Annotated in this window: 53 protein-coding genes, 4 tRNA genes and 2 pseudogenes (1 of these 59 cut by a window edge); 17 read left to right on the top strand and 42 right to left on the bottom strand. The window is 59.8% G+C overall.

Features of this window, described 5'->3' with window-relative positions:
* The 9 genes from rpsC to ACTHV6_RS01525 form a co-directional block, all read right to left on the bottom strand.
* Nucleotides 1–80: the 5' portion of a 30S ribosomal protein S3 gene (rpsC, locus tag ACTHV6_RS01565; RefSeq protein ID WP_441385504.1), read on the bottom strand. 742 nt of this gene lie to the left of the window's left edge; only the first 80 of its 822 coding nucleotides appear in the window; it begins with the start codon at nt 78–80; its stop codon lies off the left edge, out of view.
* Nucleotides 80–460 carry a 50S ribosomal protein L22 gene (rplV, locus tag ACTHV6_RS01560; protein WP_441385503.1) on the bottom strand — a complete coding sequence of 127 codons (381 nt, stop codon included), beginning with the start codon at nt 458–460 and terminating at the stop codon, nt 80–82. The genes rpsC and rplV overlap by 1 nt, the downstream gene beginning before the upstream one ends.
* Before the next feature lie 33 nt (nt 461–493).
* Entirely contained in the window at nt 494–775 is a 282-nt protein-coding gene (rpsS, locus tag ACTHV6_RS01555; protein ID WP_441385502.1) for a 30S ribosomal protein S19, read from the bottom strand.
* 13 nt (nt 776–788) lie between these two features.
* Nucleotides 789–1625, bottom strand: a complete 837-nt coding sequence (gene rplB, locus ACTHV6_RS01550; RefSeq protein ID WP_441385501.1) for a 50S ribosomal protein L2 — start codon at nt 1623–1625, stop codon at nt 789–791.
* A 14-nt stretch (nt 1626–1639) separates the two neighbouring features.
* Entirely contained in the window at nt 1640–1954 is a 315-nt protein-coding gene (gene rplW, locus ACTHV6_RS01545) for a 50S ribosomal protein L23 (RefSeq protein ID WP_441385500.1), read from the bottom strand.
* Nucleotides 1951–2598 carry a 50S ribosomal protein L4 gene (rplD, locus tag ACTHV6_RS01540; RefSeq protein WP_441385499.1) on the bottom strand — a complete coding sequence of 216 codons (648 nt, stop codon included), beginning with the start codon at nt 2596–2598 and terminating at the stop codon, nt 1951–1953. Before rplD ends, rplW begins: the two co-directional genes overlap by 4 nt.
* Before the next feature lie 2 nt (nt 2599–2600).
* A complete protein-coding gene (rplC, locus tag ACTHV6_RS01535; protein ID WP_441385498.1) occupies nt 2601–3266 on the bottom strand; it encodes a 50S ribosomal protein L3 in 666 nt (221 codons plus the stop codon).
* Nucleotides 3267–3277: 11 nt separating this feature from the next.
* Nucleotides 3278–3586: a 30S ribosomal protein S10 gene (gene rpsJ, locus ACTHV6_RS01530; protein ID WP_441385497.1), complete on the bottom strand. Its 309-nt coding sequence runs from the start codon at nt 3584–3586 to the stop codon at nt 3278–3280.
* A 397-nt stretch (nt 3587–3983) separates the two neighbouring features.
* The gene (locus ACTHV6_RS01525; RefSeq protein WP_441385496.1) at nt 3984–4598 is read right to left on the bottom strand and encodes a GntR family transcriptional regulator; all 615 of its coding nucleotides are present in this window, start codon (nt 4596–4598) and stop codon (nt 3984–3986) included.
* Between the two features lie 66 nt (nt 4599–4664).
* Here ACTHV6_RS01525 and deoC point away from each other — a divergent pair, with 66 nt between their 5' ends.
* Entirely contained in the window at nt 4665–5348 is a 684-nt protein-coding gene (gene deoC, locus ACTHV6_RS01520; RefSeq protein ID WP_441385495.1) for a deoxyribose-phosphate aldolase, read from the top strand.
* A gap of 55 nt (nt 5349–5403) precedes the next feature.
* Entirely contained in the window at nt 5404–6903 is a 1500-nt protein-coding gene (gene xylB, locus ACTHV6_RS01515) for a xylulokinase (RefSeq protein WP_441385494.1), read from the top strand.
* A gap of 71 nt (nt 6904–6974) precedes the next feature.
* Here the strand turns inward: xylB and tuf are convergent, their stop codons facing one another.
* The 15 genes from tuf to ACTHV6_RS01440 all read right to left on the bottom strand — a co-directional run bounded on the left by tuf (nt 6975) and on the right by ACTHV6_RS01440 (nt 24774).
* Nucleotides 6975–8165 carry an elongation factor Tu gene (gene tuf, locus ACTHV6_RS01510; protein ID WP_441385493.1) on the bottom strand — a complete coding sequence of 397 codons (1191 nt, stop codon included), beginning with the start codon at nt 8163–8165 and terminating at the stop codon, nt 6975–6977.
* A 95-nt stretch (nt 8166–8260) separates the two neighbouring features.
* Nucleotides 8261–10381 (bottom strand): elongation factor G, encoded by a 2121-nt coding sequence (gene fusA, locus ACTHV6_RS01505; protein ID WP_441385492.1) that lies wholly within the window; start codon nt 10379–10381, stop codon nt 8261–8263.
* A gap of 50 nt (nt 10382–10431) precedes the next feature.
* Nucleotides 10432–10902, bottom strand: a complete 471-nt coding sequence (rpsG, locus tag ACTHV6_RS01500; RefSeq protein ID WP_441385491.1) for a 30S ribosomal protein S7 — start codon at nt 10900–10902, stop codon at nt 10432–10434.
* A complete protein-coding gene (gene rpsL, locus ACTHV6_RS01495) occupies nt 10902–11276 on the bottom strand; it encodes a 30S ribosomal protein S12 (protein ID WP_441385490.1) in 375 nt (124 codons plus the stop codon). Before rpsL ends, rpsG begins: the two co-directional genes overlap by 1 nt.
* A gap of 267 nt (nt 11277–11543) precedes the next feature.
* The gene (locus ACTHV6_RS01490; protein WP_441385489.1) at nt 11544–15428 is read right to left on the bottom strand and encodes a DNA-directed RNA polymerase subunit beta'; all 3885 of its coding nucleotides are present in this window, start codon (nt 15426–15428) and stop codon (nt 11544–11546) included.
* 103 nt (nt 15429–15531) lie between these two features.
* Nucleotides 15532–18993, bottom strand: coding sequence for a DNA-directed RNA polymerase subunit beta (rpoB, locus tag ACTHV6_RS01485; RefSeq protein WP_441385488.1), 3462 nt, complete (start codon nt 18991–18993; stop codon nt 15532–15534).
* Nucleotides 18994–19308: 315 nt separating this feature from the next.
* The gene (rplL, locus tag ACTHV6_RS01480) at nt 19309–19695 is read right to left on the bottom strand and encodes a 50S ribosomal protein L7/L12 (protein ID WP_441385487.1); all 387 of its coding nucleotides are present in this window, start codon (nt 19693–19695) and stop codon (nt 19309–19311) included.
* Between the two features lie 60 nt (nt 19696–19755).
* A complete protein-coding gene (gene rplJ, locus ACTHV6_RS01475) occupies nt 19756–20280 on the bottom strand; it encodes a 50S ribosomal protein L10 (protein ID WP_441385486.1) in 525 nt (174 codons plus the stop codon).
* A 216-nt stretch (nt 20281–20496) separates the two neighbouring features.
* Nucleotides 20497–21153, bottom strand: coding sequence for a uridine kinase (gene udk, locus ACTHV6_RS01470; protein ID WP_441385485.1), 657 nt, complete (start codon nt 21151–21153; stop codon nt 20497–20499).
* Nucleotides 21154–21335: 182 nt separating this feature from the next.
* Nucleotides 21336–22091, bottom strand: a complete 756-nt coding sequence (locus tag ACTHV6_RS01465; RefSeq protein ID WP_441385484.1) for an acyltransferase — start codon at nt 22089–22091, stop codon at nt 21336–21338.
* Nucleotides 22092–22282: 191 nt separating this feature from the next.
* Nucleotides 22283–22999 (bottom strand): 50S ribosomal protein L1, encoded by a 717-nt coding sequence (rplA, locus tag ACTHV6_RS01460; RefSeq protein WP_441385483.1) that lies wholly within the window; start codon nt 22997–22999, stop codon nt 22283–22285.
* A 90-nt stretch (nt 23000–23089) separates the two neighbouring features.
* Nucleotides 23090–23524, bottom strand: coding sequence for a 50S ribosomal protein L11 (gene rplK, locus ACTHV6_RS01455; RefSeq protein ID WP_441385482.1), 435 nt, complete (start codon nt 23522–23524; stop codon nt 23090–23092).
* Between the two features lie 122 nt (nt 23525–23646).
* Entirely contained in the window at nt 23647–24363 is a 717-nt protein-coding gene (nusG, locus tag ACTHV6_RS01450; protein ID WP_441385481.1) for a transcription termination/antitermination protein NusG, read from the bottom strand.
* Between the two features lie 40 nt (nt 24364–24403).
* Nucleotides 24404–24634 carry a preprotein translocase subunit SecE gene (gene secE / locus ACTHV6_RS01445; protein ID WP_441385480.1) on the bottom strand — a complete coding sequence of 77 codons (231 nt, stop codon included), beginning with the start codon at nt 24632–24634 and terminating at the stop codon, nt 24404–24406.
* Nucleotides 24635–24701: 67 nt separating this feature from the next.
* Nucleotides 24702–24774: transfer RNA gene (locus ACTHV6_RS01440), tRNA-Trp, on the bottom strand.
* Nucleotides 24775–25095: 321 nt separating this feature from the next.
* Between ACTHV6_RS01440 and ACTHV6_RS01435 the strand changes: the two genes are divergently transcribed.
* Nucleotides 25096–26304, top strand: coding sequence for a pyridoxal phosphate-dependent aminotransferase (locus ACTHV6_RS01435; RefSeq protein ID WP_441385479.1), 1209 nt, complete (start codon nt 25096–25098; stop codon nt 26302–26304).
* Between the two features lie 179 nt (nt 26305–26483).
* Here ACTHV6_RS01435 and ACTHV6_RS01430 read toward each other — a convergent pair whose 3' ends face one another.
* Nucleotides 26484–27740 carry a phosphotransferase family protein gene (locus ACTHV6_RS01430; RefSeq protein ID WP_441385478.1) on the bottom strand — a complete coding sequence of 419 codons (1257 nt, stop codon included), beginning with the start codon at nt 27738–27740 and terminating at the stop codon, nt 26484–26486.
* 102 nt (nt 27741–27842) lie between these two features.
* Between ACTHV6_RS01430 and ACTHV6_RS01425 the strand changes: the two genes are divergently transcribed.
* Nucleotides 27843–28868: an adenosine deaminase gene (locus ACTHV6_RS01425; protein WP_441385477.1), complete on the top strand. Its 1026-nt coding sequence runs from the start codon at nt 27843–27845 to the stop codon at nt 28866–28868.
* A gap of 39 nt (nt 28869–28907) precedes the next feature.
* Here the strand turns inward: ACTHV6_RS01425 and ACTHV6_RS01420 are convergent, their stop codons facing one another.
* From ACTHV6_RS01420 to ACTHV6_RS01400, 5 genes are all read right to left on the bottom strand, one after another.
* Entirely contained in the window at nt 28908–30077 is a 1170-nt protein-coding gene (locus ACTHV6_RS01420; RefSeq protein ID WP_441385476.1) for a UDP-N-acetylmuramate dehydrogenase, read from the bottom strand.
* A gap of 117 nt (nt 30078–30194) precedes the next feature.
* Nucleotides 30195–30362: a 50S ribosomal protein L33 gene (gene rpmG / locus ACTHV6_RS01415; RefSeq protein ID WP_441385475.1), complete on the bottom strand. Its 168-nt coding sequence runs from the start codon at nt 30360–30362 to the stop codon at nt 30195–30197.
* 53 nt (nt 30363–30415) lie between these two features.
* Nucleotides 30416–30489 (bottom strand) — tRNA-Met (locus tag ACTHV6_RS01410).
* 26 nt (nt 30490–30515) lie between these two features.
* Nucleotides 30516–30591 (bottom strand) — tRNA-Thr (locus ACTHV6_RS01405).
* A gap of 112 nt (nt 30592–30703) precedes the next feature.
* A tRNA-Tyr gene (locus ACTHV6_RS01400) sits at nt 30704–30785 on the bottom strand.
* Between the two features lie 189 nt (nt 30786–30974).
* On the opposite strand from ACTHV6_RS01400, the gene ACTHV6_RS01395 reads away from it, so the two are divergent.
* Nucleotides 30975–31469, top strand: a complete 495-nt coding sequence (locus ACTHV6_RS01395; protein WP_441385474.1) for a YajQ family cyclic di-GMP-binding protein — start codon at nt 30975–30977, stop codon at nt 31467–31469.
* 92 nt (nt 31470–31561) lie between these two features.
* On the opposite strand, the gene ACTHV6_RS01390 is transcribed toward ACTHV6_RS01395, so the two are convergent.
* The 7 genes from ACTHV6_RS01390 to ACTHV6_RS01360 form a co-directional block, all read right to left on the bottom strand.
* The gene (locus tag ACTHV6_RS01390) at nt 31562–32977 is read right to left on the bottom strand and encodes an FAD-dependent oxidoreductase (protein WP_441385473.1); all 1416 of its coding nucleotides are present in this window, start codon (nt 32975–32977) and stop codon (nt 31562–31564) included.
* Nucleotides 32978–33183: 206 nt separating this feature from the next.
* Nucleotides 33184–33819 carry a ribosome hibernation-promoting factor, HPF/YfiA family gene (gene hpf / locus ACTHV6_RS01385; protein ID WP_441385472.1) on the bottom strand — a complete coding sequence of 212 codons (636 nt, stop codon included), beginning with the start codon at nt 33817–33819 and terminating at the stop codon, nt 33184–33186.
* A gap of 179 nt (nt 33820–33998) precedes the next feature.
* Nucleotides 33999–34736, bottom strand: a complete 738-nt coding sequence (locus ACTHV6_RS01380) for a ComF family protein (RefSeq protein WP_441385471.1) — start codon at nt 34734–34736, stop codon at nt 33999–34001.
* Between the two features lie 219 nt (nt 34737–34955).
* Complete coding sequence (locus ACTHV6_RS01375; RefSeq protein ID WP_441385470.1) at nt 34956–36662, bottom strand: LpqB family beta-propeller domain-containing protein; 1707 nt, start codon at nt 36660–36662, stop codon at nt 34956–34958.
* Nucleotides 36655–38391 carry an MtrAB system histidine kinase MtrB gene (gene mtrB, locus ACTHV6_RS01370; protein ID WP_441385469.1) on the bottom strand — a complete coding sequence of 579 codons (1737 nt, stop codon included), beginning with the start codon at nt 38389–38391 and terminating at the stop codon, nt 36655–36657. Before mtrB ends, ACTHV6_RS01375 begins: the two co-directional genes overlap by 8 nt.
* A gap of 35 nt (nt 38392–38426) precedes the next feature.
* Nucleotides 38427–39110 (bottom strand): MtrAB system response regulator MtrA, encoded by a 684-nt coding sequence (gene mtrA, locus ACTHV6_RS01365; RefSeq protein WP_441385468.1) that lies wholly within the window; start codon nt 39108–39110, stop codon nt 38427–38429.
* Nucleotides 39111–39191: 81 nt separating this feature from the next.
* Nucleotides 39192–39629 (bottom strand): DUF3499 domain-containing protein, encoded by a 438-nt coding sequence (locus ACTHV6_RS01360; protein ID WP_441385467.1) that lies wholly within the window; start codon nt 39627–39629, stop codon nt 39192–39194.
* A 45-nt stretch (nt 39630–39674) separates the two neighbouring features.
* Here ACTHV6_RS01360 and ACTHV6_RS01355 point away from each other — a divergent pair, with 45 nt between their 5' ends.
* Nucleotides 39675–40106, top strand: a complete 432-nt coding sequence (locus ACTHV6_RS01355) for a metallopeptidase family protein (RefSeq protein WP_441385466.1) — start codon at nt 39675–39677, stop codon at nt 40104–40106.
* Here the strand turns inward: ACTHV6_RS01355 and ACTHV6_RS01350 are convergent.
* From ACTHV6_RS01350 to ACTHV6_RS01335, 4 genes are all read right to left on the bottom strand, one after another.
* Nucleotides 40094–41014: a CatB-related O-acetyltransferase gene (locus tag ACTHV6_RS01350; protein ID WP_441385465.1), complete on the bottom strand. Its 921-nt coding sequence runs from the start codon at nt 41012–41014 to the stop codon at nt 40094–40096. The genes ACTHV6_RS01355 and ACTHV6_RS01350 overlap by 13 nt on opposite strands.
* A gap of 116 nt (nt 41015–41130) precedes the next feature.
* Nucleotides 41131–42606, bottom strand: a complete 1476-nt coding sequence (locus tag ACTHV6_RS01345; RefSeq protein ID WP_441385464.1) for a DUF5719 family protein — start codon at nt 42604–42606, stop codon at nt 41131–41133.
* Entirely contained in the window at nt 42603–46064 is a 3462-nt protein-coding gene (locus tag ACTHV6_RS01340) for a glycosyltransferase (RefSeq protein WP_441385463.1), read from the bottom strand. Before ACTHV6_RS01340 ends, ACTHV6_RS01345 begins: the two co-directional genes overlap by 4 nt.
* 4 nt (nt 46065–46068) lie before the next feature.
* Nucleotides 46069–46353 (bottom strand): WhiB family transcriptional regulator, encoded by a 285-nt coding sequence (locus tag ACTHV6_RS01335; RefSeq protein WP_441385542.1) that lies wholly within the window; start codon nt 46351–46353, stop codon nt 46069–46071.
* Nucleotides 46354–46714: 361 nt separating this feature from the next.
* Between ACTHV6_RS01335 and ACTHV6_RS01330 the strand changes: the two genes are divergently transcribed.
* The 4 genes from ACTHV6_RS01330 (at nt 46715) to ACTHV6_RS01315 (ending at nt 49469) form a co-directional block, all read left to right on the top strand.
* Nucleotides 46715–47596, top strand: a complete 882-nt coding sequence (locus tag ACTHV6_RS01330) for an inositol monophosphatase family protein (RefSeq protein ID WP_441385462.1) — start codon at nt 46715–46717, stop codon at nt 47594–47596.
* A 29-nt stretch (nt 47597–47625) separates the two neighbouring features.
* A complete protein-coding gene (locus ACTHV6_RS01325; protein WP_441385461.1) occupies nt 47626–48429 on the top strand; it encodes a TIGR03089 family protein in 804 nt (267 codons plus the stop codon).
* A 189-nt stretch (nt 48430–48618) separates the two neighbouring features.
* A complete protein-coding gene (locus ACTHV6_RS01320) occupies nt 48619–49149 on the top strand; it encodes a GNAT family N-acetyltransferase (RefSeq protein ID WP_441385460.1) in 531 nt (176 codons plus the stop codon).
* Between the two features lie 50 nt (nt 49150–49199).
* On the top strand, nt 49200–49469 hold the full coding sequence (locus ACTHV6_RS01315) for a type II toxin-antitoxin system TacA family antitoxin (RefSeq protein ID WP_441385459.1): 270 nt from the start codon (nt 49200–49202) through the stop codon (nt 49467–49469).
* 193 nt (nt 49470–49662) lie between these two features.
* On the opposite strand, the gene ACTHV6_RS01310 is transcribed toward ACTHV6_RS01315, so the two are convergent.
* Nucleotides 49663–50688, bottom strand: coding sequence for a hypothetical protein (locus tag ACTHV6_RS01310; RefSeq protein ID WP_441385458.1), 1026 nt, complete (start codon nt 50686–50688; stop codon nt 49663–49665).
* A 512-nt stretch (nt 50689–51200) separates the two neighbouring features.
* Here ACTHV6_RS01310 and ACTHV6_RS01305 point away from each other — a divergent pair.
* The 7 genes and pseudogenes from ACTHV6_RS01305 to ACTHV6_RS01275 all read left to right on the top strand — a co-directional run.
* On the top strand, nt 51201–52154 hold the full coding sequence (locus tag ACTHV6_RS01305) for a sugar phosphate nucleotidyltransferase (RefSeq protein WP_441385457.1): 954 nt from the start codon (nt 51201–51203) through the stop codon (nt 52152–52154).
* A gap of 139 nt (nt 52155–52293) precedes the next feature.
* On the top strand, nt 52294–53412 hold the full coding sequence (locus ACTHV6_RS01300; protein ID WP_441385456.1) for a hypothetical protein: 1119 nt from the start codon (nt 52294–52296) through the stop codon (nt 53410–53412).
* A gap of 25 nt (nt 53413–53437) precedes the next feature.
* The gene (locus ACTHV6_RS01295; RefSeq protein ID WP_441385455.1) at nt 53438–54013 is read left to right on the top strand and encodes an NUDIX hydrolase; all 576 of its coding nucleotides are present in this window, start codon (nt 53438–53440) and stop codon (nt 54011–54013) included.
* Between the two features lie 132 nt (nt 54014–54145).
* Nucleotides 54146–55684, top strand: a complete 1539-nt coding sequence (locus ACTHV6_RS01290) for an Ltp family lipoprotein (protein WP_441385454.1) — start codon at nt 54146–54148, stop codon at nt 55682–55684.
* Nucleotides 55629–55880, top strand: a pseudogene (locus tag ACTHV6_RS01285) (NAD-dependent epimerase/dehydratase family protein); the annotation flags it as partial. The gene ACTHV6_RS01290 and the pseudogene ACTHV6_RS01285, both read left to right, overlap by 56 nt.
* Before the next feature lie 85 nt (nt 55881–55965).
* A complete protein-coding gene (locus tag ACTHV6_RS01280) occupies nt 55966–57237 on the top strand; it encodes an LCP family protein (RefSeq protein WP_441385453.1) in 1272 nt (423 codons plus the stop codon).
* Nucleotides 57238–57240: 3 nt separating this feature from the next.
* Nucleotides 57241–57671: pseudogene (locus ACTHV6_RS01275) on the top strand (hypothetical protein); the annotation flags it as partial.

Genomic DNA, 57671 nt, shown 5'->3' with positions numbered 1-57671 from the left:
GTGGAATCTGCAAACCACTTTGAACGGTGGTCCGTGGTGATTCCGAGGCGGAACCCGGTTGGGTTAACCTTCTGCCCCACTAGCGGTTCCTTCCCTTCGCTCCGGCGGCAACCTTAGAGTCACCGACAACAACTGTGATGTGGCTCGTACGCTTCATGACGCGATCTGCGCGGCCCTGGGCACGCGGACGGATACGCTTCATGGTCGGGCCTTCGTCAGCGAAGATCGCCTGAATGAACAGGTTCTCTTCGTCGAACCGCTCGCCGGCCTGTTCAGAGGCGTAACGAGCATTGGCAATTGCGGACTCAACAACTTTACGGACGGGTTCTGCCGCCCCTTGCGGTGCGTATTGCAGCACCTCTAGCGCCTCGACAGCACGCTTACCGCGGACTACGTCCACGATGCGGCGAGCTTTCAGGGGCGTGACGCGCACGAATCGCGCCTGCGCCTTGGCTTCCATGTTTCTGCCTTACTCTCTCTGCTAGCTCGCGCCTTAGCGGCGGCGGCCCTTGCGGTCGTCCTTGTCGTGCCCGCGGAAAGTGCGGGTCGGGGCGAACTCCCCGAGCTTGTGGCCAACCATGGACTCGGTAACGAATACCGGGACATGCTTGCGGCCATCGTGCACTGCGAAAGTGTGACCGAGGAAATCGGGCGTAATCATCGACCGACGAGACCAGGTCTTGATGACATTCTTGGTGCCCTTTTCGTTTTGTAGATCAACCTTCTTCTGAAGGTGATCATCTACGAACGGGCCCTTCTTCAAACTACGTGGCATCAGCTAACCTCTCTTACCGCTTGCTGCCGGTCTTGCGACGGCGCACAATGAGCTTGTCGCTGGCCTTCTTTGCATGACGTGTACGGCCTTCGGGCTTACCCCATGGGCTGACCGGATGCCGGCCACCAGAGGTCCTGCCCTCGCCACCACCATGCGGATGGTCGATCGGGTTCATGACAACACCACGCACTGTTGGGCGAACGCCCTTCCAGCGGTTGCGGCCTGCCTTGCCCCAGTTGATGTTGATCTGCTCGGCATTGCCAACCTCACCTACACAGGCGCGGCAGCCGGCCTCAACGTTCCGGATTTCACCGGACGGCATACGCAGTTGAGCGTACTTGCCCTCACGGGCAACCAGCTGAACCGATGTGCCGGCAGAACGTGCGATCTTCGCGCCACCGAGGGGGCGAAGCTCAACGCTGTGCAGCGTGGTGCCAACCGGGATGTTCTTCAGCGGCAGGTTGTTGCCTGGCTTGATATCGGCATCCGGGCCGTTCTCAACTACGTCGCCCTGACGAAGGTTCTTCGGGGCGAGGATGTAACGCTTGGCGCCATCGGCGTAGTGGAGCAGGGCAATGCGGGCGGTGCGGTTCGGGTCATACTCGATGTGAGCGACCTTCGCGGGCACGCCGTCCTTGTCCCAGCGGCGGAAGTCGATAACGCGGTACTGGCGCTTGTGGCCACCACCCTTGTGACGGGTGGAGATACGGCCTGAATTATCGCGGCCACCGGTCTTTTTCAGCGGACGAACCAGCGACTTCTCCGGCGTAGATCGGGTGATCTCGGCGAAGTCGGCAACGCTCGCACCGCGACGACCGGGGGTCGTCGGCTTGTACTTACGGATTCCCATGAGTTCAGATCCTCTTAGCTAATGACGTCGCCGTAGATGTCGATCGTGCCTTCACGCAGGGTGACGATGGCGCGCTTGACATCCTTGCGCTTGCCTAGACCGGTACGCGTGCGCTGGACCTTGCCCATGCGATTCTGCGTATTCACGGATTCAACCTTGACCTTGAAGATGGCCTCAACGGCCAGCTTGATCTCGGTCTTGTTTGCACGCTTGTCAACGATGAAGGTGTACTTACCTTCATCCTCCATACGAGCAGCCTTTTCAGTGGCTACCGGCTGAAGAATAACGTCATGCGGGTGCTTGTTCCAGAAGCCTGCTACTTCGCTCACTTCTCCTCCTTACCCTTCTTCTCAACGAAGCTGGCGAAGGCCGTCTCGGTGAAGACAACATCATCAGCAACCAGAACGTCGTAAGAATTGAGCTGGTCAACGTAGAGCACGTGAGCCTCTGGAGCGTTGTTCAGCGAGAGGACCGAAAGATCATCATCGCGGGAAACAACTACCAGCGCCTTGCGCTCGGCAATTACCTTGCGCAGTAGCGCGAGGGCGGCCTTCGTGGAGGGCGTCTCGCCTTCAACGAATTCAGTCACAACGTGAATGCGGCCGTTACGTGCGCGATCCGAAAGGGATTGGAGCAGTGCAGCAGCAATCATCTTCTTGGGGGTGCGCTGGGCGTAGCTGCGCGGCTTGGGGCCGTGCACAACGCCGCCACCGGCGAAGTGAGGAGCGCGGATAGAACCCTGACGTGCGCGGCCAGTGCCCTTCTGCTTGTATGGCTTGCGGCCACCGCCACGGACTTCTCCGCGGGTCTTGGTGGAGTGTGTTCCCTGACGGCCAGCGGCGAGCTGAGCGACAACAACCTGATGAATCATCGGTACGTTGACATCCAGATCGAACAGATGCGCTGGCAGCTCTACCTGACCCTGCGCTTCGCCCTTGACATCAAGAACATCTACCTTGAAGGATTCCGCCATGTTCAGGCTCCCTTCACAGCGGTACGGACCACAACTGCGGAACCCTTGGCGCCAGGCACGGGGCCAGCAACTAGGATGATGCCCTTCTCAGCATCAACAGCGTGGATGGAAAGATTCTGTACCGTCACGCGATCCTGACCCATACGGCCAGCCATGCGAGTTCCACGGAACACGCGCGAAGGTGTTGCACAAGCGCCGATCGAACCGGGCTTGCGGTGGTTACGGTGGGAACCGTGGGAAGCGGAGACGCCCTTGAAGCCATGACGCTTCATGACGCCGGCGAAACCCTTGCCCTTGGAGGTGCCAATAACATCAACGGTCTGACCGGATTCGAAAACTTCGGCAGTCAGTTCCTGACCGAGTTCGTATTCGGACGCGTTGGATGTACGAACCTCAGCGAGGGCCTTGCGAGGCTGAACGCCAGCCTTGTCAAAGTGCCCCTGCAACGGCTTGGTGACATTCTTGGACTTCAGTTCGCCGTTACCGAGCTGAACGGCGGAGTAGCCGTCAGTCTCATCAGTGCGAATCTGAGTCACAACGTTGGTGCCCACGTGGACAACCGTGATCGGGACTAGGCGTCCTGCCTCGTCCCACAGCTGGGTCATTCCCAGCTTTGTGCCCAGCAACGCCGTGACGGGCGCGCTAGCAACCTGCTGTTTGGTGTTCATGATGCGTTACCTCAGAGCTTGATTTCCACGTTGACATCGGCCGGAAGATCGAGGCGCCGAAGCGTATCGATGGTCTTCAGGGTCGGATCGACGATGTCGATGAGCCGCTTGTGAGTGCGCATCTCGAAGTGATCGCGGCTGTCCTTGTACTTATGTGGGGAACGAATGACACAAAAGACATTCTTTTCCGTTGGCAACGGCACCGGGCCCACTACAGACGCGCCTGTGCGCGTCACTTCGTCGACGAGCTTCTTCGCCGCATTATCAATGACCTCATGGTCATATGACTTGAGCCGGATGCGGATTTTCTGTCCCGCCATGGCGTCGTCTACCTCTCTTTACCGCGGTGATCGCCGGTACCCGCACTCGGGCGTGTTGCGCGATAGCCACCACGTATCAAGCCCTATTGCAGGTTACGACGAACCCTTATTTACCGCTGAGGCTTGAGCCCCAACGAAGTCCTACGCCCGGAAAACCGAGCAACTTGTCTAGTTTGTCAGGCTTTGCCCAACTACTGCAAGTCTGAACGGTGCTTAGTGGCGCGCTTCTCAGCACAATCCGCCACTCGCTACCGTAGCCAGCACATAAGCTTAGCAACTGGCCGCCACAACTTCGATCCCTAGCCGGCGAACGTGACGGAAATTAAACCGGTGGTTTCGTGCGTACGCGTGGCTCCGTCGTCGTTATTTTTACGACGACGACGAACGCTCCGCGAACTCACAGGCCATCGCGTGGATCTACGTGGACCTCGGCCACATGCGCTTCGTCCCCCAGCACCACGTCGAAACGGCTCGAATCCCCGCGGTGGTGCGCGATGAAGCGTTCTACCGGGACCCCGCTGGCGTCAAACAACGTGCTCTTGATCTGAAGGATCGGGGCTCCCGGCTCCACCTTGAGATAGGCGGCAATATCGGCCGATGCCGCCATCGCCTGAAGCGAGCGCTCGGCGCGGCCGAACGTCATGCCGTAGGTTGTCCGCAACATGTCATAAAGCGACCCATGCGAAAAGTCAGACTCCACGATGCCGGGAACCCGGTTAGCGGGCATCCACGTAGTGGTGTGGGACCACACCGTCTGGCCAACGGAACGCACGCGCTCCAGCAGGAAAACGTGCGCGCCACTATCAAGGCGGAGTGCTTTCATGACGGAATCGGATGCCTCGGCAACTTCCTGCGTGAGGACGTCGCTCGTCAGATCCTTTCCCAGCCGCTGCGCCTGTGCGTAGAGACCCTCAATCGACAGGGTGAGGCCATGGTCCACCTTCTCGGCCGCGAGGAAGGTTCCCCTGCTCTTGATGCGTTCGATGATCCCCTCGTTTTCCAGCTCCGCCAATTGTCCGCCCGTACGTACAGCTTTATGCTGATGGGTGTGTATCAACCGCGCGACGGAAGGAACAACATGACCATCACTCCACAAGAACTCGCAGGAATGATCGACCACACCCTGCTCAAGGCAGACGCAACCAAGGAACAGTTCAGCCAGCTGTGCGCCGAGGCCCGCGATTACGGCTTCGCTATGGTGGCCATCAACCCCTACCCCGTGCGCCAATGCGCGCAGGAACTTGCGGGCACGGGAGTCCACGTGGGTGCCGCGATTGGCTTTCCGCTCGGGCAGGTCACCATAGAGGACAAGGTCAGCGAGACTAAGCGCGCTATCGAAAACGGCGCGGACGAAATCGATTATGTCATCAACATTACCGAGCTTAAGGCCGGCAACGATGCCTACATCGAAGAGGAAATGAGCCAGATCGTTGACGCGTGCCGGGCCAACGGCGTCCTCTCGAAGGTCATCTTCGAAAACTGCTACCTGACAGATGAAGAAAAGCGGCGGGTGGCCACGATCGCCGCCACGGTTCGTCCCGATTTCATCAAGACCTCAACGGGATTCGGCACGGGCGGTGCCACGCTTGAAGATGTTCAGCTCATGAAGGGCATCGTTGGCGACAAGGTGCAGGTCAAGGCGGCCGGCGGCGTTCGTGACTTGGACAGCGCCCTCGCCTTCATCGCCGCCGGCGTGACGCGGCTCGGTTCGTCCTCTGGCGTGAAGCTCGTTGACGAACTTCGTGCGCGCACTGCCAAGTAACCGCAACCTCGATGTAAAAAACACTCCTCAAAGAAGAGAAGAAAGCGACTAACTCATGCTGATAGCACACGATTTAGGAACTACAGGAAACAAGGCAACACTCGTATCCAATGACGGCCGGATGGTCGCCTCCCAGACCGTCGCATATGGCGCCGATTGGGGAACCGATGGCAAGGCAGAGCAGAATCCGCACGACTGGTGGAATGCAGTATGTCAGGCGACTCGCGAGCTGCTGGGCACCACGCACACGTCAGGCTCGGACATTGACGGGGTCTCGTTCTCCGGCCAGATGATGGGAGTTGTGCCGCTGGACAAGGCAGGCGAACCAGTTCGCCCCGCCATCATCTGGGCGGACACTCGATCCACAAAGGAGACTGACGCTCTGTTGGAGCGCATCTCCATGGACGACTGTTACAGAATTACTGGCCATAGGCTCAATCCCACCTATTCGTTGACGAAACTCATGTGGCTGCGTGCTCACGAGCCGGAGAACTTCGCTCGCACCGCCGTGTTTTGCCTGGCTAAGGATTACACTGCCTTCAAGCTCACCGGAGAACTGGCCACAGACCCCTCCGATGCCTCGTCCACCAACGCCTACGATCAGGCAGCAGGCGACTGGGCATGGGACATCATCGATGCGGCGGGATTGGACCACAGTCTCTTCCCACCGATCGTTCCCTCCACCCACATCATCGGCCGAGTCACTGCCGAGGCCGCGCGGGCCACTGGACTCACCGAAGGCACGCCAGTGGTTATGGGTGGTGGCGACGGGCCCGTGGCGGCGCTTGGAGCCGGGATCATTGACGAGACGTCAGGGGCGTACACATACCTTGGCTCGTCCTCGTGGGTTTCACTCTCTGCATCGCGCCCGTTGCTCGATCCCAAGATGCGTTCGATGACGTTCAACCACGTGGTGCCGGGGCAGTTCGTGCCAACCGCCACGATGCAGGCCGGTGGAGCGTCGGTCAGCTGGGGTCAAGAGGTCCTATCCGGCGGCCAATCCTACGAACAGTTCCTCGGCTCGGCCGGGCGGGTGGAAGCTGCCACGAAGGGGCTATTCTTCCTTCCGTATCTCATCGGCGAGCGTTCTCCCTACTGGAATCCGCTGGCTCGTGGCGTGTTTGCCGGACTGCACATGGATCACAAGCAGCCGCATATGATGCGCGCCGTCATGGAGGGCGTTGCCTTCAATCTCCGCACCGGGCTCGAGGCGTTTTCCGATGCCGGCTTCGCCGTTGACCACATCGATGCTATCGGCGGACTTGCTCAGTCCCCCGTCATGCTAGAAATCTTGGCCAACACGTGGAATCTGCCCGTCGCCCCGCGTGACATTGTCGAGGAAGCTAACGCCATCGGTGCCGCCGTGCTAGCGGGAGTAGGCACCGGAGTGTTCGACGATTTCACGATCGCCACACGGCTCTCGCACCGTGACCCCGATACGCCGCCAGTTGCCGCAGCCCATGCGGCCTACGAGGAGCCCTACCGGCTATTCCTTGACGCCTACGCCCGCCTCGAGCCGTGGTTTGCAGACGTTCACACGACCGTCAATGGCTGATGCTTAAGACAGATTGAGGCCCCCAGCGCAATGCTGGGGGCCTCAATCATTAAGCCGTTAGGCCATCGTGATTACTCAACGATGGAAACAACCTTGCCGGAGCCAACGGTGCGGCCACCCTCGCGGATAGCGAAGCCGAGGCCCTCTTCCATAGCGATTGGCTGGATGAGCTCAACGTTCATCTCAGTGTTGTCGCCAGGCATAACCATTTCGGTGCCTTCTGGAAGGGTGATAACGCCGGTGACGTCCGTGGTACGGAAGTAGAACTGCGGGCGGTAGTTGGAGAAGAACGGGTTATGACGGCCGCCCTCTTCCTTCTTCAGCACGTAGGCCTGACCAACGAACTTGGTGTGAGGCGTGATGGTACCCGGACGGGCAACAACCTGGCCACGCTCAACATCTTCGCGCTTGGTGCCGCGGAGAAGGAGGCCACAGTTCTCGCCTGCATCGGCTGTATCCATCTGCTTGTGGAACATCTCGATACCGGTGACGGTGGTCTTCTGAGTTGGACGAAGGCCGATAATGGCAACTTCTTCGTTCAGCTTCAGCTGGCCACGCTCTGCACGGCCGGTCACGACGGTGCCGCGGCCGGTGATCGTGAAGACGTCCTCGATTGGCATGAGGAATTCCTTCTCAAGATCACGAACGGGATCCGGGAAGTAGTCATCCACTGCTGCCATGAGTTCCTTGATGGCCTCAACCCACTTGGGATCGCCTTCAAGAGCCTTGAATGCAGAGACCTTGATGACGGGGGCGTCATCACCATCGAACTCCTGCGAGGAGAGAAGGTCACGGACCTCCATCTCCACGAGCTCGAGGAGCTCCTCATCATCAACCATGTCGCACTTGTTGAGTGCAACGATGATATCCGGCACGCCTACCTGACGGGCGAGCAGAACGTGCTCGCGAGTCTGAGCCATGGGGCCGTCGGTCGCTGCAACCACGAGGATCGCACCGTCCATCTGAGCGGCGCCGGTGATCATGTTCTTCACATAATCGGCGTGGCCTGGGGCGTCAACGTGAGCGTAGTGACGCTTAGGCGTCTGGTACTCAACGTGAGACACGTTAATGGTAATGCCGCGCTCGCGCTCTTCTGGAGCGTTGTCCACTTCGTCAAACGGTGTGAACGAGTTCAGCTCGGGGTATTCATCCGCAAGCACCTTGGTGATCGCAGCGGTCAGGGTTGTCTTACCATGATCCACGTGCCCGATGGTGCCGATGTTCATATGCGGCTTGGACTTGTCGTACTTGGCCTTCGCCACTTGGGCCCTCCTGGGACTCTAGATTGACTTAGGGCTGATCGAATTCAGCTCAAGTTCTTGTTTACGGTAACTGATTGTACAGGACTTGGGGGAAGTTACTCGCCCCGAGTTTTTGCGATGATTTCCTCAGCAACAGCCTTCGGAACCTCAGCGTAGGAATCGAACTGCATGGTGTACACCGCGCGGCCCTGAGTCTTGGAACGCAGATCGCCAACGTAACCGAACATCTCGCTCAGCGGGACATTCGAGCGAACGATCTTCACTCCGTGAGCATCTTCCATGGACTTGATCATGCCGCGGCGGGAATTAAGATCGCCGATAACATCGCCCATGTACTCTTCCGGAGTACGTACCTCAACATCCATCACCGGTTCCAGGAGCACAGGCTTGGCCTTCTTCGCGGCCTCCTTGAACACCATGTTTCCGGCAATCTTGAATGCCATTTCCGAAGAATCAACGTCATGGTAGGCGCCGTCTTCGAGAGTGGCCTGGATGTCTACCATCGGGTAGCCAGCCAGAATACCGTTCTGCATTGCCTCTTGGATACCGGCATCTACAGAAGGAATGTATTCGCGGGGAACGCGGCCGCCAGTCACAGCATTCACGAAGTTGTAGTTGTCAGCTTCGGAATCCTCAGGCAACGGCTCAAGGGTGACCTGAACCTTTGCGAACTGGCCGGAACCACCGGTCTGCTTCTTATGCGTGTAGTCGTACTTCTCCACGCGCTTACGGATGGTTTCGCGGTAGGCAACCATCGGGCTACCGATGTTGGCGTCCACGCGGAACTCGCGCTTCATGCGATCAACCAGAATGTCCAGATGGAGTTCGCCCATACCGCCAATAACGGTCTGGCCGGTCTCTGGATCCTGACGGACCGTGAAGGTGGGATCTTCTTCGGCGAGCTTCTGAATGGCGATGGAGAGCTTCTCCTGATCGTTCTTCGATTTCGGCTCGATGGCCACGTGAATCACGGGCTCCGGGAAGGTCATGGATTCCAGCACGACGGGGTGGCCGATCTCAGCCAGCGTATCGCCGGTGCGGGTATCCTTGAGGCCCACAAATGCGTAGATGTGACCAGCGTGTGCAATGTCCACCGGGTTCTCGGTGTTCGAGTGCATCTGGAACATCTTGCCGATGCGTTCCTTCTTGCCGGTGGTGGTGTTGAGCACCTGAGTACCCTGAGTCACCTTGCCGGAGTATACGCGCACGTAGATGAGCTTGCCGTAGAACGGGTGTACCGCAATCTTGAAGGCCAGAGCTGAGAAGGGTTCCTTCTCATCAGCCTTGCGGAAGATGGGCTCATCTTCGTGATCGGGGCGGAAGCCCTCAACCGGAGGAAGATCGTGGGGGGCCGGCAGGAAGTTAACAACGCCATCCAGCATGGGCTGGACGCCCTTGTTCTTGTATGCCGAACCCGCGTACACGGGGTAGATCTCGGAGTTGACGGTCCTAGAACGGATGCCTTCGATCATTTCCTCAGTGGTGAGTTCCCCGTCATCGAGGTACTTTTCCATGAGTTCATCGTTGGCTTCCGCAGCCTCTTCCATCGCTTCGGTACGGAGGTTCTCCGCCTTTTCGAGGAGATCGGCTGGGATTTCTTCTTCGACGACGACGGAGCCGCGTGTTTCCACACCCTCATCATCTGTCTCTGGGAAGCGGATGGCCTTCATCTTGAGGATGTCCACCACGCCAGCAAAATCGTTCTCCGCGCCGATCGGGAAGGTGATCACAACGGGCGTTGCATGGAGGCGGTCACGAATGGTCTGAACCGAGAAATCGAAATCAGCGCCGAGCTTGTCCATCTTGTTGACGAAGCAGATACGCGGGACCGCGTACTTATCAGCCTGACGCCACACGGTCTCAGACTGGGGCTCAACACCTTCCTTGCCGTCGAACACTGCCACGGCGCCGTCAAGCACGCGAAGAGCGCGCTCAACCTCGACCGTGAAGTCAACGTGTCCTGGGGTATCGATGATGTTGAACTGGGTGCCCTTCCAGAACGCTGTGACGGCAGCGGACGTGATGGTAATACCACGTTCCTTTTCCTGATCCATCCAGTCGGTGGTGGAGGCACCATCGTGGGTTTCACCGATCTTGTAGTTAATACCGGTGTAAAAGAGGATGCGCTCGGTGACGGTGGTTTTGCCAGCGTCAATGTGCGCCATAATTCCAATGTTGCGGACCTTCTTGAGGTCCGTAAGCACTTCAAGTGCCACGTTCAGGCTCTCTTCTTCGTAGGGGGCAAGCTCAAGGGCTCAACCCGGTGTTACCAACGGTAGTGAGCGAACGCCCTATTGGACTCCGCCATACGATGCGTATCCTCGCGGCGCTTGACAGCGGCACCAAGGCCGTTGGAAGCATCGAGGATTTCGTTCATGAGGCGCTCAGTCATGCTGTTCTCGCGGCGCGCACGCGCGTAATCCACGAGCCAGCGCAGTGCCAGCGTTGTTGCGCGGCCGGGCTTGACCTCAACCGGCACCTGGTAGGTGGCGCCACCGACGCGGCGGGAGCGAACCTCTAGGGACGGACGAATGTTGTCCAGCGCGCGCTTGAGGACGGTCAGGGCATCCTGATCGGACTTCTCGGCAACGCCCTTGAGTGCATCATAAACAATGCGCTCGGCTGTGGACTTCTTTCCATCGCGAAGGATGCGGTTAACCAGCTGGGTAACAACCGGGGAGCCGTAAACTGGATCATTGACCAGCGGACGCTTGCGTACAGGTCCCTTACGTGGCATTACTTCTTCTCCTTCTTCGCACCGTAGCGGCTACGAGCCTGGCCACGGGACTTCACACCCTGGGTGTCGAGTGCGCCGCGAACGATCTTGTAGCGAACGCCGGGGAGATCGCGAACGCGCCCTCCACGGACCAGAACGATGGAGTGCTCCTGAAGGTTGTGACCTTCACCGGGGATGTAGGCCGTAACCTCAACGCCGGATGAAAGGCGAACACGGGCAACCTTACGCAGAGCGGAGTTCGGCTTCTTTGGGGTTGTCGTGAATACTCGGGTGCACACGCCACGACGCTGGGGGCTCCCTTGCAGAGCACGCGTCTTGCCGGCACCGACCTTGCTGCTGCGTCCCTTACGGACCAACTGCTGAATAGTGGGCACTATTTCTCCTGAAATGTTCTAATGAAACAAAGATTGTTCGCCGGGGCCGAATGCACACCGCTGCCACACGCATTCGGGGGCAGGGACGCCATCGCATGCGTGTCGGACCCGCGAACGGGCAACCTACACAAGATTAGCCGCTTATTTGGTATAGCGTCAAAGGATGTGCCCCAGTGGTGGCAGGAAACACAAAGGCGGGCAAGGGATCACTCCCCTGCCCGCCTCATGTTGTGTGATCTACGTGACCGGTCTAGTTCGACCTATCGATCAGTATGCTCCGTATCCGGCTGTCAGATCGAAATCTGGGTAATCGCCGTAGCGGTACACATCATCGAAGGGTTCCAGATCGGCATGGTTGAAGCCGTTGTTCTTTTCGAACTCGATGCGCGCATCGGCCGTTGGTTCGATCTCCACGTGGCGTAGCTCCTCAAGCCCGGTACCGGCCGGGATGAGCTTACCGAGGATAACGTTCTCCTTGAGGCCGGAGAGCGGATCGGACTTGGCGTTGAGCGCTGCCTCTGTGAGCACCTTGGTGGTCTCCTGGAAGGACGCGGCCGATAGCCACGAATCCGTTGCCAGAGAGGCCTTCGTGATACCCATGAGCTCGGGACGGCCAGAAGCGGGCTTGCCGCCTTCAGCCATCGCGGCGCGGTTGGCATCCTCGAACACTGAAACATCCACAAGCTCGCCCGGGAGCAGCTTGGTAGTTCCGGCCTCTAGGATGGTGATGCGGCGAAGCATCTGACGCACGATAACCTCAATGTGCTTATCGTGGATCTCCACGCCCTGTGAACGGTACACGGCCTGTACTTCGTTGACGATGTGCTGCTGAGCTGCCTTGCGGCCGTTGATGCGCAGCACCTTCTTGGGATCAACCGATCCTTCAACAAGCTGTTCGCCAACGCTCACATGGCCGCCTTCTTCCACGCGCAGCTTGGCGCGCTTGGCAACTTGATAGGTGATGTCGTCGTCGCCGTCGTCCCGAACGATCGTCAGGCGGCGCAAACGCTCCCCATCCTCGATCTCAAGGCGGCCGGCCGCTTCCGCGATCGGAGCCTCGCCCTTCGGGGTACGTGCCTCGAACAACTCCTGAACTCGGGGAAGACCCTGAGTAATATCGTCTGCCGAAGCCGAACCACCGGTGTGGAACGTACGCATGGTCAGCTGGGTTCCGGGTTCGCCAATGGACTGGGCGGCCACGATACCCACGGCCTCACCGATATCCACGAGCTTGCCTGTAGCCATGGAGCGGCCGTAGCACTTCGCGCACGTACCAATCCGGGACTCACAGGTCAGGACGGAGCGCACGCTCACCTCGGTCACGCCAGCGGCGATCAGCTTCTCGATCACCACGTCACCAAGATCCGTGCCGGCTGCCGCGATGATGTTGCCATCCGCATCCGAAATGTCACGGGCCAACGTGCGGGCGTATACCGCGGTGTCCAACTGCTCATCGGCCACCAAGTTGCCTGCATCGTCCGCAACCGCGATGGTCTTGGCCAAGCCGCGGCGCGTTCCACAATCGGATTCGCGCACGATAACATCCTGGGAGACGTCCACGAGGCGGCGGGTCAGGTAGCCCGAATCCGCGGTACGCAGAGCCGTATCGGCCAGTCCCTTACGGGCGCCGTGTGTGGCGATGAAGTACTCGAGAACCGAAAGGCCCTCGCGGTAGTTGGACTGGATCGGGCGGGGAATAATGTTTCCACGCGGATCGGCCACGAGGCCACGCATACCAGCAATCTGGCGGACCTGCTCCCAGTTACCACGAGCACCGGAGGAGACCATGCGGTTCACCGTGTTGGTCTCATCGAAGTTCTCGCGCATCTGGCCGGCGATCTCATCGGTGACGGTTGACCAGAGATCAACCAGATCGCGGCGGCGATCCTCGTCCTCAATACGTCCGGTCAGGAACTGGTGCTCGATGCGGGCCGCGTCCTCTTCCGCCTTGGCCAAGATGGCTGGCTTGGATTCGGGAACCACAACATCGTTCACCGCGATGGTCACGCCGGAGCGGCCAGCCCAGTAGAAACCGGTGGACTTCAGGGCGTCCAAGGAGGCGCCAACGGCAACCTTCTCGTAACGCTCAGCGAGTTCGTTGACGATCGCGCCAAGGAGCTTCTTATCCACAACGTCATTGACGTAGGGGAAGTCCGTGGGAAGCGTGTCATTGAACAGTGCGCGTCCAAACGTGGTCTCCAGCAGCAGCGGATCGCCAACTTCGTGGTTCTCTGCCCCGTCCCAACCGCGTGGGGGCACAACATCGCCCTCGAAGCGGATGTGGCACGTGGAGTTCATGTCCAGTTCGCCAAGATCGAAGGCCATTTGGGCCTCGCTGACCGAGGAGAAGTAGCGGCCCTCCCCTGCCAGTCCCTTGCGCAGGGATGTCAGGTAGTACAGGCCGATCACCATGTCCTGAGAAGGCATCGTGACGGGGCGGCCGTCAGAAGGCTTGAGGATGTTGTTGGCCGACAGCATGAGGATACGTGCCTCAGCCTGTGCCTCCACCGAAATGGGGAGGTGCACGGCCATCTGATCACCGTCAAAGTCCGCGTTGAAGGCGCCACACACGAGCGGGTGCAAGCGGATGGCCTTGCCTTCAATCAGCTGGGGCTCGAACGCCTGAATACCCAAGCGGTGCAGGGTTGGTGCGCGGTTGAGGAGAACAGGATGCTCCTGAATAACCTCTTCTAGCACGTCCCATACCTCGGAGCGCTGACGATCAATGAGGCGCTTGGCCGCCTTGATGTTCTTGGCGATCTCCAAATCAACCAAGCGCTTCTGGACGAACGGCTTGAACAGTTCGAGCGCCATGATCTTCGGGAGGCCACACTGGTGCAGCTTCAGGGTGGGGCCAACCACGATAACCGAACGGCCCGAGTAATCCACGCGCTTGCCCAGAAGGTTCTGGCGGAAGCGTCCCTGCTTGCCCTTGAGCATGTCAGAGAGGGACTTGAGCGGACGGTTGCCGGCGCCCTGAACGGGGCGGCCACGGCGGCCGTTATCGAACAGCGCGTCCACAGCTTCCTGCAGCATGCGCTTTTCGTTGTTCACCATGATTTCCGGGGCGCCAAGATCCAGCATCCGCTTGAGGCGGTTGTTGCGGTTGATGACGCGGCGGTACAGATCGTTGAGATCGGAGGTGGCGAAACGGCCACCGTCCAACTGAACCATCGGGCGCAGATCCGGCGGGATCACGGGCAGGGCATCCAGCACCATGGCCTCGGGCTTCGTGGACGAGTGCAAGAAGGCGTTGACCACCTTGATGCGCTTGAGAGCGCGTGCCTTGCGCTGAGCTGTTCCCGTCTCGATAACCTCGAGAAGGTGCTCATGTTCGCCCTGCAGATCGAAGTTCTCTAGGCGCTTCTGGATCGCCTCCGCACCACGTGCAGCGGCGAAGTAATCCGAGTAGCGGGTCTCCATCTCACGATAAAGATCCTCATCGCCTTCCAGATCTCCAACCTTCAGCTTGGAGAAACGATCCCAGACAGTGTCTAGGCGAGCAATGTCCGCGTCCGCGCGCTTGCGGATACGGCCCAGCTCAGTTTCTGCGGCGCGCTTGAGCTTGTTCTTCACATCGGACTTCGCGCCCTCTGCTTCGGCTGCGGCCAGATCCTTCTCGAGCACCTGCTGGCGCTCTTCCAGATCAACATCGCGGGCCTTCTCCAGAGCGGCGCGCTCCAGCTCGTATTCGGACTGAAGAGTGGGCATGTCATCGCGGCGTGCCTCGGCATCAACTTCGGTCACCATGTAGGCGGCGAAGTAGATGACCTTCTCCAGATCCTTGGGAGCAATGTCCAGCAGGTAGCCCAAGCGGGACGGAACACCCTTGAAGTACCAGATGTGGGTGACGGGGGCGGCCAACTCAATGTGGCCCATGCGCTCACGGCGCACCTTGGAACGGGTGACTTCTACACCACAGCGTTCACAAACAATTCCCTTGAAGCGTGGGCGCTTGTACTTTCCACACGCACACTCCCAGTCCCTTGTGGGACCGAAGATGCGCTCGCAGAAAAGGCCGTCCTTCTCAGGCTTCAAAGTACGGTAATTGATGGTCTCGGGCTTCTTAACCTCGCCATGGGACCATTCACGGACATCGTCCGAAGTTGCCAGAGCAATATGCAGCTGGTCGAAACGATTGACGTCGAGCAAGATTCCTACTTCCTCAGGTTCTGCACCGTTACGTTCTTCATTGTGGAGCCGACTTCGGAAGGTGCCGGGTGGGCGCGGGACCCGGCATCTTCCGTCACAAGTCTTAGAATTCCGCTCCAGATGTCAGATCCTCAAGTCCAGTTGGCATAGCCACGGGCTCAGGGGTTTGGAACTGGTCTTCTTCATCGTCCTGCAGATCGATTGCTTCGCCAGCAGAATCGAGCGCCTCAACGTTCAGGCAGAGCGAGCGCATTTCCTGAATGAGCACCTTGAAGGACTCGGGAATGCCTGGTTCTGGAACGTTATCGCCCTTGACGATGGCTTCGTACACCTTGACGCGGCCAACGGTATCGTCAGACTTGATGGTCAGCATTTCCTGAAGGGTGTGCGAGGCGCCGTAAGCTTCAAGCGCCCACACCTCCATCTCACCGAAGCGCTGGCCACCGAACTGCGCCTTACCACCGAGCGGCTGCTGGGTCACCATGGAGTATGGGCCAGTCGAGCGCGCGTGGATCTTATCGTCCACAAGGTGGTGCAACTTCAGGATGTACATGTAACCAACCGAAACAGGCTCGGGGAACGGTTCGCCCGTCCGCCCGTCCAGCAGGCGTGCCTTACCGAATTGATCGATCATGACATCGCCATCGCGGTTCGGCAGCGTGGAGGTAAGCAAGCCATTGAGCTCATCGGCCATCAGACCATCGAACACTGGGGTTGCCACGCGTGAGCCCGGCTCACCAGTGACGGTGTTCTCCGGTAGGCGATTCGCCCACTCTTCGCCGGCCTCGCGAGCCTTGGTGGCGTCCCACCCTTGGCTGGCAATCCAGCCCAAGTGCAGTTCGTATACCTGACCAAGGTTCATTCGGCCTGGCACACCAAGCGGGTTCAGGATGATGTCAACCGAAGTTCCATCTTCCATGAACGGCATATCCTCCACGGGGAGGATTCGGGAAATAACACCCTTGTTGCCGTGGCGTCCCGCCATCTTGTCACCAATGGTGATCTTGCGGCGCTGAGCGATGTACACGCGAACGGTTTCGTTGACATCGGCTGCCAGTTCATCGTTGTTGTCCTTGGTGAACTGACGAACGCCAATGACGATGCCGGACTGGCCGTGAGGAACGCGCAGCGAGGTATCGCGCACTTCCTTCGCCTTTTCGCCGAAGATCGCACGAAGCAGGCGCTCTTCTGAGGTCAGCTCCGTTTCGCCCTTCGGGGTGATCTTGCCAACCAGAATGTCTCCTGCTTGGACTTCGGCACCGATGCGAATAACGCCGTGCTCATCAAGATGGGACAGCATCTCCTCGGACACGTTCGGGATGTCACGGGTGACTTCCTCGGGTCCAAGCTTGGTATCGCGGGCATCGACCTCATGCTCCTCGATGTGGATCGAGGTCAGGAGATCTTCCTTCACGCAACGCTCGGACACGATCATCGCGTCCTCGTAGTTGTAGCCGTTCCAGGACATGAAGGCCACCAGCAAGTTCTGGCCAAGCGCAAGCTCGCCGCCCTCTGTTGCCGGGCCGTCAGCCAGCAGCGTGCCGGCCTCAACGCGGTCACCCTCGGACACAACAACCTTCTGGTTGGTGCAGTTGCCCGGGTTGGAGCGATCGAACTTGATCATCTTGTACAGGGCGTGAGTGCCGTCATCCTGTTCGACGTGGATAGCATCCGCATCAACTTCGGTCACAACACCCGCAGCCGTGGCAACGGTGACATCGCCGGCGTCAACCGCGGCGCGCATCTCCATGCCCGTACCAACGTAGGGGGCAACGGGACGTAGCAGCGGCACAGCCTGACGCTGCATGTTCGCGCCCATGAGGGCTCGGTTCGCATCGTCGTGCTCAAGGAACGGAATCATGGCCGTACCAACCGAGCACATCTGGCGTGCGGACACGTCCATGAACCCGATCTCATCGGCCGGGACCAACGCAGGCTCGCCGCCAGGCATACGGCACAGAGGCTCATCCTGAAGGAAGCGCCCTGTCTCATCGAGAGGTGCCTCTGCCTGAGCGATGAACACTGTGTCTTCGTCGTCGGCCTGAAGATACTTAATCGTATCGGTGACCACACCGTCCTCAACCACACGGTACGGGGTCTCAATGAAGCCGTAGGGGTTGATTCGGGCGAAAGAAGCCAGAGAGCCGATCAGACCAATGTTCGGACCCTCTGGGGTCTCAATCGGGCACATACGCCCGTAATGGGAAGGATGGACGTCTCGAACTTCCATGCCAGCGCGATCACGCGAAAGGCCACCGGGGCCAAGCGCGGACAGGCGGCGCTTGTGCGTCAGGCCGGCCAGCGGGTTGTTCTGATCCATGAACTGCGAAAGCTGGGAGGTTCCGAAGAACTCCTTGATCGCGGCAACGATGGGGCGAATGTTGATGAGCGAGGAAGGCGTGATGGCTTCGGCTTCCTGCGTGGTCATACGCTCGCGAACCATGCGGTCCAAGCGGGCCAAGCCCGTGCGAACCTGATTCTGGATGAGCTCACCAACGGCGCGGATGCGGCGGTTACCGAAGTGATCGATATCGTCAGTTTCAGTGGAAACCGGCTTGCCATCTTCGGCACACACAACTTCGCTCTGGCCAGCGTGAAGCGCCAGCATGTAGCGAAGCGCGGCCGTGATGTCCTCAATACCCAGCTGGCGCGTTCCGGAACCCTCAGGAAGCCCAAGCTTCTTGTTGATCTTGTAGCGGCCAACGTTCGCCGTGTCATAGCGCTTGGTGTTGAAGTAGAAGTTGTTGAGCAGGGTACGCCCAGCTTCCGCCGTGGGCGGCTCGCCAGGACGGAGCTTGCGGTACAGATCCTGCAGGGCTTCTTCCTGCGTATGGACCGTGTCCTTCTCCAACGTGTCAATCAGCGCGGGGAAATCAGCGAAGTTCTCGCGGATCTCGCTCTCGGAGAGGCCAAGGGCCTTGAGGAACACCGTGACGGACTGCTTACGCTTACGATCAACGCGTACACCAACGGCGTCACGCTTATCGATCTCAAACTCCAGCCATGCGCCACGCGAGGGAATCACGCGGGTGGAGAAGATGTCCTTATCGGACGTCTTATCGGCCGTGCGCTCAAAGTACACGCCCGGAGAGCGGACCAGCTGAGACACAACAACACGCTCAGTTCCGTTGATGATGAACGTGCCACGCGCCGTCATCAGCGGGAAATCACCAATGAAGGTGGTCTGAGACTTGATCTCACCAGTCTCATAGTTTTGGAACTCGGCCGTCACATACATCGGCGCCGAGTAGGTTAAATCACGCTCACGGCACTCCAAGATCGAATACTTAGGATCTTCAAGATGCGGCGAGGAGAGCACAAGCCCCATTGTTTGGGCAGCGTTCTCAATCGGGGAAATCTCCTCAAAGATTTCCTCGAGCCCAGACTGCTCGTCTGGGTGTTCGGCCACCCACTTAGATGAGCCGGTGAGCCAGCCGAAACTTTCTGTCTGGAGGCCCAGCAGGTCAGGTACCTGCAGCGGCTCAGAAATCTTTGCAAAGGAAGCCCGGTCTACAACCGGCTTACCATGAGCAGCGGAGAGCGAATAGGTGCGCGAAGCAGCCAAAGGGGGATCCTTCCCTGACGTTGGTAAGGCGTTGGCGCCAACACCGCAGAAAGTCCATCATCAGGCGGATGGCTTGTGGCCGTCCACTCGGTAATTGGGCACAACTTTGGGTACGCTGGCGCAAGTATCTAATGTACACCCGGGGCATTCCGCAATCCACCCTTCGGGACTGTGGAAGCCGTCACTAGCTCTCCATTAAGCCTCCGCACACTGTTCCACATGCGCCTAGAAGATGCAAGCAAAAACGCAGGACCCCCGAAGAGGTCCTGCGTTTTGAGCTATACAGCTGTGAGAAGCGGCACTAGGCCGCTCGCATCACTTCAGGGTGACGGAAGCGCCGGCGCCCTCGAGCTGCTCCTTGGCCTTCTCGGCTGCGTCCTTAGCAACGCCCTCGAGCACTGCCTTGGGAGCGGAGTCAACCAGATCCTTGGCTTCCTTCAGGCCGAGTGAGGTCAGTGCACGCACTTCCTTAATCACTGCAACCTTCTTATCGCCAACGGCGTCGAGGACAACATCGAAGGAGTCCTTCTCTTCCTCAACGGCTTCAGCAGCGCCGCCAGCGGCGGGGCCTGCAGCAGCGGCAACGGGAGCAGCGGCGGTAACGTCGAACTCCTCTTCGAATGCCTTGACGAACTCGGAAACCTCAACGAGGGTGAGCTCCTTGAACGCTGCGATGAGCTCTTCAACAGTGAGCTTAGCCATGATGGCCTACCTTTCTAATCCTGCTACGCGAGCAGTTGTTTATGTTGATTTGGGGCCGCGCTATGCGGCCGCTTCTTCCTGCTTCGCGCGCAGGGCCTCGACGGTACGGACCGCCTTGGTTGCTGGCGCGTTGATGACGTATGCCGCCTGATACATGACAGCCTTGAGCACACCTGCGGCCTTGCCAAACAGAACCTCGCGGGATTCCAGATCGGCCAGCTTGAGAACGCCTTCGGTGGCGAGCACTTCGCCCTCCATGAAGCCGCCCTTGATTTCAAGCGCAGGGTTGTCCTTGGCGAAATCGCGAAGTGCCTTCGCCGCTTCCGAAACCTCACCGGTCACGAATGCGATGGCCGTGGGGCCGGTGAGAAGATCTTCGAGACCTTCGATACCGGCTTCCTTGGCCGCGATGCGAGCCATTGTGTTCTTGGCGACCTTGTATTCCACAGCGGCACCCATTGAGCGGCGCAGTGTTTGCAGCTGCGCAACGGTGAGCCCGCGGTATTCAGTGAGCAGCACGGCATCTGCCTTCTCAAAGGATGCTTTGAGTTCGGCAATCGCTGCAGACTTATCGGTCCGTGCCATAGGGCCTCCTTCCGGTCGTTGTGCCGCAGGAAAACAAAAAGCCCTGTGCAGGTGGCACAGGGCTTGGCTAGGATCAGCAAAACTCAGTTCTCACCTGCGCTGGCACTCTAAGGTTTATCCCCCAAGGGGAGACCTGCGGTCTTCGGCAAGCAAAAGACTACGTTTACCCCGCCCGGTGGTCAACTTGTGCGGCTCCTTCGTGAGGCATCTCTCCGCTCACGCACCGCGGGCGGGAACTCGCTCCTTGATCGGAGCGGGAGCCACCCCAATCTGGCCGGCAATCCTGTGAATGAGCATGTCAAGCGCCACGAGGTTGCGCCCGCCCTCGGGCACGATGATGTCCGCGTTGTGCTTGGAGGGCTCAACATAGAGCTCATGCATGGGCTTGACGGTCTCCAGATACTGTTTCTCCACCGATTCGAGGGTGCGGCCGCGATCAATCACGTCCCGTTTGATGCGCCGCAGGATACGCACATCCGCGTCCGTATCCACGAACAGCTTGATATCCAGCAGCGAGCAGATAGCCGGATCCGCGAAGATGAGGATGCCCTCCACGATGATCACATCAGCCGGCTCGATCCTGCGGGTCTGATCGGAGGGGTTGTAGATCGAATAGTCGTACACCGGCGAATCGATCGCCTGGCCCGCAATGAGCTGCTTCAGTTGGGCAACCATCAGGCCTGAATCGAAGGCATCCGGAGAATCCCAGTTCAGGCGCTTGCGCTGTTCGTAGGTCAGATCAGGGTAGGCCCGGTAATAGTTGTCATGAAACACCACGCTGGTTTTGCCCGGAAACGCATCGATGAGAGCGTGCGTGAGAGTGGTTTTGCCGCTTCCCGTACCCCCAGCTATTCCGATAACCAACGTCTGCATAGCGTTCCCTTCTTTTTGACGACGACGACGGCCCCTCCCACACTCCCCCACGCGGCATCTGCGGTGCGGGTAGGCTGCGGCTACCGGCGTTCACGATGCGTCTATCATACCGGCGCGGCGGTGGAGGGATTGCGCCGGCTCCGGAGCACGTGCCCAACCGCTCCTACCCTGTCCAGCCACCGCTAGGGCGCGCGCCGTGGATCGTTCGATTCTGTGCCACTCGTGAGGATCGGGGCACCGTCCTCTTCTGAGGTGACGTTCCAGTAGGGCTTGGCGCGCTTCTTGGGAGCGGTAGCGAGTTCGCCGGGCCTGCGATCTGCGATTCGTGGGCGCTCCCACGCCACGTCGCGGCGGATGACCTTTGCGGGAGCTCCTGCAACAACACAGTTGTTCGGGACGTCGTGGGTAACAATGCTTCGGAAGCCAACCACCGATCCAGAACCGATCGTCACGCCTCCCATCACGGCGGCGTACTTTGCCAACCACACATGATCGCCAATGGTGATGGAGTGAGAGGGGTTGGTCCGCTCACCGGTGCGCACGTCATACATCGCGTGAGCATCATCGGTGCGGATCTCAACCTCCGAGGCAATCATGCAATCTTCGCCAATCATCACGCTGGACCCCTCTCCCGTGGAGACGAAGGCGCGCGCCGTACAGCTCGTATCTTGACCAACCGTCACCGTGGATTCATGCCCCATGCGTAGGGTGAAGCGCAAGCCTCCGCGCTTCTTCACCGTTGGCCCGATGTATACCCGCGCGTTGTTCCCCCAGAATTCCACTGATAGGTACTCGATCTTGGCATCTTTGGCAATTTCGAGCCGATTGTTCTTCCCGTGGAACTTGACGCCCACCTTTGTTGTGACAGGCTGCCCGTTGTAGATGATCGAGTTGCCTAGCATGTCGTGATACGGCTCGAGGACTTTCACATGTTTCACGAACAAGCCCCTGTTCGCTAGATATCTCTTGACGTCATATCGCAATGTTCGATCTCCCTGTGTCTTGATCGCTTCTTCGGGGCATGACTCGCCCGATTCTCCTATGGGAGGTGACGGGCTGGCAAGCGCTGGCACAGAAAAACCGCCCGGAGCTAAGTCCGGGCGGTTTTCGCTGTCAATCAGAATAACGCTTAGGAAGCATCCTGACTGGTTAGGTTACGGGTCTTCGTGGTATCCAGCGGGATACCGGGGCCCATCGTGGTGGAAACTGTGCCCTTCATGATGTAGCGGCCCTTTGATGTGGAGGGCTTCAGGCGCAGAATCTCTTCCTGAGCTGCAGCGTAGTTCTCCACGAGCTTCTGGGCATCGAAGGACGTCTTACCAACGATGAAACCGAGGTTGCCGTTCTTGTCCACTCGGAACTCAACACGGCCGCCCTTGATATCCGTCACAGCCTTGGTGACGTCCATGGTCACGGTGCCGGTCTTGGGGTTCGGCATGAGGCCACGGGGGCCGAGCACGCGGCCCAGACGGCCAACCTTGCCCATGAGATCCGGTGTTGCAACAGCTGCATCGAAATCAACGTAGCCGTCGGCTACCTTGGCGATCAGTTCGTCGCCGCCAACTTCGTCAGCTCCGGCATCAATTGCTTCCTGTGCACGCGCGCCAACGGCGAAGACGATGACCCTAGCGGTCTTGCCGGTGCCGTGCGGTAGGTTAACGGTGCCACGGACCATCTGGTCCGCCTTGCGGGGATCCACACCAAGGCGGAACATGACCTCAACGGTCGAATCAAACTTCGTGACCGAGGTGTCCTTTGCGAGGCGCATGGCCTCGAGTGGGCTGTACTGCACACCTTCGGCGATCTTCGCCGCGGCGTTGCGATAGCTCTTTGAGCGCTTTGCCATTCTGCTTTCTCCTTCTTGAGCAGTTGTGGTTGACGGGCCCGCGCAGGCCCTTCCACTGGATGCACCTCATCGGTGCGGTGTTACGTAGCTTTAGATGGCGTCCGTTGTCAGGCCCATCGAACGCGCGGTGCCAGCAATGATGCGGGCAGCGTTATCGATATCGTTGGCGTTGAGGTCCGGCTGCTTGGTCTTGGCGATCTCGCGGAGCTGATCGGCGCTCACGTGGCCAACCTTGTCCGTGTGAGGAGTGCCAGAACCCTTGGCAACGCCGGCAGCCTTCTTGAGCAGCTCGGCGGCGGGAGGGGTCTTGAGTTCAAAGGTGAACGAGCGATCCTCGTACACGGTGATCTCAACAGGCACAACGTTTCCACGCTGGGCTTCTGTTGCGGCGTTGTAGGCCTTGCAGAACTCCATGATGTTGACGCCGTGCTGGCCCAAAGCGGGGCCAATCGGCGGAGCAGGGGTTGCTGCACCAGCTGGAATCTGGAGCTTAATGTAGCCCGAAACCTTCTTCTTCGGTGGCATGTAGGGTCCTTTTCTTCATTCTTCGCTGCCGCAATGGCATAAGCGGCAGGTGCTGGCACGCCGAATTGGCGGGTCAGACAGCCTTCGAGCATACGCGCTTTGTCAGGAAAAGCCGAGTTCGGCTAATCCTCCTTGCGCACCTGACTGAAGGCGAGTTCTACCGGGGTTTCCTGACCGACGAGGGTCATAAGCACGGTAAGCCGCTGATTGGCGGGATCCACGCTGGAAACTGTGGCGGGCATTCCGGCCCATGGTTCGGACGTAAGTGTGACGGATTCGCCAACCTCGTAGGGAGAAACCGTTGCCGGTTCTGCACCGGTTGGAACTCCGGCGGCCTTGGCTTCGGCAGCTGCTTCTGCTTCCACAACTGGCGTGAGCATCGTGACAACTTCATTCTCACTGAGAGCCACGGGTGTGCGGCCATTACCAACGAAACCGGTGACGCCGTTGGTGGACTGAACAACACGCCACGCATCGTCCGTCATATCCAGACGGATGATGACGTAACCAGGCATGCGCACACGTGAAACCAGCTTGCGCTGGCCACGGCGGATCTCGAATACCTCTTCCATCGGAACTTCGATCTGGAAGATGTAATCCTCCATGTTCATCGAATGGATGCGGACTTCAAGGTCCTGCTTGACCCGCTTTTCGTAGCCGGAGTAGGTATGGAGCACGTACCAGCGGCCGTCTAGGCCCTTGAGCTTGGCACGCACGTCCGCTTCGGAGATAACGCCAGGCTGTTGATCGTCACCGGCCGGAGCTTCCGCTTCGGGTTCAGGTTCGGTGGCCTCGAACGTCTCCTCTTGGGCCTCGGGCTCGAGGAATTCTTCAGGCACTCTATTCCTACTTTCCTTCATTGATCGGAGAGGCGGGTACCTATCCGAAGATCCACAGTGTTAGCCGGCCAAATCCCGCATCTAGCAGACCGACGAAGATCATGACGACAGTCACAAACAGGATGACCGTGAGGAACATCTGCCAGAGCTCGCTACGGGACGGGCGCTGGACTTTCTTCAACTCGCCGAAAATCTGGCGGATGTAAAGCGCGATTCGGCCGAAGAAGCCCAGCTTTTTCTCCGCCGGCTTCTTCTTACTAGCAGCGTTCACATCGTTCCTTAGTCCAGGAGTTACATGGTTAAACAAAGGCGGCTCATGCAAACATGAGCCGCCTTAGCAGGGTAGGAGGGACTCGAACCCCCAACCGTCGGTTTTGGAGACCGATGCGCTACCAATTGCGCCACTACCCTTCGGCCATTGAGCACTTGAACATTATGCCCCATGGTGAGGGGTATATGCCAATGTGCCCGGCACAACGCAAGCGAGACTACCTGTTTGGATTGGCTAGAGCGAGCTGGATGCTCCATCTGTCATATTCAACACACAAATTGGTTGACCAATCAGTCAAGGCGCGAGAAAGCCTGACGATGTTCCATCGACTCTGCGCCTTGGATACGGGACTTTGGGCTTGGTCTGGCCTGGTATGGCCAAGGAATGCTCCGCTGTTCGCGTGTTGTCCATTTTTGCTCACATAACGGAATTCCCCCGATTTCGCATGTGAAAATGGGGCCGTGACTACATCTACCGAACCAGCTCGCCGCGTATCATCCCGGCTCGCAGCTATCGCAGAATCAGCAACCCTCGCAGTAGATGCCAAGGCAAAAGCTCTCAAGGCCGCGGGGCGCCCGGTTGTGGGCTTCGGTGCGGGTGAACCAGATTTCCCCACGCCACCCCATATTGTTGAGGCAGCCATTGAGGCAGCCCGTGATCCCAAGAATCACAAGTACTCGCCTGCCTCCGGCCTCCCGGAGCTGCGCAAGGCGATTGCTGACAAGACGCTGGCCGATTCCGGTATTCATGTAGACCCGGCGAACATTCTCGTAACGAATGGTGGCAAGCAGGCCGTCTACCAGGCTTTCGCAGCCATCACTGACCCTGGCGACGAGATCATCCTTCCCGCCCCATACTGGACCACCTACCCTGAAGCAATCCGCCTGTGTGACGGTGTACCCACCAAGGTGTTCACCAATGCCGAATCCGGCTACAAGGTCACGCTTGAGCAACTCGAAGCAGCTCGCAACCGCCGTACCAAGGCCATTCTGATCTGTTCCCCGTCCAACCCCACGGGTGCCATGTATTCGGCAGAAGAGCTCACCGCCATTGGCGAGTGGGCGCTCGAACACGGCCTCTGGGTTGTGACCGATGAGATCTACGAACACCTGACCTACGGCAAGAAGATGAACTACCTGCTCGATCTGGTGCCAGATCTGGCAAATCAGACCATCGTTTTGAACGGAGTGGCGAAAACCTACTCCATGACTGGGTGGCGCGTTGGCTGGATGTACGGCCCGAAGGACATCATCAAGGCTGCCACCAACATGCAGTCTCACACCACCTCCAACGTGTCCAACGTGTCCCAGCGCGCAGCAATCGCCGCCTTGACCGGCCCGCAGGACATTGTGGAAGATATGCGGAAGGCCTTCGAGGGCCGCCGTAACCTCCTGCTGGGAATGCTCCGTGACATCGATGGCGTGATCGTACCCAAGGCCGAGGGAGCCTTCTACCTTTACCCGGATGTCACCTCGCTTCTGGGCCGTGAGATTAATGGGCGTACCGCTGAGAACACAACGGAACTCGCTGCCATCATCTTGGAGGATGCAGAAGTAGCCGTTGTTCCTGGCGAGGCGTTCGGCGCCTCTGGTTGCCTTCGCTTCTCCTACGCTCTCAACGAGGCAGACCTCGTAGAAGGCATCACGCGTATTCAGAACTTGTTGGCCTAGCGTCCACTGTGCCCGACCGCGTGAGTTGCGATCCACTCACGCACGAGCTGAAGCTCTGGGGAGTAGTTCACACAGCTGTGTGGACTACTCCCTTCTTCTTTCCTTCCCGTCTCGCAGGCTTTCCCTCTCGCTGATCTAAGCCACACAATCTTGCAGTGGGTTAGCGGACCAGCCAGTTGTCAGTAGATGACTCCGCGGCTCACTGCCCATGATTCGGCGCGGTTCAGCCACCATTCTGCCGTGGCAACGCGCCCGAGCGCATCGGACCTCCACTCGCGCCCGTCAACGCGCTTGGCACCCGCCACGAGCGAGAGGACAACGCCTCCGGCCCGCGCGTTGAGAGCAATGGGATCCACCATCTGTTCACAGATCGCGGCCCAGCGGGACAGATCATCGCTCACATAGGGATAAGAACGCGGGGCCAGATGCGGCAGCACGCTGACGTGCCCTAGCAGGCATGCCAGATCATCCACACGGTGGCCCGGACCTACAGAATCCACATCGATGATGCCGGCAACGTCCACGCTTCCCTGAACCATGAACACGTTGGCCTCGTAGAAATCACCGTGTACCGGCACGATCGGCCCCGAATCACAGACGTGCAACAAGGCATTGACCCGCCGAGCAATGGCGTAACACCTCTCGGCAACCTCCGGCACCGCCGTTGCCCCGGCATGCCCATAGTGTTCGGCGCGGTCCGCCCAAGCTGGTCTCTCGGGAAAGTTCAGCGCAGCCGCAGGCAAGGCGTCCAGCACCTTGATGAGCTCTCCCAACACCAATGGCGCGCGTGCTCCCATGCCGCGTGAGAGCAGGTTCGCCAACGGTTCCCCGGACACGTTGGAGGCGAGGACTAACCCGTCGTCGTTCGAAAAAACAACTCGTGGTGCCGGTACGTGCGCTTGCTCAAGAACGCGGTGACGCTCAACCAACTCGCGGGCGGGGCCCGGGCGCAGAACCTTGCCGAAACTCGGCGTGCCGTCGGGGCCAGATACTTTCACAACAGCGCGGCGCGTGGGACGGTAGCTCTTGAGCTCAATCGCCACGGGTTCGCCCAGCAACTCGCTCATGAGCACCGGCGAACAAGCCACCGGAAGCGCTGGCAACTCCGGATCATTCGGGTAACGCCACACGCGCACCTTCGTGCCGTCAGCCTGAAGATGCGCGAGCGCGGGATGCTCCGGATTGGACAGCCGCGCTGTTGAGGCGCACACGTATTCTTGGCCCCGCTCCGCGCTGCCATCGGAACTGAAGGTGTCCGTCACCACGTCATAACACACGGTCACACCAGCGCCCGGGCGGTGATGAACCGAGTGAACACTCCACGAGCGCACAACGGTGTGTTCCCCCAAGGCAATGCGCAGCATCTCCGCCGCGCCATTACCTGTCAGGAGAGCGAGGTCATGACTCTCGTTTTCGGACCGGGTTGGCAACGTCATGAGTCTTTTCTACAACATATGGCGCCCCGATGCGCCACGTATCACGCACCGTGGCTTCTTCCGGAGCCCGCAATGGCCCGCGATCTGTGCAAAAATGGCCACGTGCGTGACCTCAACAAACTTCCCAAGGCTCACTTGCACCTGCATTTCACAGGTTCCCTCAGCGTGTCTAGCCTGATCTCCATGGCGCGCGAGCAAAACCTCCGCCTGCCAGACACTCTGACGGACAACGTGGCACTTCAGGTGCCCGCTGACCAGCGCGGCTGGTTCCGCTTCCAGCGCGCCTACGATGCCGCCCGCGCGGTGGTGCGCAGCGAGGACTCGATGCGGCGGATCATTCGTGAGGCCGTGCTTGCTGACAAAGCCGAGGGATCGCGGCGCCTCGAGATCCAAATCGATCCCACCTCCTACGCGCCGTTCGTTGGCGGGATTACGCCCGCACTTGAGATCGTGTTGGATGAGGCGAGGAACGCATGGCGTACCACCAGCGTTGAAGTGGGCGTGATCGTGGCCGCCTCTCGGATTCGCCACCCCTTGGAAGCACGCACACTCGCCCGCCTCGCAGCTCAGTACGCCGGGGACGGCCCGGGCAGCGTGGTTGGCTTCGGGCTGTCTAACGATGAGCGGCGCGGCACCACGTCCGAATGGAGTGCCGCCTTCAATATTGCGCGGCGCGCCGGCATCCCCGCGGTTCCTCACGGTGGGGAGCTTTTGGGACCCGAGCATATTCGCGACGTCATGGCCCATCTCAAACCGGCCCGGCTAGGCCACGGCGTACGCGCCAGCGAAGATATGGATCTGGCCCGCCGCATCATTGACGCCGGTGTGGCCTTCGAAATCTGCCCAGAATCCAACGTGTCGCTCGGCGTCTACAGGGAAGAAGATCAGGTGCCAGTCCGCCAGCTGATGGAAGCCGGCGCATCCATCGCCCTTGGCGCGGATGATCCCCTACTCTTCCTATCCCGGCTCACCGATCAATACGAGATCCTGCGGGCATGCGGCTTCTCCGATGCCGAGCTTGCCCACCTCGCCCGCACTTCCGTGAACGCCTCCTTCGCCTCACACGAATCCAAGGCGCGCTGGGAGGCGGAGATCGATTCGTGGCTGGCCGAGGAAGAGGAAGCTTAGGCGCCGGCCAAAGGCGCCCTAAGACCCCCTGAAGACGCCCTAAAGGCCCCCGATAACGGTTGGCTCCGCGTGGAGCTCAACGCCAAAGCGCTCGGACACCCCGCGCTGGATGGCCGAGGCGAGAGCACGAAGGTCGCGGCCTGTGGCTCCCCCGCGGTTGGTCAGGGCGAGGCAGTGCTTGCTGGAAAGAGCGGCTGGCCCGGGCATTGCGTATCCGGCCGGGAAGCCCGCATGGTCGATCAGCCACGCTGCGGAGGTCTTCACTTGCCCCGGGACCGTTGGCGCGGCGGCGCCCAGAACGGCACGGCTCTCATCGGTCACTGCGAAGCGTGGAGCATCCTGTGGCAACTGGCCCGCCTGCTCCTCCGTCATGACAGGGTTGGTAAAGAAGGACCCGCAGGAATAGGTGTCGCGGTCCGTATCGTCTAACACCATCCCCTTAGAGCGCCGCAATTCCAGCACGGCGGCGCGCACATCACTGGCTGGCACGCGGGTGCCAGCATCCACGCCCAGCATCTTGGCAAGCTGGCCGTACCTGATAGGAGCGGACAGGGAGGCGATTCTCAGCTGCAGGTCTACGGACAGAACGATGTAGCGCGGGCTTGGCCCCCATCCCTCGGCGAAGGTCTGCTTGAGGAGGCTGGTGCGGTATCCGAACCCGAGCTCGCTCATGGAGAACTCGTGGCGGCTAGACGTCTTGCGGTCCCAGGTCTGGACACGTGCAACGGAGGAGGCGATCTCTTGTCCGTACGCTCCGATGTTTTGCACGGGTGCGGCGCCCACAGTTCCGGGGATGCCGGACAGAGCCTCCAGCCCCATCCATTCGTTCTGGATGGTGTGAACCACCAGTTCATCCCACCCGGTTCCACCCAATACGCGGAGGTTCGCTCCCTCGCATCCGCCTTCTTGCACAAGCGTGATATTGGAGCGGGTATCACGCACCACAACGCCGTCAAACTGTTCATCGCGGGCCAGCACATTCGAGCCACCACCGATCACCAACAGCTCTTTGCCCTCTGCGTCCGCCGTGCGGATAGCGTCAATGAAATCGGCCTCCGTGGCCGCCTCAACGTAGTTCGCCATCGGGCCGCCAACACCCACCGTGGTGAGGTCCGCTAGTGTCTTGGCACCCGGCACCGTCCTGCCTGCTGGCAACGGTGGCACAGTGTTGATGGGTTCATCTGAATGTTCTGGAACAAAGCACGTCACGCGCAAAGCCTAGCAGCGCGCGGGAGCAATCGCCGTTGCCCCGGGCACAGAAACGGGCAAAGAAAAAGGACCCACAGCTCGAAAGCTGCAGGCCCTCTTCATCAAGCGATTAGCTGATCAGCGAGTCTCGCGATGCACCGTAGATGCGTTGCACCTTGAGCAGTACTTCTTGATGTTTAGCCGATCAGGCGTGTTACGGCGGTTCTTCTTGGTGATGTAGTTGCGCTCCTTGCACACCTCGCAGGCGAGGGTGATCTTGGGGCGAACATCCGACTTGCTAGCCAACGCTCTATCTCCTCACGGTCCGGCGATGAAGCGAGGATTCGCTTCTTCATATGTAGCGGGGGCGGGGTTTGAACCCGCGACCTCACGATTATGAGTCGTGCGCTCTGACCAACTGAGCTACCCCGCCTCATCTCGCATCCATTGTGGAAGCGATGGAGCCCCGAAAGGGAATCGAACCCTTGACCTTCTCCTTACCATGGAGACGCTCTGCCGACTGAGCTATCGGGGCAACGCGGACCAGCGTACCGTTTCGCACATACCTTTACCAATAAAAGGCGGTGAGAACTCAGTTACACCAGTCACAGCTGCCGCTAGGCGAAGCACGGCTGCACCGTGCTTTGTGGCGGGTGCAGGATTCGAACCTGCGAAGCTTACAGCGACTGATTTACAGTCAGTTCCCTTTGGCCGCTCGGGAAACCCGCCTTGCGCAATCCGAGCGTGCCCGAACCGTGCCAGATGAGATTAGCAGCTTTCACCCGTAGACTGTCAAACTGATAGTAGCGCTTGTGACATAGGTACCATTCGCCGAGCTTGCGGGCCTTGTGGCCGGTACCGACGCCGCACGCGCGCCCCGTCTCACCTCGAGATTCCAACGTGAACGTCAGGAGAAACATGGCCGATTCATCATTCGATGTGGTGTCCGAATACGACAGTCAGGAAGTGGACAACGCCGTCAACCAGACAGCCAAGGAAATCAACCAGCGTTACGATTTCAAGGGGGTGGGAGCATCGGTCACCCTTTCTGGAGAGACCATCACGATGGTGGCCAACTCCCCCGAGCGCGTCCTAGCAATCTACGATGTCCTCCAGTCCAAGATGTTCCGCCGCGGCGTTCCGCTGAAATCGCTGGATGTGGGCGATGGCGAACCCAAACCTTCCGGCAAGGAGTTCCAGCTAGCTGGCGCCCTGAAGAAGGGGCTGAGTCAGGACAATGCGAAGAAGCTCGCAAAGATCGTGCGCGATGATGGCCCCAAGGGCGTCAAGGTGCAGATCCAAGGTGATGAACTTCGCGTCAGCTCCAAGAAGCGCGACTCCCTACAAGAGGTAATCGCGCTTCTCAAAGATGCGGATGTGGACTGCGCGCTGCAGTTCACAAACTACCGTTAGGTTTGTTGGCCCGGTTGCCGGGAAGGCTCCGGGGCGAGGAGTTTTTGACGACGACGACAACCTCGCGGCACTAGCTCACTCTCCCTGAATTGTCAGTAGAGCTTGCCGTTGTGCGGCTCGCCCCGGGAGATGGCCGTCATGGTCTCGCGCTCCACAACCTTGACGCGCTCGCGGCCTTCGGCCTCACCGAGCTGCTTCTCGTAGGCCTCAAGCAACTCCCATCCGTGCCAGGAGGTGTAGCGCACGCCGCGCTTGTCGAGGAAGGGCAGGAGCCCGTCAGCACCCGTTCCGGGACCGGTGGCCTCCAGAATGCCCGCGTCTGCGTCCTCCACGAGATTGGCGATGGTTTCCTGAGCATCAGACTTCGTGGAGCCGATCAGCCCGATCGGGCCTCGCTTAATCCACCCGGTCGCATACAGGCCGTCCACTACCCCGCCGTCACGTGAAACACGTCCGGCTTCATTGGGGATGATGTGGCGGCGATCGTCAAACGGTGCGCCATCGATGGGCTGGGAGGCATAGCCAACTGCGCGATAGACGGCCTGAACCGGGTAATCGATGAACTCGCCGGTGCCCTTGACCGATCCGTCACCCTGAAGTTCGGTCCGCTCCATGCGGATGCCTTCAACGTGTTCGCTGCCCAGAATGGCTACAGGCTGCTGCAGCATATGGATGTGGATGCGGCGCGATGCTGTCAGATCTTCGGGTTCTTGGAACACCCAGTTCGTGAGCTGTTCGGTCACTTGCTTGGTCATCTTGGACGAGGAGATGGCCTGTTCGGATCCGTCGTCGTAATCAAAATCTTCCGGGTATACGATCACGTCCACGTCCGGAACGTGCCCAAGCTCTCGGAGCTCCATCGGGGTGAACTTCACTTGCGCTGGCCCACGGCGTCCAAAGATGTGAACGTCCGTGACCGGGGATTCGCGCAACCCAGCCTCAACGTTGGCGGGGATCTCGGTGGGATGGAGGTCCTCCGGATGCTTGGCCAGCACACGCGCCACGTCAAGGGCCACGTTGCCAACACCCACAACGGCAACCTCGCGTGCCTGTAGCGGCCACGTCCGCGGGTAATCGGGATGCCCGTCATACCACGAGACGAAATCTGCGGCGCCGTAGGACTCGGGCAGGTCCGTGCCTGGGATGTCCAGCGGGGCGTCGCGATCCGCGCCCGTCGCGATAATCACCGCATCGTAGTACTGGTGTAGCTCCGAAAGCGTCACATCTGTGCCAATGTTGACGTTACCGTGCAGCCGGATATCCCCGCGCTTGAGAATGTTGTACAGGGCGTTGATGATCGCCTTGATGCGGGGGTGATCGGGGGCCACGCCATAACGCACCAACCCGTAGGGAGCTGGTAATCGTTCAAACAAATCGATCGCTACATCAAGCTTCGATTTGGAGAGGATATCCGAGGCATAAATGCCAGCGGGGCCCGCACCGATTACTGCCACATTGAGTTGACGTTCCGTCACTGCATTCCCTTCTTCGCACACAATCTCACCCATGGTATATGGCTTTACCAATTGCCGCTATTGGGCGCTTCACGCGGCCCCCACCACAACCAGCGAGGGTTCGAACATCCTACGAGAGTTCGGACAGCGAGCTAACTCTCGCGGCACAAGCTAACCCTCGCCCTACACACGACATAACCACGAGGACATGCGTGAGGGGCAGTAGTGATCACTCACGACTGCCCCTCAACCTCGATCGATTACTCGCCTACTGTGGCATCCAAACGGATCACGCCATACGTCCACCCGTGACGGTGATATACGGCGCAGGGTTGCTTGGTTTCATCATCAATAAACAGGTAGAACGGGTGGCCTACCAGTTCCATTTCGTAGAGAGCCTGATCCACGGACATTGGCGCAGCCTCGTAAAGCTTCTGGCGCACAACCACTGGCGAGTCACCCAACTGGGTTTCCACGGCTTCACCTGGAGTGGTAGGGATGCGTGGCTCGTCTTCATCTTTGGGAGCTTCTGTAGGCACGTTCACATCCTCCGGGGTTAGCGTGAGTGGCGTTGCAACACGGGACTTCACGGGATGCTCCTTCTTCCGGTCACGCGCACGGCGCAACCGCTCAATGAGCTTCCCCATAGCAAGATCTAGCGCCCCATAAGAATCGGAAGCAGAGGCCTCCGCGCGGATCACTGGTCCTTTGTCTCGGATCGTGATCTCTATTCGCTTGGCAGTTTCGGCTTGGGCGGGATTTGGCTCATGTGTGAGCTCAACATCCACACGCTGTGCACGTGGCGCAAACTGCTCGATCTTTTGGAGCTTGTCTTCAACGTGGCCGCGGAACCGGTCAGACACTTCAGCGTTCCGACCCTTAACAATGATCTCCACGATGCCCTCCTCAGGCGTAGGTTAAATCTAGCTTGCATTGCTTCTCACGCATGCTTGAGACGATCACCCCCTATAGGAGAGGAACAAGCACCTAGGCTTGCTGCCTTGAATCTTTCTCTAATGTTAGTGCACTCACACTGAAACTTCCGAATCTTCAGCCATAAGCGCTCAGGCAGTTTTCAGGGCTCGGCAATGTGGTACGAAGCACGCTCGTGTGGTAATGAATGGCGCGGATCAGGTGCCGCTGCCAGCACAATCGCGGCAACAACATGACGGCCGCATTCCTCCACGGCGCGAGCGCACCCCGCGAGCGTTGCTCCGCTGGTGAGCACATCGTCCACCAGGATCACGTGCTCTGCGTGCGGGCGTCTCACCGCATAGATGCCCCGCGATTTAGCTCCCCTGCCCTGCAACCTGCCAGTAGCCTTCGACCGTCTCACCCGCAGCACATCATCTACACGTGCGCCGATTCCCTCGGCCACGCCGGCGGCAATGTGTCCCGCCACGAACAAGCCTTTGTGCTTGCGCCCGCGAGAGGGGGCCGGCACCACGGAGGTGGATGTCAGCTCCGGCATCGATCCGGCGATCCCTTCCTCACCTAGGAACACCAGCCCGCACTGCTCACGGACAATGCGCTGGAGTTCGCCCGTGAGACCACCGTTGACTGTGTGCTTCCACGAGACGATGACGTTGCGCGCGGCACCGGAATATTCGGCTAGTGCATATATCGGAAACCAACTCAGAGCATCACCGGGCCGCACGAGCCCCGCGAGCTTCCGCCCTGTTGGAACAACCAGCTGCACGTACGGTGCTCGCTCATCAACACGTTCCGTCCCATATTCGAACGCCGCTGCACACTTCTCGCACAGGAAACAGTCCCATTGCCCGCATCCCGGGCACCATCGTGGGAAAGCCACATCCGCCAGTGCCTCCCACACGCTCGGCCTTGCGGCGCTCGCGGCGGAAGAGCCCTCCTCGTCGGCACGCGAATGACTGATTGGCTGTCTCCCGGATATGAACATTTGCCCATGGTCCGCCACACTGTGCGCGCACAGCCGCGGCTATCCACAGCCCGCAATCTGGGGATACGGCGGGGCTTGGGTAGATGGGTTGTTTGGGGATACGGGGCGGTTTTGTTAACCGGGGAACGCCACCGCGTCAACTGACGTGGTGATGTTCCGCCACGCGCCGCCGGACCGTCCCATGACTGTGCCGGTATCGGTGAGGATCACAACCGACTGTTCGCCGCGCCCAGCTGTCATTGACGCCGTGTTCGTGCCTTGGAGCGAGGCAAGGCGGGTGGTGGGGCCACCAACCTTGACCGAGTACAGGCTGGTATCGCTTCCGGCCGATGTGCGGCCGAGTACCACAAGTTCTGTGGGACCGATCCACGCAACGGAAGAAACACCGGTCAGGCGCTGGCCCACCCGAATAGGTTCGGACAGAGAGATGGGAGCGTCATCGGCGTTACGCACAATTCCGGCGGAGAACATGGCCGTCTCGCCGCCTGTATCCGCCACCACAACGATCCGCGATCCGTCACGGGACACAGCGATGTTGCGCACGGTCATCCCCTCAAGCCACGGTGCAGCCACAGGGTTCGTCGCGTTCTCCTCGGGTCCCTCGAAGCGCGTCGCGAAGGCCGTCAGACCGCCCTCATTCGAGCGGTCTCCTGTCCACACAAACCCGTCCTTATCGAAGGAGGGCTCAACAAGATCAGATCCGGTGGCCACCACGTTGTATGACTCTGCGCTCGGATCCATGACGTACAGCGAATCCCCGTCATCACCAATCGAGGCGTACAGCGGATCATCCGATGAATAGCTCACGGCAAGGCCCTCAAGGCCCGCATCGCTCATATCCAGGCCGGAAACCCCAACGGGTTCCCCATTGACTTCCACCGCGGGATCGCCACCGCTCAGCAGGGAAATCCCGTAGGAGCCATAGGGATAATCGGACAGGTTAACCGCATCGTTGTCAACAAGCGGAGTCCCCTGCGCGGTCACTTCCACATCTTGCACGGATTCGGCGGCCATGACAGTTTGGGTGATCTGCTCGGTCACATTCGCGCGTTCAGATTCGGACAGTGAGAGCACGTTGCCAGATAGCTCAACGGTGGCCACAGAATCCTCAACGTTCACAGGCCGCACGAGTTTCGTGTCCGTTGGAATAGAGGACGTCAGGCCCTCCGCCAACCACGGCGAAGGCCCGGCAATCAGGGCGTTGACGGCGCGGGTTGCCGCCTCTTGGCGCGGGAACCAGCGCAGGTCCGCCACAAGCGTCTGCTGATCCCATGAGAGGAAGTACACCGGAGTTTCCGTGTAGAGCTGGCTGAAGAAGGTGTGCTCGGATAGCAGCACCCCGTCATCAAGGTTGGCGATCCGCCACTGCCCATCGCTATCACGCGCCAAGGAGAAATCAGAGATAGTGACAGCTTCGTTGAGTGATTCGGTATAGGTGCCATCGGAGGCAAGGGTGCCCAGTGATCCGACTTTTGCCCGGACTGCGCCGGTTGAGGTTCTACTGGTCTGGATGGACTGGCTGTCCGGATACACTCTGACCTGCGCGAACGGATCCCATTCGGCGGAGGTTGCGGACAAGAGATACTGCCGTGCCACGGCGAAGTTATCCTCAACTCCCGCGCGAGAGGCAATCAAGAAGCCCAGAACAATCTCCTCCGGGGTGGCATCTTCTGCGGGCGGCTGCCCCACGAGCCCCACGTTGGAGTCCACTCCACCCGAGGGATTCACGGTGTGGACGTCGCCCGAACGCGGCAGGCTCGAACAGCCGGAAACAACCAGCACTGCTGCCACGAGAAGAGCAAGTAGGCGGAATCTACGCATGATCGTCCTCCTCGGGTCGCGAGCCATTCTTGCCACGTTCCGTCTCGCCACCTTCCGGTGCCTCTAGCTCCGCGGCCTCTATCCCCGCGCCCTCAGCATCCTCGGCCTGCGCCACGTGCCCATCATCCAGCTCGGGATCATCGAGTTTGTCCCAGTCCTCCTGTTCGGCGGCAACGCGAAGCGCCACGGGAGAAACGATCTTCATGCGCGGCTCGCGCGGCAAGGTGAGGAGGAAGGTGGAGCCCACCCCCAGAGTTCCCGAACACTGCAACCGCCCGCCGTGCAGCATGGCATCCTCACGGGCGATGGTCAGGCCCAAACCGGTGCCACCGGACTTACGGACGCGGGAGGTATCGGCGCGCCAGAAGCGATCGAATACGTGGGAGGCCTGTTCGTCCGTCAGGCCAACGCCATGATCGGACACTTCAACGGATACTGCGTTGTTTCCTCCAACGATGCGGATGAGGACGGGCCGGCATTCGGCATGCTCCAGAGCGTTGACCACAAGGTTACGGATAATGCGCTCCACGCGGCGCGGTTCAACGCTGGCAGTGACGTCACCCTCGCTGCGGATGTGCACGGCCACACCATTGGATTCGGCCAACGGTTCCTGAGATTCCACAACGGTGTGGACCAGTTTGGCCAGATCCGCCTGCTCGGTGGCCAGCACCATGGCGCCGGCATCGAATCGCGAGATCTCCAGCAGATCGGAAAGCATCGTATCCAAATTGATGAGCTGGCCGTGCTGGAGTTCAGCACTACGCCGCAGCGCGGGCGGCAAATCAGCGCGCTTGTCATAGATCAGCTGCCCGGCCATACGAATGGTGGTCACAGGAGAGCGCAGCTCGTGGGACACGGCGGAAACGAACTCTTGCTGAACGGCAGACATCCGCTCCAGCCGCCCGACTTGATCAGATATCGATTCCGCCATTTGGTTGAAGGATTCTGCTAGGTGGGCCAATTCGTCGTCGCCCCGAACAACCATGCGCGCATCGAACGCGCCATCGGCCAACCTCTGGGCGTTCCTTGAAGCCTCCTGAACCGGGCGCAACACCATGCCCACAACCAACCACGCAATCAACGCGAGGAGGAAAACGAGCACCACGGCCCCCGCCGTCAAAATCCCGGTGACCAGGCGGACGGTGCCTTCCTGCTGCTCGAACGAGTAGGCCACGTAGTATTCGTAAGTGCCAGCGCCCTGAACGTTGAGCGGCGCACCCACCACGATCCCCGGGCTGGTGCCGCCACTGGAGTTGGGAAGGGCGACGGATTGCCAGTGAATCCCTTCAGAATTGGGGATCGCCGTTCGTAGCTCCGGTGAGATGAGATCGCGAATCGCCACTGAGGATTGCGTATAGGGCTCAAGGATCGGCAACGCGGATTCGCTCTGGTCCGGTGCGCGCATCATCGCTGCACCCATGACGGCGCGAATGGGATCGTACTGGGCTTGGACGATGGCGTTGGCCTCATCCTGAATCTCGCCAACCGTGGGTGAACCCATGGCATCAAAGGTGGTTTGCGCGTTGGAGCGCGAGGCCTCAAACAGATCAACGGCGGTGGTCACTTCACGTTCAAACAACTGCGATCGAACCTGCGAAACGATCACCGTGCCGGCGGCCAACATAGCAACAACACCGGCCGCCATGACAAGGGACACCACCCGGACCGTGAGGGAAGCCCGCCACCACATCCCCAGCGATTCAAGCCGGTGACGAAGAAGGTCAGCCACCCCCGCCCGGCGATGATAGTTACCCCCCGAGCGTTTCACTCTTGGACGGCTCCCGCACGGTAGCCAACGCCGCGGATGGTCACCACAACTTCCGGATGATCCGGATCCTTCTCCACCTTAGAGCGAAGGCGCTGGATATGAACGTTCACGAGCCGCGTATCAGCGGAATTATGCCGGTATCCCCACACTTGTTCCAGCAGCTCCTCGCGGGAAAACACCTGCCACGGCTTGCGGGCGAGCACCGAAATAAGATCGAACTCAAGCGGCGTCAGCTTCAAATCTTCGCCGCCGCGCAGCACCTGATGGCCTTTGAGATCCACGGTCAGATCGGCGATCCGCAGGGTCTCAGATTCGGGCTCTTGGCGGCGCAAGCGGGCCTTGACACGCGCCAGCAGCACGGAGTTCTCGAACGGCTTGGTCACGTAATCATCCGCGCCGGCTTCGAGGCCGCCGATCACATCAAGTGAATCGGTGCGTGCGCTCATCATAATGATGGGAACATCAGATTCCTCGCGGAGCTGCTTGCATACGCTCACGCCATCAAGCCCGGGCAGCATCACGTCCAGCAGCACAAGATCTGGGCGTTCGGCACGGAACAGCGCCAGCACACTGGAACCGTTGGCGCACACCGTCACGTCATATCCCTCTGATTCAAGAAGGATTGCGACCATCTCCGAGATGGCTGGATCATCGTCCACAACGAGAATGCGAGTGCTCATGGTATCCATATTCTCACGCCCGCACGATTTTTGCCGAGCGCAGCGCCCGTAATGAGATTCGAACGTGGGAGATTTCGGGGATTAGACCGCGGAATCCGTAGTTGGTGCTGAAGAAAGTGGAGAGGACGGCGACGACGACGAGGCCTCCGATCCCGCAGGCACCATCGCAAGCTTGCCACGATGGTCAGGGACGTCTGAATCAGTTCGGAAGATGCCGCGGGCCGGCCGGCTGGGCTCAGGAACATCGCGTGTGGCGGCTTTGCGGATCTCGCGCACGAGGGTCTGCAAATCTGCATCCGATGGCGGCGCCGGCTCAAACTCCGTGACGAGGCGGACCATGGACCACCCGCGCGGAACCGTGACCGAATGAGCGTGTGATGCACACAGATCAAGCGCGCCGGGTTCTGCCGTTGGGGAAAGCGGCCCTAGGACTGCTGTTGCATCCTCATAGCCGTACGTCATCGTTGCCACTGCCGCCTCATGGCAGTGCAGCCGGGAACATTCGCGAACATGACTCACAGTAGTCAACCGTACCATCAGGCAGGTTCAGGCTAGGCTGGGAACATGTCTCAGTTGCCACCCATGAGGGGCCACGGCAAGCGGCGCGATCGCCATGGCCGTGGCCTGCGCGGCCCGGTGATTCCCGGCGCTCTTCCCGCCGCGCGCACCCGGGCCGATAAGTTCGATGATTTGATCGGCTACGATCTGGCAACCTACCGCGCCCACCTTGGGGCGAAGATGAAGCATCTGGACTTCGGCGTGCTGGATGTGCCCGAATATGATCCCGCCCCGTGGGAGGACGGCGTGCCCCTTGCCCGTTACATCCCGTTCGAGCGCCCCGCCAAAATCACCGGCCGCATCGTGTTCTACCGTATGCCCATCCTTGCAGCGGCCTCCCGCGCGGGCGATCCGCGGTTGTTCATCCACGATATCGTCACCGGCCAGTTGGCCTCCGCGCTTGGGCGCCATCCCGAAGATATCGATTATCTGCGGTAGCGATCTCCGCCCCAGCTGTTCCGTGCCCTGCGCAGGATCTTCTTCGCAATCTTCTGGCCGACGGTCCTTGGCTTCGAGCGGGTGCTATTGGGCTTCGAGCCAGCAGGCTTTGGCTGTAGCGCCGGATCCTGTGGATCTAGCGTGATGGATCGCGGCTCGTAGCGATCGATGTGCCCCGCATCAATTCTCTCAAGGATGCTGTCAATATCGCGTGGATCGTTGGAGAACACCTGAGAGGGTTCATACTCCCACCACTGCGATTCGAGTAGAGCCTGGACCCTCTCCTCTGGAAAGCGCATCCGGATGTGTTTGGCAGGATTGCCACCAACAATCTCATATGGCGCCACGTCTTTCGTTACCACCGAGTCTGCGGCGATAACCGCCCCGGTTCCGATCGTGATCTTGGGTGCGAGCGTGACGTTTGCACCGATCCAGACGTCATTGCCGATCACTGGGAAGGCGGGCGGCGTGACGGAGAAGCCCTTCGAAAACGCGCGAACTTCTTCAGTTTGGACCGTGGAGAACAGCTGGTTGTTCGGGCGGAACATTGCCGCGGAGCTTGTGAGCGTATCGAGGGGATGCGCCGAATCGAGGAACCCGAGCCCCTTGGAAATCGAACAGTATCTGCCCACCGTCAGCGGCTCAGGAAGGGCGGAGAAGCTGTAGGTAAATGATCCGACACTCGCAAAGCCGTGGCTTTTGAGGCCACCCGGGAAGCCCTTATAGGCGCCGCCGTAGATGCCCACGTTTTCCTCAATGGTCACAGACTGGTGAAACGTGAGGACGTCACCAGCGTGCATCCATCCGTACCTGCCCTTATCGGGAGGTGCAGAGTTGAACTTGGGGAGAATGTTGTGATCGTACAGCGCAGCAAGGAGTTCATCGGTTATCACGAGAGACTTCGGCATAGGGGCTAGGCTACCCCGGACAGATACGTGTGCCTAGGCCCAGTGGCCCCTCGAATTGTGCCGATAAAACCTGCAAATTTCCCTGTGAATCTTCGAGGATAACGATCAGGGAGCAGCTAGTTGCTCAGGGCAATGCGCTGGGTGCTCTGCGAGGATTCGAAGCTGGTGAGAGGGACCCAATCGATGCCAGCGCCATCGGCCAACGCGGGCTGAGCCCGGATGGCTGCCCTGACGGGCTCCTCCGATTCGATCACAACGCCCACGGAATCATCCGGCATACTGAACGCGGCATAGGCGCCGGATTCAGCCTGAACGGTTTCGGGTTCGCCCGGGGTTCCATCCTCCATGATTGGCGTGACATCCACGCTGACAGGGGTGTCCGAGGCCCCCACGATTCCGAGCGTGGCCGGCACATTGCCATACATTACCGTGGCGTTTGTGTAACTCTCAGACGCGGCGGCCCACGCAATATCGCGAGCGCCGCTCTCCTCATCGATAGCGGTCAGCTGCACACCCGCGGCAACGGCCGTGTACGCCGAAACGTTCACCGCGTAATCGCCCGGATCTACGCCGTCTAGGGAGAGATCAAGAACAGATCCGGGAGCCACCGTCACATCGGAGCCGCCCGGCAGCTCTGTACTTCCTTCTTCGCCAGTTAAGGAGACTCCAACCGTTGCTGCATCGGAGCCCGGGTTAACGATCCGCAGCACGGGCGAGGGCGTGCCTCCCCCGGCGGATAGACCAACCCCGGGTATCACTAAGGACTCAGCTGTTGCCGATCCGGTGATGAAGCTGACGCCTCCGGGAGTGGCCCCATCCAGAGTGTTTTGTTGCAGCGATACGCCCACGGCGCCCGATGCGGTGGTGGCATGCAGGGCGATACGGGAATCACCCGGTATCACGCCATCAAGATCCACGCGTTCCGTGCTGGCTGGAGGTACGGCCACCGTGGCGTTGGATCCCAGATCCAGCCGGCCAACAGATCCAAAGGCTTCAAGATTGACGGTGACAGACGTTTGGCCAGGATTAGTGATCACTAGCTGATTGGACGTTCCTACATCACTCGTGGAGCCAACAAGCCATGTGTCAGCGGAGCTGCGGACGCACGGGCTTGCGGCCATACCGCGTGTGTCCCCAGCCATAGCGATGTGGACGGTGGAGGCGGCCATGTGCACCCCATCGGCACCGTCCTCAGTGGCGTCTTCGGAGGTTTCCTCGGCGCCGTCCTCAGTTGGCTCTGTAGCACTGCCATCCTCAGCACTCAGTGTGCCGGTCAGTTCACTCGATTCGTTCCAGTACGATGGCGATCCGTCAAGCGGCGTGGTGTCGTCACCAGACGTCAGCTCGGCGCCAGCCGGATCGGCAAACGCCCACGAGGTGAGGGAGACGTCCTCATCGATCTCCTCCACATCGATGCCCTCTTCGAGCGTGCGTTCAAATCCGCCGCCGCACAGGATCGATGCGGCAGCCTGCCCCTCATCAATTTGTGGGGCAAGCTGGGGACCGGCGGGTTCTGGGGCGCTCAGCACAACCGCCCCGCCCGCGATCACGCACAGCGCCAACGCTCCAGCACCCGTGACAAACGACCTCACGATTCATACCTCTTCCGCTTCAACGGCAAAGCCACGATCACCGCGATACCTATCACTGTCACCTGAAGGATGCCCGGCCACGGAATGGATGGGCCATGGCCAATTGCCAATTCGCCGCCATCGTTAGGAAGCTCCCATGCTTGGCGCCAGCCGTGCGTAACGGGCGTGAGCGGTTCGCCGTCCAGAGTGGCGCGCCATCCAGAATCGGCACGCTCAGCGAGAACTAGGAGGCGTCCTTCGGGCCCGGCCTTCACCTGAAGCTGGGCCCCGATAATGCCTGATTCCAGAGCAATGTCCGTGGGCTCATCCGTTTGTGTAGATTCGTCGGCTTCTTCGGCGTCAGCTTCCTCGTCGTCAGCCTCTTCATCGGCCACCTCATCGCCCGAGTCCAGATCCATTTCCGCAGGTTGCGCGGGCTCCGTGATTCTCAGCCGTGACACGGCGGATGCCCCCGCATCGGACCCCGTGCTCACGCGCCAGAAGGCACCGATCGCGTTCTCCGTGACATACTCGAGACCGCCCAAGCTGCTGAGCTCACCCACCAGAGCGGGCCGCGCAGAGTTGCCCTCATCCTGAGGCACAACAATCATCGAAATCGCGTGATCGCCGAAGATCTGTGCCGCCTCGCTGCCACCACCGCTGATATCGGCGATACCGGCAGCCAAGTCCCCTCGCGCATCCGCTGCTGAGGTATCTGCCCCAAGGGCATCTACATCCTGAATCCCGCTGATCATGGATGTTTCGTACAGCTGGGTGCCATCGCCGCGCAGCACGCGGGCTTCGATACCCTCGGCGCCCGGCTCCAGCATGAGGACTCGCGAGCGCGCACCGCTCCGCTGCTCCGTACCCGCGATGGCGGGAATGGAAGCCTCGGCGGTCGCGAGCTCACCGTTGCGCACATTGTTCACTGCCCACAGGCCTGCAGGGGCAATGGCTCCCACCGCGACTGCTGCCACGATCAGCCCGGCCCCGAGCTGGCGCAGGCCGAACGAATACTGACGCAGGACGGCACGCATGCCGTCACCGGCGTTGATCAACACTATCCACAGGCCAAGCGTGGCGCCTGATAGTGCGATGCCCGCCCACGGGCTCATCGGGGTGAGCGTGCCACCGGAGGTGCTCACAGCGGTAGAAATCCGCGAATCGGCCAGCGCCCACAGATACCCGGCGGCGATGGCGATCCATCCCCACCGAATCCACGCGCGCCGATGGTTGCGGAACAGGCACAGGACGCCCACCGCCAGCACGAGGACAAATCCGGCGGCTGTCAGAAGCTGAGGTTCGCTCAGCCCGGCCACGGTACCTTCTTCTAGCGTGGGCGAGAGAGTGAGGATCCCCAGCTGTGAGGGCTGGCTTGAAACCGCCGCGCCAGGCACGGAGAAGAGGAAGCGCCAGCTGCCAGCGGCAATGAATGAGGGAGCCATGAGCACCACGGCCGGCACGGGAATCCACAACCATCCCCACCGGCGGCGCAGAACTGCCGCAACAATCACGCCAAGGAGAACTACTAAGGTCAGCGGCGCTGCCGCGCACATCACGGCAAGAACAAGCGAGGCCCGCCCAACGAGGGCCGCGGAACGCTCGCGCCAGCACCTGACCACAAGGGACAGAGCCAAAGGAGCGAGAACATGCCATACAACCCCGGCCACCTGTCCAACATGGACGGCGCCAAGCAGTGAAGGAGCAAACGCCCACAGCAGCCCTGCCGCACATCGCAGCTGCGGAGAGGCGGTGAACGTGCCAGCAGCACGGTATGCCGCCATGGCGGCGAGCGGAACTCCCAGCAGAATAATGGCCGTGGCAACGGCGCCGAGCGATCCGCCGAAGGGCTGGCTGAGAGCTACGAACGGGGAGAGCACCAGCCATAGGGCATCGATGGGACCGTTGACGCCATCGCCGCTGGGCAACCACCCGGAGGCGGCCATCGAGGCCAGTTCCCGGATGCCCGCCCCATCGGACAGAAGCGCTCCGCCTGCCAATGCGCCACGTCCGACTTGCTGGAGCAAGCCAGCCGCAGCAACCAGAACGGCAACGATGAACGTTGCAAGGCCCCACGTGTGAGTGCGCCGGCGCAGCTGGCGTTGTTCGGCAAGCACCAGCGGGTCCGGCATGGTAGCCATCTCCGCCGCGTCGCGCAGGGCTTTCCGTTCGGCCCTTTGAGCCTGACGCACGTCCTGCCCAGAATCCTCGAGCGTCCGAAGCACGGAGTGGGAGACCTTGGTGGCCTTCGTCAATCTGCGGCGCCCACGCGCCATATCCGCCGTCTTGGCAGCGAAACGCAGGCCGCCCAACAGCTCGGGCCAGGCCATATGCGGTTCTTTCATCGCCAGCCGCACGAGGGAGCGCAGTGGCGCCGCAATAATGTAGGCCACCCACAGGAAAGGCACGGCAAGAAGCGGAGCGGCAATCACCGCGTTGTAGAGCTGAGCTGACCGCCGCGCCGCAAAGGTGCTTCGCGCCGGCCGGCTCATCGATTCCTGAGCATGACGCACAACGGCACGCGGCACCACTGCCACGCGCCACCCGCCAGCCCACATCCGCCGGGATGTTTCCAGCCCATCGCCAAATGGTCCAAGAGCGGGATCAAGCCCGCCTATCGCCCCAAGTGCCTCGCGCCGCACGAGCATGCCGGCGCTGCCAACTCCAAGAACGTCTTCACGCCCATCCAGCTGGCCCTGATCACGATCACCCTTACCAATTTCGGGTACACGGCGCCCTGAACGTGTTGCACGGATGCCGACTTCAAGCAGCCCTGCCCGGTTCTCCCAGCTCACCTGTTTGGGCCCGACGGCACCAATCTTCGAACTTGGCGAGGCGCGGCGAACCAGCCATTCGAGGCAATCCGGATCGGGAGCCACGTCTCCGTGCAACAGCCACACCCATGTCTCTGTTGCCTCAGTATCCGTTGTCTCGGCATCGGCCAACTCAGCGTCGGCCAACTCCGCACCAGCTGCCTCGTTACCGGCCGGAGCCTCGGGATCAGCTGCACCCGCAGACGCGGGAGCGCCGCCATGACCCTCAGTTCCAAGGGCACTCTGTACGGCCGCAGAGAAGGTAGCGGCCCCGGTTGCTTCCACCGTGTAAGCAATCCCGGATTCGGCGAAATGGCTCCCCACGGCCTCGCGAACGGATTCCACATCACCACGGCCAGCACCCTCGCCAGCAGCACCACCATCGCCAGCCACCAGCACGTCCACACGCGATGGCCGAAGGGTTTGAGAGGCAACGGAACGTAGGACGCGGGCGAGCCGCGGGTTATCGGCGTACGTCACCAACACGGCCACGCAGTCGCTTTTTAGGGAAGAGGGGAATGGTTCTTCGCCGTCGTCGTCGTTCTTATCATCAACGGGACTAGGCCGCGCCGCGTTCTCCCCGGAATACGTATCCAGGCTCGCGGAAGCAACGGGAAGCCAATCGGCTTCTCCCAAGGGCTCGAGGTCCCCGTGTTCGCGGGCCAACGAGCTATGCGCCCATACCGCTCACGCGCCGGCGTTCGCGGGAGAGGCGGCGGCGATCATTATCGGACATTCCGCCCCAGATGCCGTGACGAATATCGTGAGAAATGGCGTACTCCAAGCATTCGGCCTGAACCAAGCACTGTGAACACACGCTGGTAGCCGGCGTTGTTGACCCGCCCTTTTCAGGGAAAAAGATATCGGGATCGGTTTCCGCACACAGCGCGAAATCTTGCCATGCCAGTTCCTCCCCGGAGGCGGTGCCGTAACCTAGATCAAAGATGCCCAGCATGAACTGCTGCGCATCCTCGCGGCTGAGATCGTGTGCCTCTTCTGAGGGGGTCCACTCAGGCAGAGTTGGCATCGTTGTTCTCCTCGCTACTCAGGTGGATTGTCTCCCAAAATTACACGCGTGTCATTCACCAAAGTCAAGACATAAGCGATAGATTTACTCTTTCACTCAGTTTCCTCCCAGCTACCACCCGCCGCCCTACCATCGATGAGAATCCGCCCAAACCAGCGTATTCACGCGGATCGTGGCCGGGTCCGGGCGCCCTCTTCACGCGCTGCGACGCGCCGAGAAGCGCCACGCCCATCTCATTCTGTGGGCAAGGGCACCCAGCCTCCCAATCACTTCGTGGGACCATGGAACCATGACCACTTCGATCCAGCTCGCCGACATTGCCGAACAGGCCGCCCACGCGGTGTCCTCCTATCTGGTTGATGCGTTCGAGAATCCGGGAGCCGTGGAATACAAGGCCGATTTCCACGATGTTGTGACGGTTCATGACAAGGCATCGCAGGCGCAGATCGCGGATGTGATCTTCGCAGGTGCACCCGATTCGCTGATCGTTGCCGAAGAATCCTCAGAGCTTCTGACCGCGAGTGGAACGCCGAGTGAACCCGGCTCCAACGATGTGGTGTGGTACGTGGATCCGATCGATGGCACCTCCAACTTCGCCAGCGGGATTGATCACTGGTGCGTATCCATTGCCGCCGCGCGCGGGCGCGAGATCATCGCCGCCGTGATTCACCAGCCCACCACCGGCATCACCTATCACGCCGATGAAACGGGCGCCTACCGCAACGGGGTGGCCATGCGCGCCTTGGAGGTGCCCATCAAGCGCGGAGTATTCGCCACGTCCTACCCCTCCTCGCGGCTTGGGGATGAGTCCGATGCGCAGGCATTCTTGCGGCTTGTGCGCTCCGTCCGCTCCGTCCGCCGCCCCGGTTCCACAGCGCTTGAGCTGGCCGACGTTGCCGCCGGGCACCTATTGGCCGCCTACAACCGGGGCACGAATCCATGGGATGTGGCCGCCGGTTTGCTCTTGGTCCAGCGCGCGGGTGGATTCTATTTTGGGTTCGACGACGACGGCGGGCGCCCTAGCCCCGCCCCACAACACAGCGACGGCACAAAGCTTTACACCGATGATCTCGTGCACGCACGAAACTATGCGGGTGCTGGAACCAAGGAGGCGGCGGCCTTCTGTATCGAGATTCTCGGGCGGCCGGACATCGCCGCTCAGATTCAATGACAGGGCTGCTAGGAGCGGGGAGGCACTACATGACGAGCGCACTGGATCTATACAACGCACTCGTGGCTCGCGGCACCCAGCCCGCCCTCACTTGGTATGGGGACGATGGACGCATGGAGTTGTCCGCCAAGGTGGCCGCCAATCATATGGCGAAGATCGCCGGATATCTTGCCGACGAGGTGTGGCTAGACGAAGGGGCATCGCTGGTGCTCGATCTGCCTGCTCACTGGAAAACGTGCCTGTGGGGGCTCGGCGCGATGTTGGCAGGGCTGAAGGTGACGGTTGGCGGCGGCGAGGGCGGTGATTGTGCGGGCACGGATGGTACTGCTCGTGGTGCGGCGGCCTCTGGTCACACGGCGAGTTTCCCTGTAGATCGCCAGCTCATCGGATCGGCTACATCCGCCGATGCCATAGTGACGTCGAATCCCGCGAGCGCTCAGGCACCTGGCGTAACTGCCGGAACTGCAGGAGACGCCGCTGTTATTGCGCTAGATCTCGGCCCACTCGCCCTTTCGTGGACGGGCGCGCCGCTGCCAGCTGGCACCTTCGACGGCAGCGCCGAGGTGATGGGCTCTCCCGATCAGCTCATGGACGATTCGCGGCACGCGGCCGGGAACTTCGCTCAATGGGAAGCTGCGGGGGTGCTGGCACCTGATGGCCCACGTTTGGCTCTTGTGGGCGATGCCGCTCGCGACCCTGTCCGCATGGTCGCCGCGGCGGCATGGCAGCTCGGGCGCGGGTCGCTCGTTGTTGTTGCTGACGATTCGGACCCCACCACGGTGGCGAAAGCTGAAGGTGCGGAGAGCGCCAAGCTTCCCATGGACAGGTTATGACGCCGATGGACGCGGTATGCCATGTCCAAGTCGCACATAAGTAGTCCAACTCGAATTACGTTGGCGGCAGGGAGCACAGAAACTTCGGGCACCAGCCCAATTTTCGGGCCGCCAGCCCCATTTGGCGAGTTAAGAAGAACTGACCCGAGGCCCCCATTTTGTGGTGGAGTGCCTCAGTATGCTCTTTTCATGAATGACGACTCACCAGTCCTTGTACCGTACATGGCCAAGGCATACGACTATCGGAGTTTTTGTTGCGGAGAACCTCAACTCGACGAGTGGCTGACGCGAATCGCTGGCCAGAGTGAGAAGCGAAATGAAACTCGCACCCACTTGCTCGTTAACGGAACAGCAGAATCCCGTGAGATATATGGGTATTTCGCCCTTCAGAACTCACAAATCAGACCAGACGAGGCTTCTCATATTCGCCGGAAGAATTGGAAGTACCCGCTTCCAGCAACACTTCTCGCGCAACTTGCAGTTTCATCGGACCGCCAAGGGAAAGGGTTCGGCGGCCTTCTCTTGACTCACGCGATGAGAATCTCGGTTGCAGCCTCACAACTGAGTGGTAGCGCCGCCCTCCTCGTGGACTGCTTGAACGAGGAGGCCAAGAGCTTCTATGCGAAGTATGGGCTCAGGGCTTTTCCTAAAGAGCCAACTCGTCTGTTCATAACGATGTCTGACATGACTGGGGCGCTTGATAAGGAAGGAAACAGCTAGTAGTGTGTGTACACTGTACGGACAGTAGTTGAGAAGGGCGGGACAAGCTCATGGTGACGAGCGCTAAAGACAGCCGGATTGAGATTAGGGCAAGCTTGGAGACCAAAGCACAGCTCCAAGAGGCCGCAGCGCTTTCAGGGCAGGATCTTTCCTCTTTCATCTTGGACGCAGCGAGTGCAAAGGCTCGCGGGGTCTTGCTTGAAGGAACCCTTATCAGGCTCTCTGACGCGGACTTAGACGTTCTGGAAGCTGCACTCGATTCGCCGCCCGACCCAAGCCCCGCCCTAGTAGAACTGTTCCGCAAACATCGGAACAGCTAGTGGGGGCGAGCGGCCATTCGCCGAGCCCCCCTTGGACAGGTTATGACGCCTACGGACGCGGTATGCCATGTCCAAGTCGCACATAAGTAGTCCAACTCGAAATACGTTGGCCGCAGCAGGAGCTCGCAACCCATCGAGACATAGTTGATGGCGGGACACGCCCGCCATCGCCCTTCGAGGAACCATCTCCGCCCTAGTGTCTGCGCTCTTCGCTGAGAAGATACTGGGGAATCTTCTTCCACAGTAAGCCAGACAGTGGCACGACGGGAACACCGCAGTCTCGCAGCTGAACTCTGAGATTATCTGCCAGCCCAAGAGGGTCCTTCAACTGAAAAATGTTGATCCGGATCATACTCCATCCGGCCATTCGCAGGTCATCTTGACGTTTGAGAAACTCGTACTGTCCATGCCTAGTGCTGACCTTCTCGCCACCGTCAAACTCAATAATCACTCGATGCGCCGGAATAGCCATGTCCGCAAAGTACCGGCTGCCGTTGGCGCGGATCTCGAACTGCGTGAATATGTGCGTGGCGCCTGCCGTCCCACTACCTGTAGCGAAGTAGCCATTTTCGGCATCGCGAACAATGCAGTGGAGTAGCCATAGCACATATCCTTCCCCGGGTGTATCCATCCCAGAGTCAGCGATTTCCACGATCTTTCGCGTCTGCCGGGACATTTGGAATGGTGGCAACGAGTCGATATAGGCGAGAATTTTGGTGCGGAGTTTTTTCTCCCTATCGCGGGACTGTCGTTGACGATACATGTCAAAATCGGTGAGCCTCGACAGGACGGAACTCATCGCCACCACTCCAGCCATCGGATGGAGCAACCGGGCACTGTCAACCCCGATCGCCCACAAAGGTGGCGTAAGTATGCCGGCAACTTCTTTCGTCGTTTCGGTAATCGAAGAGGACGGAACCCTTCGCTCCGCAACCGCTGCGACGGTGGTCCCGTTGCACACAATGGCTGGCAACTTCTTCACGTTGCCGCGCCAAGGGGCGCCCGGTCGGAGGTATTCAATGTCCGTGGTCTCGAGCCACGAGGTGAGATCATGGAGCGCCAATGCCGCTTCTGCTGTCAAGACAGGAGGAAAATCGGAACTTTTGAATACCGAGAGAGACACCGCACGGGCTTGAGTGATCTTGCGAGCAGTCTCCCACCGCGGAGCACCGGCAGATATCGCCGCTGCTGGCAGATACACGCCGCGCCTTATTCTCATAAACTCAGGGTTTCGACAGTAGCGGTGTTCTCTGGCGTCTCTGCCAGAGGAAACCACTAGATCATCCAACGTAATGCTCATGGACCTATTGAGACAGAGCCCGCAATGTCATAGCGAGCGCGATTCGCACCTTGTGGATAAATCTCCCGCGAAGCCGTTCTGTGGAAACCTCGAGCTGGCCGTTCCCGAGTGCCGCTGCCCCATCTGGTAACCGCTACACTCCCTCACCTTTCAATCGCGTCGCCCTCGTCCTGCCGCCGCTCAAGCCCGTCGTCATCTGGACAGGTTATGACGCATATGGACACGGTATGCCATGTCCAAGTCCTCCAGAAATAGTCCAACTCTGGAAATTGAAGGCTGTGAAAGAGGGGAAATGGGCCAGAATGTGTGTAATGGGTGGGCGTGCAGCTTGAGTGCGGATCATTGGCAGTTGCTGTTAGCTACACGGAAACTAGCAAAGTGGCTGCTATTGACGGCGAAACGATCGCTCATTGGATTAAGTGAGAAGCTCTATGCGTGGCATTATTCTAGCTGGCGGCTCTGGAACCAGACTTAATCCCATCACATCAGGGATTTCCAAGCAGTTGGTGCCCGTGTATGACAAGCCCATGATTTACTATCCCCTCACCACGCTCATGCTGGCTGGCATACAAGATGTTCTCGTGATCACGACACCAGAGGACGCCCCCGCATTTCACCGGCTACTCGGAAATGGCTCGCAGTTCGGAATCAACATCGAATTCGCTGTACAACATGAGCCAAACGGTCTGGCGCAAGCCTTTGTGATTGGCGAGAGCTTCATCGGCAATCAGCCAGCTGGACTGGTTCTTGGTGACAACATTTTCTATGGCCCGGGGATGGGTACGCGACTGCGTCACCAAGTAAATCCTGACGGCGGTGCGGTGTTCGCCTACCATGTTTCTGATCCGTCAGCCTACGGAGTCGTGGAATTCGATGAGCAATTCACCGCAGTCTCCATCGAAGAGAAACCTCTGACGCCTCAATCAAGCTACGTCGTACCTAGCCTATATTTCTACGACAATGATGTGGTGGACATCGCGCGCAATCTCGCAACGTCCCCGCGCGGCGCAGTTCTAGATTTTGCCGTGGATATCCGTGTGGGCTCACCAACGTTTGGCCTCTACGATTCCGTTCTGCTTGACAATACGGACCGCCGTGCCATCTACCTGTTAGAAGGCCTCGGGCACGTTTTCGTGGCGCTGGAGGACAACTCGACCGTCGCCTACATGTGCGCGGCAGAGTATGCACCGGGCCGCGAGCACGGTGTTAACCCCCTGTGCGAAGAGGTGGGAATTCCCTACTCGAAGGAGGGACGCGATGGTCAGCCCCTTGAGCTCTTGCTCTCACCGAAGGACACTGAAGCTCCCGGACTCCATGAGGCAGCACAGGCAGGACTGCTCCCCACGTGGGATGCATGCCAAGAATTTGCTGCACCGTTGAGTTAGCTCACCAAGTACGGTGCTCGGCGAGTGGTGAACTCAAGAACGACCACGCTCGTATCTTCGGCACTGGAACAATCATTATTCGTCCGTCGGCGCCGCAATAGTGCCTCCACCTACCACTCCACCCAACTATAATTTCTCCATGTACACACGGACAGCAGGGCACCTCGCCAGCCGCATCCTCATCGCCGAACTCGATTCCATGGCTCAAGCGGAGCGGTACGCTACCGACCCGGAGCTGGCGACGGCCCAGCTCAGCGGCATGCTACGCACTGGCCGCCTGATTTCGGAGGCCGTGCTTGTTACGGACGTCATGCTCCTTGACGGCACCTACTTCATGACCCTCGGTCCGGAGGGGGTGCTGAGGGAGCTCGGGGCCCGGGATAGTGAGTTTCCCCTCGTCCTGACCGGCACGTCTGATTCGCTGACGAGCGCATTGAAAGAACGAGTAGATAACCCAGATTTTCCGTGGTCTCTGGAGGCGGTGACCACCGGGAATCAGGCGCCACAGTGGGTCAGGGATCGCTGGCAAGAGTGGATCAGCTTCGAGCAGCGAGGACTGATTCACTACGTAACGCAATCTGGGGAATTCGAGCTTCCAACGGATACAGCTAGGCCCGCGGTCGATTCGCCCCACAGGGAGCTCTTCACCGCACTCGAGAACGAAAAGACACGACGGAAGGCCATCAAGCTCATCAATGAGGGCAGTCTCAACGCGGCCGATCAGAAGAATGTGTTCCGCTGGTGGAACGATCTCTACCTTCGGGCGATCGCCAAGAGAGCGGACGCGGACTGGCTAAGCTTCGAGGCCCCCGAAACCCAGCCGCTGGACACGGGTCACAATGACGATTCGCTGCACCTCCCCCAGAAGCTCCTAACTTGGGCGCACGAATCGAATCCCGCCAGCATGGGCCTCGCCATGGATGCCACAGCCGACCAGCGCGAACATCTGCGTGGGTCCTACAGTATTTTTGAGGAACGCCGACGGTGGGGCGCAGTACGCAGCCTTGCCTATCAGGCAACTCAAGTATCGTCGATACCCACGAGGGGTCAGGTACTGAGAAGCGCATGGGCCAAGGTCATAGCTGCCATTGCCGCCTTCATTCTGGGAGCGCTGGAGTACATGGGGCTGTCGACATCGCGGCAATCAACGGCCCTGTCATTCTCGTCTTCCTTGCCCTCCTGCTTCTCAGTGCACTTCCATTCGACGAGATCCGCGATCTCATATCTCTGCTCCGAAGAGACCCGGGAGCAGAGCTGATCCTTCACCACGGCAGGAGCGAGTCATGACAACGCCCGAGGAGTCCTTTAGGTCCGTCTACAGCTCCCGCGACGGCCTTCCCGTCAGGCTGGAGGTGGTTGAGCGAACCAACGGGGCTGGCAACCGATACCTTCATCACCGGCTGGTGACGTCGGATGGGAGGGTGGGCGCCGTCGTCGTCGCCATAAAGCACGACAACTTACTCTTGGTTCGAAGCCACCGGAACGCGGTAGGAACCGACCTCTGGGAACTGCCCCGCGGTGCGGGAGAGGCCGCGGACTCCGAGCAGCCCGGCGACTCCGGCGTCCAAGCGGGGCGCCGGGAGCTACTGGAAGAAACTGGGCTCGCTACTGGGCGCGCGACCAAGCTGGGCGAATACGTACTGGACTCGTCCATTTATCCCCAACCCGTGGCCGTGGTGCTCTGCGAGGTGGACGCATCGCAGGAAGCACAGTCTGGCGATCACGAAATCGAGGAATCACGGTGGTTTACTCAGACTGAGGTCCTCCAGATGGTCAGTGGCGGCGAAGTTCGCGATGCCCACTCCCTCTCCGCGATTTTGCTCTGGCTGAATCGGGAAGAAGGCGGCGAAAAGCTGTAGGCGCGAGCGCCGCGAAAACTTGCTCTAGATCACTTATCTAAGTGATTGTCCCGTCCACTCCGGCGCAGTATGATCAAGCCATCATTGTAGCCCCCGAGTGACGGAGCCGGGGCTGAGACTTGTGAGGAAAACATGAATACGGACGCGCGCTTTGGCGGGGCACTGGACAAAGAAGTGAGCCACGTTACAAAGCTAATCAGCCTCATTATCGCAACTCTCTTAGCCCTCTCGGGTTTCTCTGCCATCCCGGCATATGCCGATGAGGAGCTACCGTCGGAACCGGGACTCAGCGAGACTCCCACCCTGCAGGCGCCACATCCGGGCATCCAAACGAGCGCACAGGTGGGTGATGTCCTAACCGTCTCACATGCTCGGGCATCAAGTTTCGTGCCCGTGGCCGACGGCGTGGATTATCAGTGGTTCCGAGGAGACATCCCAATCGCCGGAACTAACTCAACCACCTACACTGTGGTTTCCGAAGATCTGGACTCCGTCATTTCTGTCGTGGCCACTGGATATAAGGACGGCTATCAGGACACCTCGGTATCGTCGAACGCCACCAGCCCGGTCACGGCTGGCACCCTTGTCGCGGCCACACCGACAATTTCCGGCACGCTCAAGGTGGGCAACAATCTGACCGCCAAAATAGGTACCTGGACTGAGGGAGTAACTCCCACATATCAGTGGTTCGCAGATGGAAAGACGATCTCAGGGGCGACGAACGCCACCTATACGTTGACGACCGCCGATGCAGGCAAGAAGATCTCGGTTCAGGTGACCGGGGCGAAGACCGGCTACACCACTACCTCAAAGACGTCCGCCAGCACGAAGGCAGTGCCAAAGCTGGCGCTGACGAAGGCCACACCGAAGATTTCCGGCACCGCCAAAGTGGGCAAGACCCTGACGGCCAAGCCGGGCATATGGACCAAGGGCACCTCCCTCAAGTACCAGTGGTACCGCAACGGCAAGGCCATCTCTAAGGCAACAAAGCCTACCTACAAGCTGCAGCCCGCTGATGGCGGTAAGAAGCTCAGCGTGAAGGTCACGGGTTCGAAGGCTAGCTACACAACGGCCTCGGCAACATCCGCGAAGACCAAGGCGGTTGCCAAGCTCGCCTTGAAGAAGGGGACACCGAAGATTTCCGGGACCGCCAAGGTCGGTAAGACCCTGACCGTGAAGAAGGGCACATGGACTAAGGGAACCTCATTCAAGTACCAGTGGTACCGCAACGGCAAGGCCATCTCTAAGGCAACCAAACCCACCTACAAGCTCAAGGCGGCCGACGCTAACAAGAGGATCTCGGTGAAGGTCACCGGCTCGAAGGCGGGCTACAAGACAGCCTCCAAGACCTCGGCTTCAAAGACCGCCAAGCGGGCCACGCTCTCAATGGGCCAAAAGAACGCGATCGGGAGTGCCAGGGACTATCTGGACTTCATGGCCTTCTCTCGATCTGGGCTCATCGACCAGCTGAAGTTTGAGGGTTATTCCACGGCCAACGCTACCTTCGCCGTTGACTACATATCCCCGAACTGGAACAAGCAGGCGGCTAAGTGCGCACGAGAGTATCTCGATTACATGAGCTTCTCTCGCAAGGGCCTAATCGATCAGCTTATCTATGAGGGATTCACGAAGAAGCAAGCGGAATACGGTGTTAAGGCGGTTGGGTACTAATTGGCTGGCATTGGCCCCTTCAATTGATCGCGGCGATCTGGTGCGGACCCTGTTCATCACCACTGACGAGGTGTACGGGGACCTTCAGATTGGTGAAGATCGCCGCTTCCGGCCCTGTGAACCCTACATTCCGTCCTCTGCCTATTCCTCTTCCAAGGGTGCGTCAGATCTTCTGATTCGCGCATGGGTGCGCTCAGAAACCTGAGAATCTTCCATGTGGATTTGAGAATCTCCCCATAAAAATAGGTGACGAAAAAGCTCCTACCCGTATGATGTAGGGCGTGAGTAAAACTGGCCGCGCGGAAGCGCATCTCATTGCAGGAAAGTCGCCACGCCACATCGGGCGCGCCCTCCTGCTCATGCTCCTTGCCTTCCTGCTCACGATAAGCTCGGCGCTTGCCATTGGGTATTACAGCCTTCAAAGCAACATCAACCAAACAGATGTGAGCGATCTTTTGGGCGGGGACGAAACTGCCCCACCAATCGATCAGAACGAGGGGCGGCCTCTCAACATCCTCGTCCTCGGCTCAGATACCCGCGAGGGACAGGACATTGGCGGCGATGTAGACGGCATGAGAGCCGATACCACGATGCTGTTCCATATCAGCGAGGACCGGAAGCGGATTGACGTTGTCTCCATCCCGCGCGACCTCCTCGTAGAGATCCCCACATGTACCGTCCGTACGGGCGAGGATCTGGATGAGACGTTCGAAACCTCAGGCTCTTCACAGGCCATGTTTAATGCCGCTTTCTCCTATGGAGGACAGTCCGGTGACGTTCCGTCAGCGGCTGCCTGCTCCATGAAAACAGTGGAAAACATGACGGGCATCAAACTGGACGGCTACGTAGTGCTCAACTTCAGTTCCTTCCAGGACATCGTCAACGCCATTGGAGGCGTTCCGATGTATTTTGAGGAAGCAATTGACGATAAAGAAGCCAAGCTTCAGGTTCCCGCAGGATGCCGCCTTCTCGATGGCCAGCAGGCACTTGGACTCGCCCGCGCCCGCAAGACTCTCGGGGACGGCTCCGATATCAGCCGCATTGGCCGCCAGCAAGAGCTGGTCACTGCCATGATGAACGAAGTTCTCAGCAAGAACCTGCTGACAAACATGCCCTCCCTGTACAAGGTATTGGACGCCGCTACCGCTAACCTCGACACAAGCAAGGGGCTTGGCGATATCCCAACCTTGGGCGGGCTGGCAAACTCCCTGCGTAGCATCAAGATGGACAACATCCAGTTCGTCACCACACCATTCGATTGGGCGGGAAATCGCGTCACACCCAACGCGCAGTCCGATGTCCTGTGGGATGCACTCAGCGCAGATCAGGCCTTCACCACCAGCGAAGACGAGTGGGGCAACACAACAATAACGGTGGAGGAACCCAAATCCGCTGGCTCCGAGGCCACCGGCGAACCAACAGCTGAAGCAAGCACAGCTCCTGAGCCCACGACCGAAGCCCCTGAACCCGACGGCACAGAAACCTCTGAGCCTTCGACCGATTCAACCACGAGCAGTGCACCTGTGTGCACCAAGGACAACGCACAAGGGTAGGACATGTCCCAACCTCCATCTTTTAAACCCACGAACAAGCGCCGCAGGCCCGCCGCCCAAGGCGCAGAAAACGTGGGACACGGCGAACAGCCCCGAGCTGACCGAACACAGGTGTTCCGGCCAGAAGATGTGCCAAGCTCTGAGCCACGGCCCCGCCGCAGAACATCGCCCGCCGCGGCCAGCACTCAGCAACCGCCGAGTTACGCGCCCGCGGGTTCGGGGCAGCAAGAGCCAGAGCAGCCACCCCAACGCCCATCCGAACCCCCGCACCAGCAACAGCCACCGGCAGGGCCACCCGCTTCGCGACGCCCCCGGAAAAAGCGCCGCAAATGGCCCATCGTTCTGATCATCGTCCTAGCCCTCGTCATTGGCTGGCCTGGTTTCCTGATTGTTCACGGAAACAACAAGATGGAACACATGGATGCGCTGTCCGG

It is taken from the genome of Ancrocorticia sp., from assembly GCF_052089425.1.
Taxonomy (GTDB): Bacteria; Actinomycetota; Actinomycetes; order Actinomycetales; family Actinomycetaceae; genus Ancrocorticia.
This window is presented reverse-complemented; position numbering and strand designations above follow the sequence as displayed.

Coding starts and splice junctions, on each gene's coding strand:
- rplV (WP_441385503.1), bottom strand. CDS start 460: ATGGAAGCCAAGGCGCAGGCGCGATTCGTGCGCGTCACGCCCCTGAAA.
- rpsS (WP_441385502.1), bottom strand. CDS start 775: ATGCCACGTAGTTTGAAGAAGGGCCCGTTCGTAGATGATCACCTTCAG.
- rplB (WP_441385501.1), bottom strand. CDS start 1,625: ATGGGAATCCGTAAGTACAAGCCGACGACCCCCGGTCGTCGCGGTGCG.
- rplD (WP_441385499.1), bottom strand. CDS start 2,598: ATGGCGGAATCCTTCAAGGTAGATGTTCTTGATGTCAAGGGCGAAGCG.
- rplC (WP_441385498.1), bottom strand. CDS start 3,266: ATGAACACCAAACAGCAGGTTGCTAGCGCGCCCGTCACGGCGTTGCTG.
- rpsJ (WP_441385497.1), bottom strand. CDS start 3,586: ATGGCGGGACAGAAAATCCGCATCCGGCTCAAGTCATATGACCATGAG.
- deoC (WP_441385495.1), top strand. CDS start 4,665: ATGACCATCACTCCACAAGAACTCGCAGGAATGATCGACCACACCCTG.
- xylB (WP_441385494.1), top strand. CDS start 5,404: ATGCTGATAGCACACGATTTAGGAACTACAGGAAACAAGGCAACACTC.
- rpsG (WP_441385491.1), bottom strand. CDS start 10,902: ATGCCACGTAAGGGACCTGTACGCAAGCGTCCGCTGGTCAATGATCCA.
- rplL (WP_441385487.1), bottom strand. CDS start 19,695: ATGGCTAAGCTCACTGTTGAAGAGCTCATCGCAGCGTTCAAGGAGCTC.
- rplJ (WP_441385486.1), bottom strand. CDS start 20,280: ATGGCACGGACCGATAAGTCTGCAGCGATTGCCGAACTCAAAGCATCC.
- udk (WP_441385485.1), bottom strand. CDS start 21,153: ATGCAGACGTTGGTTATCGGAATAGCTGGGGGTACGGGAAGCGGCAAA.
- rplA (WP_441385483.1), bottom strand. CDS start 22,999: ATGGCAAAGCGCTCAAAGAGCTATCGCAACGCCGCGGCGAAGATCGCC.
- rplK (WP_441385482.1), bottom strand. CDS start 23,524: ATGCCACCGAAGAAGAAGGTTTCGGGCTACATTAAGCTCCAGATTCCA.
- ACTHV6_RS01430 (WP_441385478.1), bottom strand. CDS start 27,740: ATGACGTTGCCAACCCGGTCCGAAAACGAGAGTCATGACCTCGCTCTC.
- ACTHV6_RS01395 (WP_441385474.1), top strand. CDS start 30,975: ATGGCCGATTCATCATTCGATGTGGTGTCCGAATACGACAGTCAGGAA.
- ACTHV6_RS01390 (WP_441385473.1), bottom strand. CDS start 32,977: ATGGGTGAGATTGTGTGCGAAGAAGGGAATGCAGTGACGGAACGTCAA.
- ACTHV6_RS01375 (WP_441385470.1), bottom strand. CDS start 36,662: ATGCGTAGATTCCGCCTACTTGCTCTTCTCGTGGCAGCAGTGCTGGTT.
- mtrA (WP_441385468.1), bottom strand. CDS start 39,110: ATGAGCACTCGCATTCTCGTTGTGGACGATGATCCAGCCATCTCGGAG.
- ACTHV6_RS01355 (WP_441385466.1), top strand. CDS start 39,675: ATGTCTCAGTTGCCACCCATGAGGGGCCACGGCAAGCGGCGCGATCGC.
- ACTHV6_RS01350 (WP_441385465.1), bottom strand. CDS start 41,014: ATGCCGAAGTCTCTCGTGATAACCGATGAACTCCTTGCTGCGCTGTAC.
- ACTHV6_RS01335 (WP_441385542.1), bottom strand. CDS start 46,353: ATGCTGGGCATCTTTGATCTAGGTTACGGCACCGCCTCCGGGGAGGAA.
- ACTHV6_RS01330 (WP_441385462.1), top strand. CDS start 46,715: ATGACCACTTCGATCCAGCTCGCCGACATTGCCGAACAGGCCGCCCAC.
- ACTHV6_RS01325 (WP_441385461.1), top strand. CDS start 47,626: ATGACGAGCGCACTGGATCTATACAACGCACTCGTGGCTCGCGGCACC.
- ACTHV6_RS01320 (WP_441385460.1), top strand. CDS start 48,619: ATGAATGACGACTCACCAGTCCTTGTACCGTACATGGCCAAGGCATAC.
- ACTHV6_RS01315 (WP_441385459.1), top strand. CDS start 49,200: ATGGTGACGAGCGCTAAAGACAGCCGGATTGAGATTAGGGCAAGCTTG.
- ACTHV6_RS01310 (WP_441385458.1), bottom strand. CDS start 50,688: ATGAGAATAAGGCGCGGCGTGTATCTGCCAGCAGCGGCGATATCTGCC.
- ACTHV6_RS01305 (WP_441385457.1), top strand. CDS start 51,201: ATGCGTGGCATTATTCTAGCTGGCGGCTCTGGAACCAGACTTAATCCC.
- ACTHV6_RS01300 (WP_441385456.1), top strand. CDS start 52,294: ATGTACACACGGACAGCAGGGCACCTCGCCAGCCGCATCCTCATCGCC.
- ACTHV6_RS01295 (WP_441385455.1), top strand. CDS start 53,438: ATGACAACGCCCGAGGAGTCCTTTAGGTCCGTCTACAGCTCCCGCGAC.
- ACTHV6_RS01290 (WP_441385454.1), top strand. CDS start 54,146: ATGAATACGGACGCGCGCTTTGGCGGGGCACTGGACAAAGAAGTGAGC.